Origin of the sequence: Psychrosphaera sp. 1_MG-2023 (assembly GCF_030548245.1) — a bacterium.
GTDB lineage: Bacteria > Pseudomonadota > Gammaproteobacteria > Enterobacterales > Alteromonadaceae > Psychrosphaera > Psychrosphaera algicola.
In genome coordinates this window covers 173,015-221,181 of the sequence record NZ_JAUORW010000009.1, presented here as the reverse complement: position 1 = coordinate 221,181, position 48,167 = coordinate 173,015, and the positions used below count along the sequence as shown (strand labels likewise).

Below are 48,167 nucleotides of genomic sequence, written 5' to 3'. Positions count from 1 at the left end.
AATTCGCACTAAAGAATGCTTGAATGTTGCTAGTAACACCAATGTATAGCGCACCAAAATATTTTTACTTTCGGAGTCGTTTGTTGGAGATTCCAAATATCGCTGGGGCGACTTTGGAATGACGATCTGTTCTAAAAACCTGTGGGGTCAGAGTCGCTGATCGCAAAATGCCCGCTAATCCTAAGCTTTATAAGTCGAGCCTAAGCGATATTAGGGACCTCCAACCAAATGCAGAGGAAGTTCATAATCCACTTTTAATTGGCATACAGTAATCAGAATAAAAAACGTCATCCCAAAAGAGCCTAAGCGATATTCAGAACCTCCAACCAAGTGCAGAGGAAGTGCATAGTTCGCCTAAATATTTTAGGCCCAGAAAATCAGCAAACTCAGCTTCCGCTGTATTATCGCTCAATTCTCCAAGGCGGACGTTCTAATTTAATATCTTTACCAACCGCCTTTGAAATTAATGGCACTAATCGCTCCTGTGATGAACTCACAAGGGAGAATATGTGTCCTTGAATATCAGTTACTTTAACTGTTGTTTCCATATCGACAGCGGGATTGAAGACCGTCTGATTTTTAGCAATCACTTCTCGAGACAATGCTTGTTTCTCAATTTTATCAGCGATCACCTTTTTGGTTTCAAGTTTATTGGTTTTTGTCCGTGCGGTTCTACCAGCTCGGTGTATATAATCATTATTGTTAACTGGTAAATCGTAGTTAATCACATAATACAAACCGCTAATATCAATACCACGGGAAACAATGTCAGTAGCAACTAGACATTTAAATTCGCCATCTTTAAAGCCAGCTAGTCGTTGCTGTCTTTGTTTTTGCGAGATTTCATTATGGATACCTGTTGTAACAAATCCTTCGTCATTTAAAATCTTGGTTAAAAAATTAACGTCAAATTTAGTACGAGCAAAAATTAATACTCGGTCACAGTTGATCATATTTAACAAACCAAATAAATGTTTGTTTTTATCGTCACCATAACAACGGTACATTGTATGTAAAATTTTATCTAAAGCTGGTTGTATACTGCCGCCTTTAACAATTTTAACTCTGTTTAAATGTTCTTGATTAAACTTGTTTAAGGTTTTTGAATCCGTTGCAGAAAACAGAACCTTTTGTGCTTTTTTCGGCATCGCCGCTAAAATATTTTTCAGCTCGTGATAAATACCCATGCTGACCAATCTGTCAGCTTCGTCCATAACAAAAAATTGAATGTCATTTAATGAAATAGCTTTTATCTTCATTAAGTCAATCAGTCGCTTTGGAGTAGCAACAATAATGTCCGTTCCACGTTTAAAGCGATTGACTTGTGATTGAATACGCACCCCACCAAATATACTGATGGTACGCAATTTTAAACCTTTACCATATTGACCAATTGACTCTTCAACTTGTTGCGCCAGTTCTCGGGTAGGTACTAAGAATAACGCACGGATAGGTCTAACTTGGTCTTCACTGTGATCAGTCTGACTTAGCTCTTGCAATATAGGCAGTAAATAAGCCGCAGTTTTACCGGTTCCTGTCGGGGCAATAGCGTAAGTATCGGTGCCAGAAAGTACTGCACCAATTGATTTTTCTTGTATATAAGTTGGCTTTTTATAGCCCAAACGCTTGATATTAGATTGAAGCGTTGTGTTAATGCCCAGTTTTGCGAAAGTCGTCATTATGATAATTTATTTGCGAAGAATGGCCGCATTATACCTAAACTAATCAAAAAAACCTCACTCGATATGTACACCTAGAATAAAACCACCAAATTTATTTAAACTGCAGCCACTAAATATCATGTATTCGGCAATTATAATGGACGATAAAGCGAGCAACGAGACAAAGCCGACAATCACTTGAATGTAAAAAGTAGAGCGACTTATGAGACAATGCAGGGAGCAACTAAATTGCTAAATTTAGCTTATTAACACTCTTATGGTCAAAACAATGAACGACCTCGGTACTAATCTAAATAGGTTAAATATAAGCTAAATACATAAAACACAGCTAAATTTACTAAAAACTAAACCAAAACTTAACACTTCGCGTATATAGATAACGACCTAACAGAAAAAGTGACCTAAATGTTCTCAATATTTAAAAAAGATCCAATTAAAAAGTTAAATAAAACTTATGAAACAAAACTAGAGCAAGCGATGTTGGCGCAACGAAACGGGAATATCAGAGCATACTCAATGATTACCGCTGAAGCTGAAAAAATTGCCGATGAAATTAAAATATTAGAGGATGCCAAAAGTGCCCAATAATGAGTCTGTCACTTTAGACTAATTAAGCGAACTCAGCGATGCAGGTGCCACCATTTTGTGGCTCATAAAGCGAATTCTACCAGCGTGATAATGCATCTTTGTCTTTATCATTAAATTCAACCCAACGTTCGCCTTCTGTTGTTTGCTCTTTTTTCCAAAATGGCGCGTCGTTCTTGAGGTAATCCATTATAAATTGTGAAGCACTAAACGCGGCTTCACGGTGTTTACTTGTAACGCCCACAAATACAATCTGTTCGCTCAAACCTAATGAACCCACGCGATGAATAATTGTTATTCTCCCTAGTGGCCATTTTTGTTTCGCTTCCAACGCGATTGTCTCAAGCGCTTTTTCCGTCATTCCAGGATAATGTTCTAGGGTTAACCCCAATACTTGATGCCCTTGATTATAATCTCGAACCAAGCCAGTAAATGTAACAACCGCACCGTTTTCTGTGTCGTTTGCCAGTAACTTTTGGTATTCACTACCTAAGTCAAAGTCATCATTTTGAACTAATACCCTAATGCTATTTAACATATTAGCCCCCTGTGACCGGCGGAAATAACGCGACTTCATCATTCGGATGTATCGTATGGTTTTTATCGACCATGGTCTGGTTTACAGCCACTAACAATTTATTATTGGTGAGATAACGTTGCCATTGAGGATATTGCGTCACTAGTATGCCAATTAAGTCTGCGACCGCTGTCGCTTCTTTCAGCTCGACTTGAACTTGTTCACAACCAAGTTGCTCCCGTAATTGGGCAAAAAATAAAATATCGGTCATGACCAATCCTACTTAAAAATATTTATAAAAATCAAACAACTTTAAACTGAGCATAAACCGTTTGTCCTGCATCTAACGCCATACGTTCCTGCGACATTGCCGAAATTTCGGCCAAGATTGTTTGCCCATTGACGGTTAGTGTTATTAAAACGTAATTTTGCTTTTGTTCGACACTTTGTATTGTTGCCGGAAGTTGATTCACCATACTTGAAGACTGGCTACTTTCTTTATTAATAACCACTTTTGAGCCATCGATAACGAGGTATTCAAGTTCATCATCGCTATCAGAAATATGACTAAACAAAAGTAACTTTTCGGTACCTTCAACTTGCCAGCGTGTTAATTGGTATTGCGCTAACCTTGCATCAAATTTTACACTAAGTTGGCTTAATGTAGGCTGATTATTTGTCGATGAAATTTGCGTGACTAGCTTTTTACTCGGGCCTTGGCTGACCACTTCACCCTGTTCAATCCAGACAATATGATCACAGCACATGGCCAGTTCTTTTAACGAATGACTCACCATAACAAACTGCATTTTGTAGTCACGTTTCAATTTTCTAAGTAACGAGGCAAATTGATCCCGACTATGCCAATCTATCGCCGAAAATGCTTCATCGAGCAACATCACAGGTTTTCCCGACATTAACGCTCGGGCAAATATGATACGTTGTTTTTCTCCCGACGATAACGCGTTAATCGCTCGCTGCAATAGGTGTTTTATGCCGCACCAATGGATCACATCATCTAGTGTATATGGAATGTTTGACGTTTTTTTCCCGTGTTTAACCACAAAATCAAGGTTTTGTTTAACGTCTAAATGTGGAAACAAATGCGTTTTATCCGACACGATAACAAAGGGGCGATCAACCGCATTTACGTCTTGCCACAGCTGTTGGTTATAATCGATATTCAGTGTTTCAAAAGACGCGGAGTGTATACCTGCAACAGCTTTTAATAACGTCGATTTGCCACTTCCTGAAGAACCAAATATGCCCACAATATCTGTTTCGACTGGTAACTGACCCTTTAATGAAAGTCCATTTTGATGGGCGCGAAATTTAAAGTGACTCGATGTTATTTCAAAATTCATTGGCCCGCACCTTTAAACGGGCCAAAGCCGCGATTAAATTTGTAAAGCAGCACTAAACTTGTAAACGAAAACGCCACCAAAATAAACGCCAACTGATTCGCGGCCGCATAATTTAAAGTCTCAACATGGTCATACAACGCGATAGACAATACTTGGGTTTCTCCAGGAATATTGCCACCTATCATTAAGACCAGTCCAAATTCACCCAATGTGTGGGCAAAACCTAAGGTCATTGCCGACAAAATAGCAGGCCTTATAAGCGGTAAAACAAGAAACAAAAACCGCTTTACACCGTTCACGCCTAAAGATTTCGCGGTATCGATAAGATCATGATTAATTTGTGAAAACCCAGTTAATAGCGGTTGCAATACAAAAGGCAATGAATAAATAACAGACCCAAATAAGATCCCGGTAAAGCTAAATGCAAGATAACTTCCAGTAAGATCAAACCACAATTGTCCCAGGAAGCTTTGGGGCGCAAACGCCAAGAGAAAATAGAAACCCAAAACGGTCGGCGGCAATACTAAAGGAAGTGCAATAACCGCTTCAAATATTGGTTTTAAACGTCCCTTATAACGTGACAACGCCCATGCTGCAGGTAACCCAAATATCAGCAATAATACTGTGGTTAATAGCGCCAATTTTATCGTTAACCAAAGTGCGGTTAGGTCAGCTAATTCATTCATTGATTTTTGTCTTGTATCCTAACTCTCGTAATCTTTTTTGGGTGTCGGTGGACAACATAAATGTGACAAAGGTTTGCGCGAGTTGCACATCAGCGGTACGTTTTAAAATGACTAACTGTTGCTCAATCTCTGGATACCAGTCCGCGCGGAGCGTAATGTAATTTAAATACTTAGGGTCAGCAAACCGATTATACCCATTGACGACTGATGATTTAGCCACCAATCCAGCCTGCACGTTACCACTATCGACATATTGAAAAGCCTGCCCAACGTTCATCCCCTTCACCAACTGCACCGGTTTTTTGAGGTTTAGTTGCTTTAATACCGCTATGGCCGCTTGCCCGTAAGGCGCCAATCGTGGGTTAGCGATTGCGAGCTTAGTATTATAGTTTTTAAGAGTATCAAGCGTCATGTGTTTTGTGTTTGGTTGCCACCAAATTAATTCACCAACGGCATAGGTTTTTAAACTGTTTTTATAAGCGAGGTTATCAGCGATAAGTTTACGCGGGCGTTCTGAGTCTGCTGATAAAAACACGTCGTACGGCGCTCCATTGCTGATTTGACTAAAAATAATGCCAGAAGAACCGCTGGATATTTGCAATTTATGGGGGTGATTCTTTTCAAATTCGGTTTTTAACTCAGACATAACATGATAAAAATTAGTCGCAACAGCCACGTTTAACGTAGCAGCATAAGTAGGCAAACTCAAAACAAACCATAATGTGGCAATTATTTTAACTATCATGAGATGTGAAACATTTTTTAATGTGCCCCGTAAGCTATCATAAATTTGAGTATTTGACGTCGCCGATACCTGCTCACATGTTTAAATTAAATAAACTTGAACATACATGTGCGCAAAACGCCTAATTTAGCCTAACCTTTTGTGTAAGCACTGACGGATCCTTTATCAGTGCACTTATTTTTACCCTAAAAATCATTACCAATTGGTCGAGTCATATGCATGAATTTTTAAATGAGATTGTTGCTCTGCGGATGAAGTTAGGCTTTGAAACTGCGATTATTTCAAAAGTATTGGACAGAAATTATTATATTGAAGTCTGCCAATCTGATCATATATCCATCAACAAGGGTGATATCTTTAATTTAGAAGATACCTATTGCCAGAAAGTCATCTCCGCAAAACAAATCGTTACTTATAACAGTGTGGAAAAAAACCAGCATCGGACCTTACACCCCGCCTATAAATTGGTGCAATTGCTCAGCTATATTGGCTGTCCAATTTACAAAGACGGTGTAATTTGGGGCACATTAAACTTTAGCTCAACTGCGTACCGACACAAACCACTTGTACTTGAAGAAATAGAATACGTGACTAATCTAGCCGAAAAAATTTCTCTTTACTTAGATACATAAAATAAGATCTTAAGCCCTTGATCTAAATTTCCAGATGTCGAATAAGTAGAAGAAAATTCCCACCACGTTTGACGACGCATCTCTTGAAACAAAATATTAAAATGCCCTATTTCCGGCTCCGGCTCTATAACTCTAAATTCACATTTATCAATTTTACAGGTGACGCCGACAAGCTGCACACTGCTTTGAAATTCGTGATTAGCAAAAAAGTCACGTATTAATAGCTCAGTGTCATAACCCCATTCATGATCTTCCGGCTGGTTAAAAAAATCATACACTTCATCACGTTGTTTGCCTCTAAAGCCGAGCAAAAAATTAGAAAACGGCTCTTCGACCAAAGCCGTCATTTGCTCATTTGTGATGTCGCTTTCTGCAAATTGCCCAAGCTCTCGCTGTAATCGTCTGTTTTCACTTTCAAGTTCTGAAATTCTAACCGCAACGTCACCCAATTGCTTTCCGCCGTGATCAACTTCTTCGGCTAATATCATGGAGCTTTGTTTTAGGTCGTCGTTCTCAAGTCGTACTGATTCCAACTCTTGTTGCAGTAATTTAATTTGCTCTTCTAATTGCAACACTTGGTCAATATCTTCAGACGTTCGATTATCTTGCAACGCCACTATGCCACGGTATCTGTCAGCCTCAGTGGTTTCTACTTGATTAAAATCAGATGTATCGGATTGTTGTTGGTCGTGCGCTGTCGTGGTCTCTGTCCTTTGTTCAACGTAAGAGAATGTCGCCAAACTCCCTACAATTAAGCCAACCACTAAAAAACTGATATGTTTGACGTCCATAATTTAATTCCTTTGTCAGACCTAGCATGTTTATTTAAGTACAACATTCTGCCGACATCAACCTCATTTAACAACGGTTAATTTCATGAGATTTTATATAGTGTTACGTAAATTTTAGGGTCAATAAGAAAAAATGAAATGAGTGTTTTAAGGATAGGTGGCATTACACCTTACTTTTATCACAGTGGATCTGAACTTAAATGGAGGGCATGAGTTTTAAAAATGATGGACGAACAATCAATGGGGATTGAGTGACGAGCCATACCGTCAATAATCGCTTGGGTCGCCTATAGCGCCAAATTCTGTCGGGCCACTGGATTCAATATCGGTCAGCTAATCTATGTGCTTCACGCTGAGCATAAGCAACCAAGTCGCAATAAAAGTCATCAAAGTTATTAAACTCTATTGCTCCCTCAGACCGAAACCAATCAACCGCATTTTCTAGCGCGACAGGTCGAGTTAACCGAGTGCTGATCCGCATCAATACTCGTTTAATGGTATCAATATCACCATAGCTAGTTAACCAATCCATTTGTTTCATGTTGCTAATGGTTTGAATAAACCGAGGAGACATAATCTCATTATCAACCGGTAAATTATCGTAGCAGTGGGCAGAAAACTGCTCCAATGCCATGGGATGATATTGGCCAAAATTTTTCGCTAATAAATAATCAAAAAGCACGTCCAATATAATGCCACCATACTTCCGATGTTCAGGTAGCTTTGACTTCAAATCTAAAACGATAGGATGTTGATCAGTAAATGAGTCCACCAGCCTATGTAGCTGAATACCAATTTTAAGGTCGGTGGGTACCGCCATCGTTGCCACATTTCCTTTGACAAAGTCGCCTAGCAAACTGCCCACATAAGAGGTGTCAGTCTGATCAGCAAGATGTAAGTGGGCAAGGTAATTCATTTTTAATTACGAAACAATCAAACTCAAAACAGTTTAAATTAGATCAATTTTTCCATGCGTTTAATCATTTTAAAATCTAACTCAGAAATTCCGCCGGCGTCATGTGTGACAAGATATACATCCACTTTATTCCAAACGTTAGACCACTCAGGATGATGAATTAACTTTTCGGCGTGCATGGCGACTTGAGTCATCCAGCCAAATGCCTGAATAAAGTTTTTAAAGACAAACTGCTTAAACAATTTTCCGTCGACTAATTGCCATTGTGCGTCTTCAGATAATGTTGCATTAATCTCTTTTAATGCGGTTGTTAGTTCTTGTTCGTTTAGTTTTACCGCTGCCATAATTCCCTCAATTTTCAATACTGTCGATGTGTCGTCAATAATGACGAGCTTAAAAATAAAATCAAATTATTGCTTAATATTACGCATGTTCAGATGGCAAATAACCCTGACACATTGACGGTTCTATTACAAAATCGGGCGTCGACCACCAATGACCAAGTTGCTGTTCAAACCTAGATAATTCACCACTGGTAATAAAAGTATCATCAATGCCCTTAGCCATTTTTACAGCGCCAACAGATAACATTGAGTCACTTGAACCACTAGACTCGGCAGTAACCAAGCGCCGAACCTGTTTAGCCACAGCAACTGACGTATCAATTATTGTGACTGAAGCATGGTGCTTAGCTAACGCGGTGACAATTTCGTTTTTGATCAAACTGTAGTGTGTACAACCAAGTACCAAATAGGCCGTTTTTTGGGCAATAATTTTTGAGACATAGGGGGCCAAAATAGTTGAGTCAAATTTTGAAGCGCTATTAAGAGATTCGACATAGTCGGCCAATCCAATGCAAGGTATATCTTCAATAGTAGAGTACGATTGAAAGCCCGTTTTTACGTTTTGATAATGCTTACTGTTTATCGTTCTTGCTGTCGCCATAACGCTTATTATAGGCGTTGTGGCCGCTTCAACTGCTGGTTTAAGGCCTGGCTCAACACCAACAAAAGATACTGAAAAGCGTTCTCTTAGTACTTTGATGCAATTGACTGTCGCGGTATTACACGCCACAACGATGAGCTCACAGCCCTTTTCAATTAAAGTGGTAACAACACGAATACAGCGTGTAATCAACTGTGATTCAGGCAACTCACCATATGGGTTGTAAGCGGAGTCTGCAAAATAAACAATAGGCGAATCAGGTAATAGGCGTTTAATTTCACTCGCAATTGAGAGCCCACCGATTCCTGAATCAAAGACGCCTATTGTTATAGTTTCTGAGGACATCGTTCGAATTTAGTCTATTAGATGTTGATTAAATCGTTCTCGCAAGTCAGCTTCAATTGGGATCGCTTTACCCGTTTTTTGGTCCAAAACAACAAACGTTATATCTGCATCAGCTACAACGGTTTCAGTTCCTTTAACCGTAATCACCTGATTAAACACTGCGCTTTTGTTGCCTACTTTAGATAATTTGGTTTCAATCGCAAGTACTTGTCCCATATACGCACCTGTACGATATGAAATATTAATATTTACGATGACCCACGCTAAACCTAAACTTTGAAAATATTCAATATCGCCGGTTTCTTCTAGGTACTGCCAACGCGCATCTTCTAAAAATTCCAGGTATCGCGCATTATTTACGTGTTGGTAAACATCAAGGTGATAACCACGAACGGTCACAAAACTAATTTGACTCATAGGGATCCTTTTAACGTCTACGACGTTTTTTCTTTTTAAGCTCTTCTTCTTTTTCTTTGTTAGCTTCGCGCTCAGCTTCTTTCTCTTCCATGATAACTTTTGCCGCTAAGCCAAGCTCTACAGTTTCAAGGGTTATTGGCCCAAAAACACCACCGCGATATTCATTAATAACTATCTCAGATACTTTATACAAATCAGCAATACCGCCTTTACGCATACATGCACGGTTTTTCGCAATAAGATCCATCACATCAATAGGTTGCTGTGGCATCTCATCAAACTGAAAACGGTCCATTAGCAACTGAGGGTAATATTCCATCAAATATTCGATGAGATAGTACGCAATATCTTCTTTTTCAGTCACTGTGTCTTTAATGCCGCCCGTAATCGCTAAGCGATAACCACAATCCTGAGGCTCTAATTTAGGCCACAAAAACCCTGGAGTATCATGCAATACAATATTGTTGTCTAAACGAATACGTTGCTGTGCTTTAGTAACCCCCGCCTCATTGCCTGTTTTAGCGATAATACGGTCTGCCAAAATATTAATTGTTGTCGATTTTCCAACATTTGGAATTCCGCATATCAAGGCTCTAAGTTGTTTATCTTGGCTTACGCGATGCGGCACCATATCAGAGATCACATTAAGTAGATCTTTAATGCCTTTTGGATCATGCTGCGTTATCGCTATTGCAGTTATGCCACGTTCTTGCTCTAAATGTTCAAGCCATCTAGCGGTTTGAATGGGATCGGCTAAATCACTTTTGTTTAATACTTTTAAAACCGGCGTATCGCCGCGGAGTTTTGGTACTAAAGGGTTTTCACTAGAAAAAGGGATCCGTGCGTCCAGAATTTCTATGATCACGTCCACCTGCGGCATAATCTCAGCGATTTCTTTTCGCGCCTTGTGCATGTGGCCGGGAAACCAGTTTATTGCCATTTTATTCTCCAGATAACGTTAATGGGCGAATTTTACCTGTTTTAGCGCCAGTCACAACGTTAAACTTTATAAACCACTAACATTGAAAAATTGATAATTACCCACCACTATAAAAACACGTCGATATTTTAGGATTTTTAAAATGAGTACAGCAGTCATCACTGGAGCAAATCGCGGCATTGGTTTAGCCCTAAGCCAACAATTAGCAGCGAAAGGTTGGGACATTATTGCCATTTGTCGCAGCGACTCAGAAGAAATTGAGCAAATAGCCGATATGGTCATCAGTGGCATCGACATTACCCAACCAGACCATATCCAGCAGGTAAAAAAGGTTTTAGGCGATACGCAAATCGACCTATTAATCAACAATGCAGGGCTACTGCAAAACGAGACTTTAGGTGAAATTGATTACGATTCCATTCGTCAACAATTTGAAATCAATACGTTAGCGCCGCTGCAGGTAACAGAAGCCTTGATTGACAATATGATTGAAGGCAGCAAAATTGCCAATATTACAAGTCGTATGGGGTCGATTGCAGACAACGATTCAGGAGGCCGATACGGTTACCGCGCGTCTAAAGCTGCATTTAATGCCATTGGTAAGTCGTTAGCCGAAGATCTAAAAGTACGTGGCATTGCTGTTGCACAATTGCATCCAGGTTGGGTTCAAACACGTATGGTTGACTTTAGTGGTTTACTTACCGCCGAAGAATCTGCCGCTGGACTTATTGAACGTATTGAAGAATTAACTCTTGGTAATACGGGTGGCTTTTGGCATTCAAATGGCGACGTCTTGCCTTGGTAGCACTTCTTTAATAAGTGAATTAAAAGCATAAAAAAACGCGGATAATCTTATCCGCGTTTTGTTTTTAGCGCTCAGAATAACCAACAACATGTGCTAAAGGCTAACGTAAGTCTATTTTTTAGGCTGGAACTTCAATGCCCTGCTCGCGCATTTTAGCCAACTTATAACGTAACGTACGCGGACTAATGCCAAGTTTTTCAGCAACATCTTTGCGTTTTCCCTGACACATTTGCAAAGTATCTAAAATAATACGATTCTCTTGGTCACGAATTTCCATTTTAAAATCTGGTGTTTCTTCCGCGTATTCACTCGCTTGGATTTCCGCAGCGATATGATCAACCGCAAACTCTTCAACTAAAATGTGTTCGCTATCTACATTTGCATCGGTACAAAGGATCAAAGCACGTTGAATAACATTGTCGAGTTCTCGCACATTCCCAGGCCAACTGTGATTTAACAATTTCATTTTTGCTGTTGGGCTGATCTCTGGAATTTCTCTACCCATATCAACGCAATAACGTTTTAGTAAATGCATAGCAATTGGAATAATGTCGTCTTTACGTTTAGATAAACGTAACCAACGTATTGGGAAAACATTCAATCGATAGTACAAATCTTCTCTGAACTTGCCATTACGTACGGCTTCCATTAAATCGCGGTTAGATGTCGCCAAGACTCGAACATCGAGCTTTATTGTTTTGCGACTGCCAAGACGTTCAACTTCACGTTCTTGTAAAACGCGCAATAGTTTTGCCTGAAGGTTTAAATCCATTTCGGTGATTTCATCTAATAAAATCGTACCGTGTTGGGCTTGTTCAAATTTGCCAGGACACGCCTGAATCGCGCCTGTAAATGCACCTTTTTCATAACCAAACAATGTAGCTTCTAACATATTGTCAGGAATGGCTGCACAGTTAATCGCAACAAAATCATGCTCGGCGCGATTAGACTGGTCATGAATGTAACGCGCCATAACTTCTTTACCTGCACCACTTGGCCCTGTGATCATCACTGAGGCTTCAGATACGGCCACTTTTGCAGCAAGCTTTAATAATTCAATACTTTTGATATCTGCAACAACAGGACTGTGTTTTTCAACCTGTTTCACTGGCGCATAACGGCCGACCATATTGAGTAAGACTTCTGGCGCAAAAGGCTTGGCCATGTAGTCAATAGCGCCGTACTTCATCGCTTCTACAGCATGATCGATAGTTGCATAAGCAGTCATCAATAAAAATGGCGTTTGTGGATACAGTTTTTTAACTGACTTTAATAAGTCGAGTCCTGTTAAGCCACCCATTTGAACGTCTGAAACGATAAGGTCAATGACCCGCTGTTTCATTACAACAAGTGCGGCTTCTGCTGAATCAGCTTCAACAACGCTGTATCCAGCCATGGTAAGCGTATCAACTAGCGCTTCTCGTAATCCTGAATCGTCTTCTACGACTAATATTTGAGTCTGACTCATACGACTTCCTCCTGTTGTGTAGACACGTCAATTGGTGCAAGAGCATTAAGCTTAATTGGTAAATACATTTTAAAAATTGCACCGCCACCTGGTTTATTCTCAACGACAACATGCCCTTGGTGTGCCTGAGCCACGGTTTTTACAACCGATAATCCAAGACCTGTTCCCTGAGAACGTGTGGTGTAAAACGGTTCAAATATTTTTTTAATTAAATTTTTCTCAACACCTGGACCATTATCTTCTACTGAAATGATCACTCGATTTGGTTTTATTTTGTCACGTTGCGCTGCAACATGAACGTGTACACCTTGCCCGACGACCTGTACCGCATTGTGGATAAGGTTAGTGATTGCACTGGATAGACTGGTTTTATTGGCAAGCAAACAAATATCTGGTTCTGGCAACTCTACGGTTAGGTCACCTGCTTGGCTCACCAATGCATCAGAACTTTGATGCACCGACGTTAAAAGCTGTTGCAATGAAACTTGCTCTAAAACTTGGTTTTCACCACTTTTGGCAAACATCAACATGTCGTTAACTTGCTTCTCCAAATCGGATAAACGCGACGATAACTTGTCGACAAAATTAAGTCGTTGATCCACTTTCATGCGGCTATTTTTTAAATTTGCGGCATATAACATCGCTGCAGACAAAGGCGTTCTAATCTGGTGCGCTAAACTCGCGACCATACGCCCAAGTGCAGAAACCCGTTGAAGGTGACTGATCCGTTCTTGCAAAATTCTCGTTTCTGTTAAATCCGTCATCACAATTAACTGACCCGATTTTAATGGGGTAATTTCAAGTTTAACTCTACGTCCATTACGGAGTGAAACTTCATGGCCGTCATCTTCTCTAGGTTTAAAAGAGCGTCCAATAACGGTTCGCCATTTTTCACCCTCAAGTGGTTCGCCAAGCAAACTAATCGCCACTTTATTAGCTTGAGAAACCATGCCTTTTGCGTCTAATACCACAACGCCGTTTGGCATAATGTCGACTAAATGACTTAACTCAGTATTACGGTCACGTAATTTCTGAAGTTCAGCTTGTCTGATCTCGGATTGATCCTTAGAAGGTGATGTCGATTTATAATCTTCGGAAAAGCTTCTAAACGCAGGCGAAAATGAAGCCAATTTAACCTTGGCTGTTTTACTGCGTTCACTTTGCAATACTGACTGAATATTCACTGACATAATGTTATCTCTATGGATTTAATACACAGAAACTAAAACAACTATTGTGCCAACTTTATTTTATATAAATAACAATGAGTTAGGTGTTGATTTTTGAGGATCCTTTAAAACAACAAAATTTTGACGCTGATTAAAAAGGAAAAAAATGGCGTGGGATCTTAGCGCTAAAAAGTGGTTATTTGAGTCAAGTTACGACCCAAATAACCCTTTAACTTATTCGTCTTTATTCAAATCGTACTTACGCATTTTTTCAACTAGCGTTGTGCGACGTAAGTTTAGGATTTCAGCAGCACGAGCAACAACATAGTCAGTTGTTTGTAATGCTTGCTCAATTAAGTTTATTTCAAGTTCAGATAAAAACTCTTTAATGTCTAACCCTTCAGGTGGCAACATTACGGTTGTTGGATCTGCCAGCGACGTGGCTGACATAACAAAATCCTCGGAACCGTCATCATCTTCATCATCGTTCAATGCAAAGATGTCGTTAAGTGCCTGACGCTCTAAAATTTCATCTGGGTATTCAGGAACAAACGGCGCTTCGTCGGTATAACAATATCGAGGTGGTAAGTCATGTACATCAACCACTTGATTTGGAAACATAATTAACAAACGTTCAACTAGGTTCCCTAATTCACGAACATTACCAGGCCACGGATGCTCTTTTAGTGACTCTAACGCGCGGTCCGTTAAATTAAACCGAGCTTTATGCTCACGTTCAAATCGGCTTGTAAACTCTTGGATAAGCAAATGTAAATCATCTGGTCGTTGCTTTAATGAAGGTGATTCAATAGGAAATACGTTTAGACGATAATAAAGATCTTCACGAAAAGTCCCTTCTTCAATCATGTCTTCTAAATTACGATGGGTTGCCGCGATAACCCGAACGTCAGCCCGAATTGGCTTACTGCCCCCGACTCGCTCGTAAGTACGTTCTTGCAAGACTCGAAGTAACTTCACTTGCATTTGCAGCGGCATGTCACCTATTTCATCTAAAAATAGCGTGCCGCCCTGAGCCAATTCAAAGCGCCCTTTACGAGATGAAATCGCACCGGTAAACGCGCCTTTTTCGTGACCAAACAATTCGCTTTCTAACAATTCACCGGGTATTGCACCACAGTTAACAGGCACAAATGGGCCTTTAGCGCGTAAGGATAACTGGTGAACATTTCGTGCGATGACCTCTTTACCTGTACCGGATTCCCCTAATATAAGTACGTTGGCTTCTTTTTCTGCGACTTGACCTATTAAAAATTTAATTTCATTTAATACTGAAGTTTGGCCAATTAAACCGTCAAACTTATTACCGCTGCTATTTGATCTTAGTTTCGGCAGCAATCGTTTGTATTCTTGGCAGTCTCGAATTTGCTGCGTTACTGCAGGGTAAATGAAAGGTTCCGACAAAACGCCGATAACATTTTTTAGTTCGAATAAAAACTTTAAGGTTTCACCAATGAGTAAAAACGGGATCCCTGGCTGTGAACGCACTAACGCTTCATGATCGCTGGAGGACAACGCGCCTAATATGCAGGCGTCTACATCATCTTCATTAGTACATCGGGTTTGAAAATCGTTATAGCTAACAACAACACTTGTTTCGCCTATAAAAGTTAAAATACCGTGGAGTAATGATGCTCTGCGTTCATTTTCATCAACAATGATGATCTTGCCCAAACCGAGCTTTTGTTCAGATGACATATACAACCTAATTTTTACTATCGTTATGAAGATAATTGTAACGAGGTCGATCAGAGTTGCAAGTATTAAACGACAAAACTTTGACGAATTTAACTATTTAGCCTAATTATTGACACTATTCACAAATTTTCGCAAGAAACCTGTGGGGTCAGAGAAACCTGTGGGGTCAGAGTCGCTGATCGCAAAAAGCCCGCTATTCCCAAGCTTTATAAGTCGGCCGCGGCGATATTTGGAACCTCCAACCAAGTGCAGAGGAAGTGCATAGTTCGCACTAAAGAATGCTTGAATATTGCTGGTAATATCAATGTATAGCGCACCAAACTATTTTTACTTTCGGAGTCGCGTGCTGGAGATCCCAAATATCGCTGGGGCGATTTTGGAATGACGATCCTTTCTAAAAACCAGTGGGACAAAAACCTGTGGGGTCAGAGTCGCTGATCGCAAAAAGCCCGCTATTCCCAAGCTTTATAAGGCAGCCATGGCGATATTTGAAACCTCCAACCAAGTGCAAAGGAATTTCATTGTTCGCTTTTAATTGGCTCAAACCATCTGAACAAACCATCATCCTAACTAAAAAGAAGAAACCGTCATTCTGAAAGAGCCTAAGCGATATTCAGGATCTCTAACCAAGTGCAGAGGAAGTGCATAGTTCGCACTAAAGAATGCTTGAATAATGCTGGTAATATCAATGTATAGCGCACCAAACTATTTTTACTTTCGGAGTCGCGTGTTGGACATTCCAAATATCGCTGGGGCGATTTTGGAATGACGATCCTTTCTAAAAACCAGTGGGATAAAAACCTGTGGGGTCAGAGTCGCTGATCGCAAAAAGCCCGCTATTCCCAAGCTTTATAAGGCAGCCATGGCGATATTTGAAATCTCCAACCAAGTGCAGAGGAATTTCATTGTTCGCTTTTAATTGGCTCAAACCATCTGAACAAACCATCATCCGAACCAAACAGAAAAGACCGTCATTCTGAAAGAGTCTAAGCGATATGCAGAACCTCCAACCAAGTGCAGAGGAAGTTCATACTTCGCACTAAAGAATGCTTGAATATTGCTAGTTATACCAATGAATAGCGCACCAAACTATTTTTACTTTCGGAGTCGCTTGTTGGAGATCCCAAATATCGCTGGGGCGATTTTGGAATGACGATCCTTTCTAAAAACCTGTGGGATCACCCATTGGTTTTGAGCCCACTAGTTATCAAAAGAGTGTTACACCGACATCTATATTTGTTTTCGTCGTTCGGCCCAAATGCCTAACATAATAAAAATGGCTAAAACAACAATCGCAAACGTAGAGTAAGATAACTGACTTAACTGCACTTTTAATACTTGAGTCAAAACTACAGTTAACGCCCCGTAACCAAATGTACAAACCAAAACAAATACGACAGTTCGAATAATAAAGTGAGCGTTACCAAGTTGGCGTCGCACCATTTTATTGATGTCTGACCCACAAATCACCAATATTGACGCAACAATCCCAAGGGAAATATCTGCAGAGTAAGGGCGCATAAAACGCCCAAACTCAGACAAAATCGACAAGACCCAATCCATTACAGAGTGATCCCATGTTCGTTTAACAGTGCCACCAGCTGTTCTTCGGTTAATACGTCAACCCCTAAATCCTGGGCTTTAGTGAGTTTCGAACCGGCTTTTTCACCCGCCACCAAATAATGTGTTTTGGCCGATACGCTCCCTGATACTTTTGCCCCTAGTGATTGTAAATGGTTCTTAGCATCACTGCGGCCCAACTGACTTAACGTGCCGGTAATCACGTAAGTTAACCCGGTTAAAGGCTGAGCGCTTTCTTCACGTTTTTCGATCACTGGCCAATGAATGCCCTGCTCTAATAACTGAGATACAACCGTCAAATTGTGTTCTTCGCGGAAAAACGCATACGCATGAGCCGCAACAATTTTACCTACATCACTCACTTCAATCAGAGACTCGATGTCAGCTTCTTTTATTGCATCTAAAGTTTGGTAATAATTTGCTAAATTAAGTGCGGTAGCTTCACCCACTTCACGAATTCCTAATGAATAGATAAACTTAGGCAATGTAGTCAACTTAGCTGCTTCAAGTGCGTTTATTAAGTTCTCCGCCGACTTAGGCCCCATTCTATCTAGCGATGAAATTTGATCGGTTGTTAAAGTAAACAGGTCCGCAGGTGATTGAATTAATTTTTCGTCCACAAGTTGGTCAACAATTTTGTCACCTAGACCGTCGATATCAAACGCCTTACGCGAAGCAAAGTGTTTTATCGCCTGCTTACGTTGCGCTTCGCAGAATAAACCTGCAGTGCAACGAGTCACAGCCTCGCCTTCTGGCTTTTCTGTTTTCGATTGACACACTGGGCATTCAGTTGGAAAAATAATGTCTTTAGCATCTTCCGGTCGACGTTCCTCAACAACCGAAACAATTTGCGGTATAACGTCCCCGGCACGACGAATGATCACAGTATCGCCAATTTTTATGCCTAACCGTTCTATTTCTTCGATGTTATGTAAAGTCGCATTTGACACCGTCACCCCGCCCACAAACACAGGTTCTAATTTAGCAACCGGAGTTATGGCGCCCGTACGACCCACTTGAAACTCAACATCATTTAATACCGTTAGCTCTTCTTGCGCTGGAAATTTATAGGCGATAGCCCAACGTGGAGCGCGCGCCACAAACCCAAGAGTTTCTTGAGTTGCGATGTCGTTAAGCTTTAATACTGTGCCGTCAATTTCGTAGCTCAATGTACTACGACGTTCACCTATGTCTTGATAAAACGCCAAGACCTGCTCAATGCCTTTTGCAATTCTGATTTCAGGACAAACAGGCAATCCCCAATGTCGGATCTGTTGCAATCGGTCGAAATGCGTATCTGGCAGAATATAATCTTCGCTGACAACCCCCATCGAATAGGCATAAAAAGCCAAAGGCCGTGACGCTGATATCTTTGAATCGAGCTGGCGTAAACTGCCTGCAGCGGCATTACGCGGATTGGCAAATGTCTTAGTTCCATTTTCGATAGCGGTTTCGTTTAAACGTTTAAATCCGGCATGCGGCATAAAAACTTCACCACGGACTTCGATGCGTTCAGGGAAATCTGTACCAACTAATGCTAGAGGAATTGACTTAATCGTTTTGACATTTTCAGTAATGTTTTCGCCAACGGCGCCATCGCCTCGAGTTGCAGCCCGAACCAATTTGCCTTTTTCGTATAAAATACTAACGGCTAAACCATCCAGTTTAGGCTCGCAACAAAATTCCAAATCCTCGTCAGTTTTGAGTCGGTCATTCACTCGTTTATGAAATGCGATAAACTCTTCTTCTTTCATCGCGTTATCCAATGACAACATAGGCACTTCGTGAACCACTTGCTCAAATTTTGCCAGCGGTTCACCACCCACTTTACGAGTTGGCGAATCAGCATGAGCCAACTCGGGATGCGCTAGCTCTAAAGCCTGCAACTGTCGGAAAAGACGGTCGTATTCAGCATCGGGAACAGACGGCTCATCTAATACATAATATTGATAATTTAACGATAGTAGTTGCGAGACAAGCTCATTAATTTCAAGTTCGATAGCTGACATTTGGCACATATAAAAAATTGGAATATAGCTAAAGTTTGAATTGAAATGCACCTAAAGGCAACTGTTGAAAGATCAATTCTGTACGACTGTTCAAAATTTATGTTACCTATCCTATGTTGCTAACACTTAGGCATCGTCTTATCATGCAGCCTGAAGACATTTTAATTTGTTTAGGGTCAATTGGTTTGAATTATTTGGGTAAATCACTTTTTATTTTGCTATTAATACTAATGGCCAGTTTTAAAAGCTATTCATGTACATTAACTCTAGGAATATCAACAGAATCTTCCCCTTACCTTTTTGAGAAAACCGACCAAGGTTGGTCTGGCGTAAGTATCGATTTAGCAAAAACGCTGGCGAAAAAAGCGGATTGCGAACTAAAAATAATATCCGCACCATGGGGTAGAGCCATAAAATTGCTCGAGTCTGGTAAAATTCACTTTCTCACGAATTTCACCCACAGCAAATCCCGAGCAAAATTTGCCGATTTTATAGGCCCACACTACATAGAAAGTGCCACCTTCGTCGCCAGAAAAACAATCAGTGCTAACGTCAACTCACCAAAAGAGTTACATCAATTCACAGGCACTGTGGGTATTCAACGGGGCGCTAATTTTGGGCATGAATTTGAAAACCTGATATTAAAGAACCCCAACACTATACAAAAACTCGTATACCTTCCAAATATCGATGAACGATATTCGATGCTTAAATTGGGCAGACTCGACGGTGTCTTTGACGACCAATTGATTGCCCACCATATGTTAGAAACAGGAGAAATATCTAAAGATGAATTTTCTATTCGGTTTTTTCTACACGGCACGCCCACTTATTTTGGGATAAGTAAAAAGGCCGTTTCAAAAAAACTAAAAAACAAACTTCAAAAAGCCTGGTTAACGATGCGCGAAGAACATCTTGTCGAAAAAATCTATGAAAAATACGGGTTAACTTTAAACACCAAACAACTGTTTAAAGAAGATAAACTTGGCCACGCCTATAAAATCAGCAAGATGTAGGCGCAACTCCTCCAATCATCAAGACGCAATTTTCGGCTAAACCTCAACAGTTCTTCCCAATAAAGACAACCTCTGCACGTTATTTAAGCAATTAACACGCAGTTACAAAACTTTATTACCTTTCCTCCTTATTCTTCTTTGCAATTGCGCCACATTACATTAATATTGCCCTGTTACTTACTTTCGGTTTATTCCGTTGAGAAAGAATTACTTTAGAAAGATTTCTAGGGGCTGATTCAGGATTCGACAGGATTGATGATTCCGGAGGTGCACGTCGAGGGGCGGTTTGCCTCGTAAAAAGCCGCAAAAAATAGTCGCAAACGACGAAAACTACGCACTAGCAGCTTAATACCCTGCTCAGAGCTCTTTTGCCCTAGCTTCCGTCCGTAAGACGGGGAACAACAAAAGATCAAAAACCAAACGGAATAGTGGCGAGACTCCTGCCTGAGAGGCAACCCACGAAATTTAAATCAGGATAGTCGTTGAGTGGCGTGTCTGTTCGCAGCTCCTCGGTGAATTTAAAAACTGACTAAACGTGTAGTACCAAAGGGTGACCTTTTCTGGACGGGGGTTCGACTCCCCCCAGCTCCACCACTTATAGAAACTAAGACGCCTCATGGCGTCTTTTTTTTCATCTAAAAACAACTATTTAAACGTTTTTATTGGCCTGTAGCGTCCTACCCCGTTTGATGAAGTCCCAAAGTTTTAGTACTATATTTAGTACCACATCATATAACCTCACTTATCCGTGGTACTAAAAAGGATTTCACATGGCTAGAGTAACTAAACCGCTAACGAATACCGAAGTAGATAAGTTTAAAGCTAAAGGCAAGGCTTGTAGTTTATTTGATGGCGATGGATTAGAGCTAAAAGTAAATACTTCTGGTACTAAAAAGTGGATTCTAAAGTACTACAGACCATTTTCAAAAAAACGAACTAATTTAACCTTTGGGGACTATCCTGATATTTCTTTAGCAGAGGCTAGAAAATTAAGGACAGAGGCTAAAGAACTCTTAGCAAAAAATATCGACCCAAAAGAACATCGAGATAATGTCACCAATCAACAAAAAGCTCGATTGGAAAACACATTACTTAATGTTGCAAACCAGTGGTTTCAAGTAAAACGTACGCAAGTCACACCTAATTATGCTGAAGATATTTGGCGTTCGCTAGAATTACATGCGTTCCCTTATATTGGCAAACTTCCTATTACTGAAATAACAGCTCCTATTGCAATCAAAATTATTACTCCTATTGCTGAAAAAGGCAGTCTCGAAACGGTCAAACGTGTTAATCAGCGGTTAAATGAAATCATGAACTTTGCTGTCAACACTGGGCTTATTCATGCCAACCCATTAATAGGCATTAAGGCCGCTTTCGAAAAACCAAAGAAACAAAATATGCCGACTATCAGGCCAGAAGAACTGCCAGATTTCATGCGAGCACTTAGTATTGCTAGTATTAAAATTGTTACTCGGTATTTAATTGAATGGCAACTCCATACAATTTCCCGCCCAAGTGAAGCTGCCGGCGCAAAATGGTCAGAGTTAGATATTGAAAATAAGTTGTGGAATATTCCGGCCGAACGAATGAAAAAGAAACGCCCCCATTCGGTACCATTGACTCAGCAAACCTTAAATCTATTGGCAGCTATCAAGCCCATAACCGGTCATAGAGAATTTATATTCCCTGCAGACAGAAACCCAAAAAGCCACGCAAACGTTGCAACCGCGAATGCAGCAATTAAACGCATGGGCTATCATGGAAAGTTGGTAGCTCATGGGTTACGTGCTCTTGCCAGCACAACATTAAATGAACAAGGCTTTGACTCTGATGTAATTGAAGCTGCACTAGCACATGTTGATAGTAATGAAGTTAGACGAGCCTATAACAGAGCTGATTATTTAAAACGCCGAGCTAAAATGATGAGCTGGTGGTCTGAACATATTGAAGAATCTTCGACGGGTAGTTTTTCGTTGTCTGGTAAGAAACTATTAAAAGTCGTTTAAAGATATCTACAATTCAAAAAAATAGAATTGCAACATCATGATTTAAAAGGAAGTATATGAAATTTCTAAGAGCCTTAACTATTGAAAAAGCGATACTTTTAGCAATCGGCGATGACCAGCACAATACGTTTTTTGATTTTGAAAAATGGTTGAGTGGTAATTATATAAATCAATATGTTTACCTTGAAAACAACCAAAAATTTTCTTGTAAAAACACAAATGTTTTTCGTATTGCTAACTTTATCGAAACTCTAAAAGAAGCAATGATTGAAGATATTAGATACCCAAATGACTGCGATATTACCTGCAAGCCTCCCCCAATTAGCCAAAACGAAATTCAAATCCACAAACTGGAAACAAGCCAAACAATTGATCATGATGTAATTGTAAATTTTGATTCATCTAAGTTTACTATAAATAGTATCGTCAATTGGTTCATCGCTAATGGCGAATCAGAAATGGCATTACGCATTTATCCAAAAAATTCTGTTGTGACATCACCCCCTAATTCTAATACCGACACAGAAATTCTGGCACTAAGATTAAATAATATACCTGCCACTTTAAGCAATGTCGGATTATTTAAAGATACACTTTCTGATAAATGGCGAAGTTTATTATTAAAGGAGCTTTCTAGTGATGTTTCCAATAGAACCGAAGGTCTACATACTAGTGAAAACTTAGAATTACTAAACCAAGTTATAGCCGAGTTTTGGCACGCTAAAGATCCCGATTTAGCGGCAAAACAAGCAACAAATGATGTGATTAAAGCTTGGGTTAAGGGGGTCAGTCCGGAAACAAGCCCGACCTTGGCAAAAAATATAGCAATGATTATCCGACCGGATAAATATAAATAAACTTTAAGGTTAACCCTTACAGGCCACTTAATTCATTGGGTGAACTAGCCCACAACCCACTGCCGATCTTGGGGTAAAACCCCGATCACCACTACTACTGTACCCTGTAAAAACTAACAATCCCCCTCAGTTAATCCAAACCCACACAACTGAGGCGAACTATGAACCACACCGACCAGCATTTACATTCAACACAAATAGCTCCACAAGATTTACAATTAATCCGCAAACCGGAAGCGCTAAGGATGCTTGGTATCTCTAAAAGCAATTTCCATATTAAAATTAACGAAGGCCTGTTACCTGCGGGAATAAGCCTTGGTGCAAATTCTGTCGGTTATTTTAAGCATGAATTAGCTTCTGTGATAATTGCTATGGCTACAGGAAAAACACAAGAGGAAGTAAAAAGTCTCGTAAAATATTTAGTCGAGCAACGTCATAACTTACTGGGTTAAGGAGCGGTGAGCAAAGCTCTTAAAAACTCGCTTACACCTGTATAAATGAACATGACATCTGCACTAAATCACACCATTGATTGTAGCTCCAGTTTATTAGTGAAATTAATAAATCGAGGAGACGAGGTAGCCATTGTTAAAGGTAAATTATTCATTAAGCCTTACAGTGCTTTAGCCGTACCTCATGATTGGCTGATACAAAACAGAGCTTTGTTAATAAATGAAATTGGCCAATTATTCAATAAAGAACCACTTCAATATATCAGCTTCACAACGGGTAGTTACGGCACAAAAAAATATCAAGGGGTAACATTACAATTTAGAAGTTTATTATCTGGTGAATTCGCTTACCTCATTTTTAACGCAAATTTAAAAAGAAGCCGCAAGAGTAAAAATGCAAATAAAGGTGAGCCATTACCTGGCAAACAATTTATTGTTAGCGAACGAAGTAGTTTTTATAAATTCTGGTTATCTACAGGTTTAGCTTTACCTAAGTCATTATCAAAATTTTACGAATGTATGGGGAAGCTGAAATCTCTCACTTTCAAAAGTGAAATAGACTCTAATAATAGGATTAAAGATAAAACCTTACCACTACTTGAAGTCAACTATCATGAAATATTAAACAAATTGAAACAACCTAGAAATGTTCAGTTAAATGAAAATAAACCCGCTAAACAACCTCTAGAAATTCACCAAGGAACCTCTAAGAAACCGCTAAGTCTTGCCGCTAAGGAAACTGAGCTAGAGCTTACCAGTAAAGGGCTGAAACCAAACCAAAGTGCGTGTGTTGAAAACCACGGTTATAAGTTTATAAGGAAGGAAGTAATAAGACAGGGTACTAATGCAGATAGGAGCACTCTAAATAGTGATAAACTTCATCGAGCCCAAAAATCTAATTTCGAGCACGTGGCTAAAAGTAAACGACCAGAAGACCAAACAGTCGATGAATGGCTGACAGATTGGGAAGCGGCATTTACTGGTGAAGAGTTTGCAGAGCTTATGGCAGATTTTGATGTCAAATAAAAACAGGAGCTGTAATAGCTCCTGTTAAATTTTATATTTTGATTAATAATTACGCCAATGAAGTAAGACTAATGAAAGCCATTCTCTACACTTTCAGGAGATAAATCAGCTGTTGCAAAATGAATAATACTTTGGGTATCGTCATACTCTTCAGCTTGCGCTCCTAAGTGCTTAACAGCACCAACAACATCTTCATAAACATTCATGAACTCTTGTTTACGCTTAGTAGGTTTCTCAAATGCCACTAATGCTTTATCAGCTTGCACAACATCTGAATCAATCAACTTTTTCAAACGACCAACCCAAGTTTCACCATGTTCCATCGCTAATAAAACATTTTTTTGTTCAAATGCTAATGGCTTAATAATTCGATAACTTTCATTTATACGCGTAACGAGTGGCACTGTTATTTCGAACATACCTGCTTGAATTTTTTGCTTGGTATAACGAACACCTGAAGGCAACTTTGCAGTTAATTTGTTTTTTAAAACACGCAGCATTTGCTGCTCTTTGTATTCTTTACTTTCAGTAAAGTTACGCCCAATTAAGCGTTCATAAAGCTTATCGACAACGATATTTATGTTATCTGTCAACATTGTACCAATTTCACCAAAATGCAAGACAGACTCTCTAGTACGAGTTATTTCTTTAAAATACTCAACTAAATCTTTTCCTTGCACATGATTATGAACAAGATGATTTCTAATCCTTTGTAACTCAGGTTCAAAACTTTCAATGGCATGTTTATAAACCACGCCATCTAAATCATCAAAAAAGTGAGTTACTCGATTAAATGACTTAGGCGCTAGTTTAAAATCGTATAGGCCTAACTTAGGCGCAATTACAACAATGCCAACATTGGCAAACTCTCTGGTTTCAGCAAACGGCATAAAGCGAACAACAGCGTACATACATTGCACAGTATTTTTCAATTTAGTCATTTTAACTCCTCCCAGAAATTTTCATTTTGATATTCATTTAATATTAGCTTTATTTGATTAATAAGACCATCGAAATCATTCACTTCATATTTCCAATCATCAGGAATGCCAGCGATTATTTCTTGCCAAAAGCCTATTGAATTTTGCATTCGCTGTTCATATTTTTGCTGAATATCATAATCTATTTGAGGTGGCCAAAAAGTACTACCTAGATGAAGTTGCCTATGTTGCTCCTGCATAAAAGAGCTATCAAACGCAAGATTATGATCTAACACAATCACCTCTAAGGTAGATTGCTTATAGAATAGATTAGGGTTTCCAGAAAGCGCTGTTAAATTTCTATCCGCATTACGTATCCAATAATCAAATACGTATAAATCTTTTAATGTATTTGGGGGTAAACTTTGCAATATCTGATAATTAACTTCTTGAAGATCAGGAATATGCTCAGACCCAAAAGCCATGCCCTCACCAATTTCAAACTGATAAGTGTCGTTATATTCCAACAATGATCTATCAACATAAACAAGTTCACAGCAAGGTATAGGTAAGCCAAAGTAATGCCCTAACTTACCGAATAGCCATTCTTTTATACAGCCTTCAAACCCAGCGCGCTGTCGTTTAATGACGTATTTTTTACCGTCATCAGCCGAACACAAATAAGGCGCTGTTGCCCCTTGTTTCATTTGATGGTGAATTTCTATAATACTTAACAAAATATTCTCACAAGTTCATTAAAACGGTGTGTCGCCCGTACTTTCGACTTCTTTTGGTATTACGTAACCTAATAAAACACTCTTGGTATATTCTAAAAGCAACCAAACTAACGGGAAGCTACCTTTATCAATTATGATATTTAAAAAGTCTCGTATATGATCTGTTTTTATTTGAAGCTTTTCAGTACATAAAGCTAATAAAAATTCAGGTAATGCTTCAGAGGTATCCTCACTTGGCTCGTTAAGCATCTTGAGTATCAAGGAACCAACTATCGCACTACTAGCATCATCATCACTATAATCTAACTCTCTAGGTTTAGCAGACCTTAATACTGATGCTTGAATAATTCCTTCATTAAATCGATCAAACAGTAAAGGGTTTAACTGCTTAAGAATATATCCTTCACCTAATGGTATAGTATTTTTACCTACCCTCTTATACCGTAAGCTTTGTAAAATAGACGACATGGTGTAATAAACAGTAGCTTGGTGGTAAAAGGTATTTTGATTATCTTTGTCACTCCAAAAAGCAAAGGTAGGGCCTAATGCCATATGGTTACCCTTAGCCCCCATAAGGAAGAGTTCCTTACCTAATCCCTCATTTTCTTTATTCGTTGCCTTTCGTAATTGACTATCCCTTTCTTTTACTAACTCAAGTGATTTACATGGCTTTAGTGGTAATGCCTCAAGATTTTTTAGTAACTCAAGTTCTCTATCCCATGCGTTAACTCTGTGCTCTTTAATAGGCAGCATTATTTCATCAACAGCTATAAACTGATGTCTACCTAGATTTGGATTACCATTATTAAATTTTAAATCGTTTTGTAATTTAACGTAGCTTTCAGGATCATTATATTTAGCAAAACCAACAATATAAGTAATAGGTAGTGTTTTAAAGTCTCGTAACATTCGACTAATATCGAGTAAAGATTTTCCCGACTGTATCGAGCCAGCCACAACAACAATCCCACCTATCGGTGAATGTTTATTTATGGAATGAATATCTGTTATCGAAACTCTTTTTCCTAAGCTTTTAACTTCTGACTGAATATATTTAGCAACATCTTCAGCTCCTTGATCATTTGCATGAACAATTAGATCTGCACTTAAAGGGAAATTTCGAATAACCAAGTTTTTGATCTTTTCTTTAAATGCAGCGTTGGTTTTAACTAATTTACTAACATCTATGAAATATTCTGGTACTGGCTCAGTTTGCCCTTTTAAACCATCAAATAAACACTTAAATACTTCATCATCTTTATAATTATAAATAAGATCTTTTAGTTGTTTATTGGAGTCTGTCGCAACAGGTAAATACAATTCTGTTTTAGGTGCTTCAAAAACAAACTGGCTATTTGATAACGAAAGAGGTATCGACTTTTCGTAAATACATAACTCACAGCTATGACCATGATGTGATGTAAAATCGGTGAATATATCATCACCAGTTTGGTCAAAATAATGCTTAAAGCTAACAAGAGTTGAATCTTTATCGGCATCAGCATTTGATGAAAAAAGTGATAGTATTTTTGCTTGCTTTAATCCAACTTTGTTTCGTAGTTCATTTGCTAAATCATCGCTAGTTGATGCCGATATCAAAACTAAGGAATTTTCACTACCTGAAAACCTATATTCATTTAACCCCTTATAACCACCAAAAGAATCGATAAAACCACAACATTCATCACTTCCAAACCTCCGCAAAATGGTTAATAGCTCATACGCTACAGGGAATATTCCGGCGGTATCAGTAAATATTTTATCGATTTTATTTTTAACTAGTAATAGTAAATTAATTGCTATAAAAGATATTTCCGCGCCCTTTTCCATTACATTTGAAGCTTTTATAAATCTATTAGTGTGTTTACCGGAAGGTTTTACAAAATGGTAATTAGCTGAAGATTCCATAACTAAATTACGGTTTTTTATTATATTAATAAACCCTTGCTCAATTAACTTAGGGAAATATTGCTTTAAACTAAATTTAGTACCACACAAAGGATCAATATTTTCGTTAAAAAGTACTTCTCCATCACGGCCTATTAACCCAAGGTGTATATTAAGAATTTGATAATTATTAATATTGTTTTTTAGCTTAACTATCGCCTCGGATTTATTTATTAACTTATCATCAATTTCTGCTTTGTTATATTCCGCCGAAATAATTACCAGCTCTCTAGAAAAAGGAGAGTCTTGCACAGCACGTTTTATGACTTCTGAAAATTTATGAAAATCAAAGCCTAAACTTGCAACATAACAAACTAAAACATTTTGATGTTGACTGCTAACATTTGTTTTATATAAATAAAATGAATTCATCGTAATGGTACCAATATTGTGTAACTAACCCCTTCCACATAACTCATCTCTGAATACTCACTACCTTGTCGAGTATTTTCATCAAAAAACTTAATATCGAGAGAATCTAAATTTTTTAAGTCAGTTAAAGGAGTTGCTTTGTAATCACGATAAACGGATAAACGGCCACTACGAATAGCAATAAAACCACTGCGTTTATTTAATATTAACCTAGCTTTATTCAACCCACGACCAACACCAAATCCATTAACTTTCGAGGTGACTCCATTTAAAAAACTTTTGAATAAAACTGAAGCTTCATCATTAATAGATACATTATTAGTATCCTTATTAAAGCTTTTGTAAATACCTGGACCACTATCAAAAATGGAAATTTCTAGTAAGTGTAAGGTACTATCAACGCTTTTGACTGAATTGATATAATCAGCTATAGGATTATTAACTCCACATGACTTACTAATATCGTCACCTTTTCTAAGCATATGGCTAGTTAACACAACCGATCTTACTGACTTATCAAAAATACCTTGATTAAAATCATACTTACCATGTTGGTCTGTATTATCTATAAGCTCCGCCAACAGTTCACTAAGCCCATCAAAATCAGTGACTTTAAAGTCAGCAGTTCGATTTACTTCTTTAAAGTAACTTGTTAATAATTCGTAATAATAGGTCGCGTCTCTGTTGATAAACCCCATCTCTGTTGATAAATAAAAACATTCAGGATTGGCAAACCTTTTAATTGAGTGATCTACTGCCATCATTTGAACCTGTCTGCCATTTTTAAAAATTGGCTGAGTAAAACGATTCACTAATTGTTCATTAAGCAACTTTTTTAAAGGCAGTCCTTTATCTCCAAACACTTCGTCAGACATTAATATGGCAGATACACAGATAGGATCATTGACTATGCTTTTTTGGCTAACAGTATCATTTAGTTTTACCCAGCTAAACTGAAAGGGTATTTGCGTTCTTTTTGCCAAGGTTATGAAAAATTGCGCTAAACGAGGTATTAATCCAATACGTAAACTTTTATAGCCATTAACAATTTCTATTTTATCTGACGTTGTAGTTGCATCTGAATAATAACGTTCAACATCTTCAACTGACGTACTCTTTTTAATTAACATACATAAAGATCCATTAATCTAATGCGTTTTCAACCACTGCATCGGCGAGGTGATGTTGTGTGGTTTGGGCATCGCATAGTCGGGTTTTGAGTTGGTCACATAACGCCATCAGTTCATCGACTTTTGCGACGATGCGGTGTTGTTCGGCGAGAGGTGGTAAAGCGATAACCAATCTCCTTATCTGCTCTCTTGAAACGTTTTTCATTGAACTACTTGTACCACCTGCAACCTCTGAATAATAAGCTCTTGAAATTAAGCTATTATTAACCAAAGTTATAAAAGCACCTTCAACTTTAGGTGATAAAACAAAACGAATAATTTTATCACTCATCATTAATTTCTTTGGTGAGTCAATAGGCACTATGACAGCCTTAGCAACAAGCTCGGCGGTATTAGCTCGAGATATTAAAAAATCACCTGATTGAACCTCGTATTGAGGACGAGGTTCTAAGCCACTTGGTAATTCTTTATTTTCATTAGGATTATATATTCCCCAAGTGACTGCACTAACTTTTAGAACGCCCCAACGGTTAGTTTCTCTTGGTGTTGGTAAACATTTCGGGCTCCAACCAGCTTCAGAATTTAAAGCTGTATCTTCTAAATTACACCACTCCCAACCATTAGGTAATTCAAACGGTTTTTCTTCGTCTGTGATTTCAGGTAAAGGCTTTTGTTTTTTGATTTTTTTATCTTTGATCAGTTGGGCTTTTTCTTCGGCGATTTTTTCAAGTAGTTTGCTTGCGGGTTCGTCGCTTGGGTTTTGTGGCACGAGTTTGCCCATGACTGCCAGTTGTAAGATAGTTTGTTTTAGTTGTTCTATGCTGTGTTCTGTGGTGAACAGTGCGTCGAAGTGTTCGCTAATACATTGCCAGTTACTTTGAAAATCACCTGCGCTTGTGCTGTCAGTAAGTGTTGCTAGTAACACTTCAACCAAGGTTTGGTGTGCGGTTAGGCTTTGTTCGGTTTGTTGCTCTAATTGATCACACAATGCCATCAGTTCATCAACTTTAGCGACGATGCGATGTTGTTCGGCTAGTGGTGGAATAGGTATTTCAAGGCTCATAACCGCGCTAGTATTTAATTCCACTTGGTTCGTAGTGCCTGAAACAAGTGAGTTTTCATTACCTGGTTCAATGCGATATTGAACACCTGGTGCTGTTATAAAGTTTTTAATAAACGCAGCATCAATATATATTGTTCGGATGACAGTTACATGTGAATCAGCTACAAGTGTTTTATTTTCTACATGATCAAGTAAATTGATTCGACCAGCTGTCCCTGTACCAGTAGAGTTCCACAATAAGTCTCTTGGTTGTAGAAATCGTTCTTCTTGATATTTATCTAAACTTTCATCACTTATACGTCTTGCAGGTTCAAGATTGAAACCAGACCACTGAATACATTTTTGAGAGATAACTTTAACTTGTCCATTCTCATCATATTTAGGCCCTTTGCCACGTTGAATATATGTTGATACATCTTGTAAATAACACCATTCCCAACCTTCCGGCACTTCAAACTGTTTCTCTTGATCTGTTATTTCAGGCAATGCTTTTTGTTTTTTGATTTTCTTATCGGCAACCAATTGTGCTTTTTCTGCCGCTATTTTCTCAAGCAACACACTAGCAGGCTCATCATTTGGCTCTTGTGGTACTAACTTGCCACGAACGGCTAGTTCTAAAATCAGTTCGCGTAGTTTTTTAATACCAACCAGTTCAACCTTGCTATTACTACCACGCCCTTGTGAATTACGCTTTTGAATGGCGCTAGTCCAGACATCAATGTTATCTGTAATTAAGTTGTCAGTAATTAAGTTATCAGTGTTTAATGCTGAAACTGGATTCCCGTCTGCGCGGGAATGACTATTAGATGCCATTACTTCACCTCACTACTTTCAGGTGACAAGGCGTTAGATAAAATGCCTTTAAGTTGGTCACGCAGTGCTTGAATATCCGCTTGTTGTTTGGCGTAATCGGCTAAGAGTTCTTGCGGATCATGACTCACGGTTTCTTCAATGTGTGGGTTTTTAATATCCAGGTTGAAGTTACGGGCAATAATCTCGTCAATGCTGACTTGCCACGCTTGTTCGGTTTCTACGCGTGATGCAAAGCCATCTTCTTCATTGCCCCACCACTCAATTTCGGTTTGAAATTCTTCAAACTTCATAGGTTTGGTTTTGTTGTAGTTTTTAACGCCTGCTGGGTATGGATGCTCATAAAACCATACTTTTTCAGTTGGCTGACCTTTAGTGAAAAACAAGATATTGGTTTTAATGCCCGTGTACGGATTAAACACACCGTTCGGTAATCTTACAATAGTGTGTAAATTACACTCTTCGGTGAGTAGCTTTTTGATTTTGGTTTTAACACCTTCACCAAATAAGGTACCGTCAGGTAATACTACGGCAGCACGACCGCCAGCTTTGGCGTTATCACCTGTTCCGTTTGGTGAAGCAAGCACTTCAATGATCAGCTGTAAAAACAAGTCGGCAGTTTCACGGGTACGGGTGTCGGCTGGAAAGTTCTTTTCAATACCGTCTTCTTCGGTGCCACCAAATGGTGGGTTGGTGACGATAACGTCTATTTCATCGTCCCAACTTGAAAGTGGTTTATTAAGAGTGTTGCCATGTTTAACTTGTACCGGTACTTCAATACCGTGTAATAGCATATTGGTGGTACATAACAGGTGCGGTAATTGTTTTTTCTCAACACCGTGAATTTGTTTCTGTAAGGTTTGATGATCTTCTGATGTTTTAACGTAATTGTCTTTAACGTGATCAAAAGAACAGGCTAAGAATCCGCCTGTACCGCATGCTGGGTCCATAATACTTTCGCCCAATTGCGGGTCGATGCGGTCAACAATAAACTTGGTAATGGCGCGTGGTGTATAAAACTCGCCTGAATTACCTGCACTTTGTAAGTCTTTTAATATTTGCTCGTATAAATCACCAAAAAGATGACGCTCGTTTGAGTCTGTAAAATCTATTTCGTTTAGCTTGTTAATGACTTGGCGCAGTAGTGTACCGTTTTTCATGTAGTTAAAGGCATCACTAAAAGCTTCGCGTACCACAAAACCACGTGGGTTTAAGTTAATTGGTGCGGTTAGGTTTTTAAGGTCAACAAATAGTTTGTCGTTAATAAATTCAAGTAACTCGTCACCGGTTATGCCTTCATCATCAGCAGCCCAATTACGCCAAAGGTATTCGCTAGGTATAGGCTCTTGGTAATCATCTAATTCAAACTCTAATGCTTCTTCTTGAGCGTCAAATATTTTTAAGAATAGTAACCAAGACATTTGCCCTAGGCGTTGCGCGTCGCCGTCTACCCCTGCGTCTTTACGCATAATGTCTTGAATTGATTTTATTGCTGAGCTAATTGACATGAATATCTCTTATTTTAAAATTTATTGTGTTTAATACTTTACAAGTGTGAAGCTAGTTCTTACACTTTACTTATAAATGGACTGGGAATGCTCGGTCGGCGCTATATCCTCGGGGAATACCTCGGGGATTTTCGCTTTTTAGGGATAGCATTTTAACCCCCAGCCTCTAATATTTCCCTGCGGACTTGTTCTAAACTTTGTTTTTATTATCTCAAATGCCCTATTGGGCTGTGTTGATTCCATAATATGACGGCCAATAGGTCGAGCGACCATATCAGCTAATTGCAATCCAGTTGAATTAACTTTTTTGTCGGCAAAAATGATATCTAATGATTCGGACATTCCATTAATATTGCTTTGATCAAGTAACCTTCTGAACTCGAGTTCAAGCTCGTTATCTTCTTTTTTACCACGACGTTCAAACACAATATGTGTTTTTTGGTTTACCTGCCGCCTTTCTTGTAGAAAATAAAATACGCGCTCTAAACCAAACTGCATTGCAACATGGTAAGGGTTTTCATTTCGTCCTCGTCTGTGGATAAAATTTTGTTTATCAATACACGAAGCCACTAAGGTAAATGGCGCTTCACTCATTAATCTACTTAAGTCAGCCATAAAATGTTGCCGTACATTACGATTTTGCAAAATATTAAATGGTGCAATAGATTTACGTATTTCACGCTCATGCAATATGGTCATGTCGTGCCCAAAGTAATTAAACTTAAACTCTTGAACAGCTGGTGTTGTTTGATTGATATATTGTTGTTTTTCAAAAATGCAAAAAGCTAAAACAAACACAGGAAAGTCTGTATCAATCGACGCTAAGCTGTGATCACCAGCTTCATCTACGTATACTATATATTCACTAAAAGACACGCATCATTCCTGCTTTTGGCTAAACATCATTTGAATGAGAACCGGCTTATTAAGCTGATTTATCGACATTATGATAAAGCTGAGCTTCTAATTCGGTAATGGCTTGATCATACCCTTTTCGGTTGCCAAAGGCTTGCTTTGCTATCTCCATTGGCTTGCCCATTTGATCAAACGGTTGAACTTTAAGCACATGAATACTTTCTATTTCACTGACACCTGAGTCTGCGTATTTATCAAGTAATGCGTTTAAAACTATTTGTGCTTGTTCTGAATATTTAGTGAAGTAATTACGCTTTTTCACGTTATTAGCACGTTCTTTACGGGTTAATGGTGGTTGGTCGAAAGCTACATGACAAATAAGATCGAATGGGTCTAAGTCTTTACTGATATCATCTTCCAGTGCTTGCCAAATTACGCCTTCATTGGCGAGTTCATCAATAATGCTTTGTTTGCGATCTGCTTCATTCCATTTACGGGTAAAGTCATCAAGTGAGGTAAATTGCTTTTGTATGGTTTTGCGGGTGTAATCTTTAAATGATTCGGTCACTAACTTACCGTCACTATCGTAATACTGCACACGCTCTGCCATTTTTTTAACGGATATACCTGATACTTGGAATTTGATGAAGCGCTTTTCTTCTTCATCTTCGCCCCAATCGCTGTCAAATTCGGCTTCCTTTTGATTGGCGTCATAACCTGATTTTGGGTCATCGGCCACTTGCAAGCCACCATCAAGTTCTATAACGTCTCCTTCTGATTCATCACCCAAACTATCAGTAAGTTCGTCTTCATTATTTCCCGTTATAATATCATCAGGTGTTGAAGTCATAACCTTTTCAGGTACACCATCAAAGCGTTCATCTGCAAACAGCTCTGTGGCTTTTTTAAAGTCTAGAATGGTAAACCATAGCTTGCCGTATTTATCGTCTATACGTGTACCACGACCGATAATTTGTTTAAACTTAGTCATTGATTGTATGTTTTGATCAAGCACTACTAGCTTACAAGTTTTAGCATCTACCCCTGTGGTCATTAACTCTGAGGTAGTAGCTATGACTGGATAAGCTTTCTTCGGGTTAATGAAGTTATCAAGCTGGGCTTTACCTATTTCATCATCCCCTGTAATTTTCATGACATATTTGTCATTTTTTGCCACTTGCTCGGGGTTTAAATTAACAAGAGCACGGCGCATACGTTCAGCGTGGTCAATATCGTTACAAAAGATGATGGTTTTGGCCATGGGATCGGTACGTTGTAAATAACTGGTAATGGTTTGTGCCACTAATTCTGTACGGTTTTTAATGACGATAGTACGATCAAAATCTTTGATGTTGTAAATGCGATCTTCTATCTCTTCGCCGTTGTCATCTATCTGACCTTTTTCAGGTCGCCAGCCTTGTAGGTCGATATCGAGATCAACTCGCACCACCTTGTATGGCGCTAAGAAACCATCTTCTATGCCTTCTTTCAATGAGTAGGTATAAACAGGTTCGTCAAAGTAGTCTATGTTTGATACTTCATCGGTTTCTTTAGGAGTTGCGGTTAAGCCAATTTGGGTAGCTGAGCCAAAGTATTCGAGTATTTCTCGCCAGGCGCTGTCATCAGCGGCACTGCCTCGGTGGCACTCATCAATAATGATTAAATCGAAGAAATCTGGGTCAACTTGTTTAAATGCTTTTTGGTGTTCTTCTGGTCCGGTCAATGCTTGGTAAAGTGCCAGGTGTATTTCGTATGCGGGATCGACTTTACGCCCTGTGATTTTGGTCATGGCCTGACCAAAAGGTTGAAAGTCGTTTATGCGTGTTTGGTCAACAAGTATGTTTCTGTCTGCTAAAAACAAAATGCGTTTTTTCTGGCGAGACTTCCATAAGCGCCAAATAATTTGAAAAGCAGTGTAGGTTTTGCCTGTGCCGGTTGCCATAACGAGCAGCATACGGTTTTTACCTTGGGATACGGCTTCGATAGTTTTGTTAATGGCTTGCAGTTGGTAATAGCGTGGCGCTTTGCCACTGCCGTCATCATGATAACTTTGAGTAATTAGCGGCAGTTGTTCAGTTTTAAATCCACGATACGCACAATATTTTTGCCAAAGCTGCCCAGGTGTTGGGAAGTCTTCTAAGGATATTTCTGTTTCAAGCTGATTAAGATTGGTTTTATCGTGAAAAATAAAACCATCGCCGTTAGAGGCAAAAATGAACGGTACTTCTAATAAACGCGCGTAATCAAGCCCTTGTTGAATACCTTTACCAATTTCATGTTTATTAGCTTTCGCTTCAATTACGGCGAGTGGCATATTCGGTTTGTGATAAAGGACTATATCGGCTGACTTTACTGATTTACGGACACCTAGTTGGCCACGAACAATAACTTTACCATCACGTAATTTTACTTCTTGGCGAATTTGCGTCATTAAATTCCAACCGGCGCTTTTTACTGCTGGCATAATAAATTTAGTGATGATGTCGGTTTCGCTAAGCTTCTTTTTGTCCATAATGTGGTCTTGTTCACACGATATTGTCCTTGATGAACTATAAAGTGCAATTTTCACATCAATTTGTCAATTTATTAGAGCTGAAAGCATGATGGGACCACTCTTAACTTACGGAAATTTAGTAAACCCAATCATCAAAATAATGTTCGTATTTGTCAGATCCAGAAAAATTGGCTATCTGGAAATAATTAAATTATCCGAATGTATTCATTAATTTCGTATAATTAATTTAAAATTTTTATACGTTGATGATTAATGAATAAAAGTACTTGGGATAAATTGAAATTTGAGTTTTATAAGGCACATAACAAAACAGGTGTTAGTGTCAAAACTTGGTGTTGTGAGAAGCAACTAAAATACAATACTGTCCGCAGGCACGTAAAAATTAAGGACATTGGCTCGCTATTTATCGATTACCAACCATTAAGCACTCAGCGTAGACATAAGCGAAGAGGCCCACCACTAGGTTCACAAAATGCCTTAAAGCACGGTGGTTATTCAACACCAATAGATATTCAAGAAGATTATACAAATATATCCAAATGTGATGAATTTAAAATAATTTTAGCCAGGTATCGAATTCATAAAGCCATTCAAACAATTATGGTCCTCAACTCAGAAGTTGAATGTGTAACTGATGTAAAACAAAAGGCCAAGATTTATTCTGAAATGTTTCAGGCTGACAAAGCTATTTGTATAAATATTTCTAAAATACAATCATCATCTATGAGGCTAGCAAAAAAACAAATGACGACATTGGAAAATTGAATTAAATAAATTGAGAAAACAAAGTAAAACAACCACAATCGATTGATAGCTATGAATTTTCACAAACAAGTTATGCGCAAAAAAACTGAGAAAGTGCGCAGAATAGGTTTAATATTGCGCGCTCTTATATTTAGAACTAATGATTTCGAAAGACAAACGCTTAATCAAAAATACGAAAACGATAAAATAACAGTGTGATTTATAATTTTAGTACTACACCTAGTCCCACACAACAAGATAAATACCAATAATTCACTATAAAAACAACATGATAAACACTCAATTCAGATGACCCCAGCCACCACTTACTAGCCCACAACCTCTTATAAAACAAGGGGTTGTGTACTAGCCTCAAATATAAAAAAACGCCAAAACCTACTATAAAACCACTACAAAACGACCTTAAAAGACACTCTCAGGACACTCAAAACATACGCCAATTTATTCTGCCGTACCGTGTCTACATAGCTTGCCCACCAATCTTTCACTCTAAAATTAAACGATACACAGTTGAATTAATGAAAACTAGAAAACACGTTTTAATAAACCAGCGAGACTAAAAAAGCAGCTTAATTTAAGCTGCTTTTTATGTTCATGAGTGAGGTATTTGTTTCATATTGTTTAACATTAATGACTGAGCCCATTGCAACTGGAACTCTTTGATGTAAAGACGTTGGTTCTATATCTAAAATACTATTGCTACCCGAATAGGCCACGCCTCCGGCATTTTCCACTAACATCGCTAAAGGATTTGCTTCATATAGTAGACGGATTTTTCCGTTTTCGATTCCAGGTCGACTATCCGCTGGGTATAAAAACACCCCTCCCCTTGTTAATACTCTGTGCACGTCTCCAACCATTGCAGCATTCCAACGCATACTCGCTTTGGCATAATCTTTATTAGAATACAAAATTTGATCAAAAAACTTCTGTGTTTTGGCGTCCCAATAACGATAGTTCGCCATATTCACAGCAAACTCTTTATTATCTTTTGGAATACTAAGCGCTTCTTCTGTCAGTAAATACCCACCATGCGTTAAGTCTAACGTAAAGCAACGAGTCGGCCCGCCAGTAGACAATACTAATAACGTAGAAGGACCATATAGAACATATCCAGCACAGACCTGATCCCTGCCCTTTTGAGCGAATTGGAGTTCACTGTCAAATTCTACATCTTCTCGCGCATTATAAATTGTAAATATCGTACCAATTTGACCATTAATATCTATGTTAGAAGAACCATCGAGTGGGTCGAACGCAACTATAAACTGCCCATGAGGGTTCACTCCAACCACAGAATCTTCCTCTTCTGATGCAATTGCACTAACGGAATCATCATCAAGCAACATATCTTTTAACAATTGATTGGATAATACGTCTAATTTTTTTTGAACCTCACCTTGAATATTTTCATCTAAGGTTGAACCTAATACTCCAGCCAACGCACCTTGACTCACCCGAAATGCAATTTCCTTGGATGCCGCTAAAATTGTTCTGATTAGCATAATTAAATCTGTATTTACACCGTCTTGCTTTAAGACAGGAACTAAGCGTTTCATTTATATTTACTCGCTGTGATTATATTGTTCTGTATGAATATTTATTTTTTGACTTCATGTAATAGCAAAACACTAGGTTCAGAGATATTAGTGTGCGCCCTATCTCGATTTCCAGGTTGGCTATGCCACGAAAGGTAAAATTCACTACCGTTTTTGCCTTTATCTCCGAGTCCCTTAAACACACGATGTTCCATATCCATCACACTATAAGAAAGCAATTTATGGTTTGATTTCACCGTAATTGGCTCTAATTCAGACGGGTACAATTCCGCTGTTTCAATACGAATCGTTTTCAAAGTTTCAGCGTCAACGATAAAGCGCAGAATATCGTCATTTTTTCTGACTATTACACCAATTTGATTGTCGTCAATTAACTCCGGAGCCTGCGGCCTTACCGGAAAACGCCCTAAAGAACCATGACCACTAAAGTCCCAACGAAAATCTTGCCAATCACTGATTTTCTTGAATTGCCATTGCGATTTAGATTTTCGGGCTAGAAACATCTGTGTGTTCCCTGCTTCATCATATTTGTGGTAGCTAATAATAGGGCGACTTTTATGATCAAACCCTAACTTTACATTGCCATTGATCATGCCACCAAACGGCGCTACAGGATCGACAACTTCGGTACGGTCTAGGGTTAATGGAAGTGCAATAGGTTTACCATTAGAATCTGTCCAATGCACTAAATCTGCGCTCCTTGCATAAGACAAACTGTGATTTGTTGCTGCATTTGGTGTGTTACGCCAAACCCAAATTAGATGAAAGTTACCATCTGGGCCTTTAGTTGGCCCTTCAAAATAACCGCTCATCAGCCCTTGACCATCCAAAAATTTATTGGCATGAAGTCGTGACCATGTTTTATCTTTGCGATCATAAATATTATATATTTCATTACCGTTGCCACTTCCGCCGCTACGATACTTAACCAGTAACTCCCCTTGCTTGTTTAACATAAAAACTGGATAAGTCATTTTATTTTCAATGGCTCGGTCAACCATCACATTTACACGTTTGATTGAACGGACATTCATTGGTCTAGTCATTCTGAAATATTCAAGATTATCACCATGCATATTACCCATCACATGAAGAAAACCATCCGCATCTAATTCCATAGTCACGTAATTATGGCTGTCCCAGCCTAACCAACTGTCTACTTTTGTATATCGCCAAGGTTTACCAATCTCTCTTTGCGCAATTGTCATTTGGCGATTCGCATCAAAATAACCAACAAATTGATTTTTACCTCTTGTTAATAAATAAGGTTTAATGCGATGCCCTGACCATACATTATCTAAAGCTAGACTCGTAACTTGAGTTTCAGTATTAGTAGGAAGTTGAGCTTGTTTTTCTATCAAACTTTTACAGCCACTAAAAGATATCAACGAAATAACAAGCAGGGAGAATTTAAAAAAAGTAGATAAAAATAGGCAACAAAATGTATTGACGTTTTTCATATTGTCTCTTATCCAAAAATTTGTAATAGGATTTATCTGGCTAAAATGAATTGCGGCCAGTATAAAACTGGCCGCATTTTAAAGAATGTTAAGCCAGTTCAATTCCAATTTGAAACTGGCTTAACCACACACAAAGTTGATTAGAATGAGTAATTCATGCTAAGTGCTACAATACGGCCAGTGTAGTCAAGGCGTGCTACTGCTCGTTCATCGTTACCAAAATATTCGTATGTTTGCTCGTCGGATAAGTTATAAGCTTTTAGGTTTAATTTTAATCCCTTCGCAATGTTATAACTTGCAGCTAAATCTAAACGTCCGCTTGCTTTTGTTGTACGGTCTTCGGTCCCGTAGTACGAACCGCCTGGGTACTTAATTTCAAACGAATCACGCCAGTTATATGCTAAACGAACGCTCACACCATCATTTTCCCAATAACCAATAATATTGTACGAACGAGGTGAAACGTTATAGAGCTTAGAGTCTGTGTTTTCAACAATGCCACTACCTTCAGCGCCCTGCTCATAAGTTTCTTGATCAATATATGTGTAGTTAAATACCCCACCTAAACCATTCCAAGGGTATGGTAAAAAGTCCAGCTTTTGCTGCACTGCAAACTCAACACCTTTAAGGTGAATTTCGTCATTAGAGTTATATTGACGAGTAACTGTAACACTTCGATTTGTTACCTCACCAGTATCAGGATTTGTAAACGCATTTACCTGAGTACAATTACCAGGCAACTCTGAGTTTTCACCTTCAAACGCCCCAAATTGTGCATCAATGAACGAATATTCACCTGGGTTTGGACATGATTTTTCTTGTAAAAATAATCCTGTAATTTCTTTTTGAAATACTCCGAGCGATATAGCACTGCCTTCACGGTTATACCATTCAATTGATAAGTCATAGTTGTCAGCGGTATACGGTTTGAGGCCAGATTTAGGTAATGTTATACCAATTGAGGAATTGTTTTCGTTAATACTGAGTGAAGGGTTTTGAGCACGAAGATTAGGACGAACTAAAGCTTTGAAATATGAACTACGAATAACAAAGTCATCACCGATTTCAAATGCGACATTTAAAGAAGGTAAGGTGTTGCTATAGCTACTTTCAAATTTAAAGTCTTCAACTGTTTTTGCAACTTCATCTCTCTTTTTACCTACAGAGTCATTAATAGTTTCTTCATAACGAACACCAAAGTTACCAGTATAAGATACCAAGCCTAATTCACCATCAAACTTGGTCATAAAATATGCAGCATTGATAGTTTGATCTATTGTAAAATTATTAGCATAAAGCTGAGGAAGTTTGGTGCCATTATTTAAACGGTCGTAGTAGCCGCTTGGGTCCGCAAATGTTAACGCATAATCATTGTCTTCTGTCACCTGTGTTAGATCGTCCATCCCATCTTGTAAACGGCTGTTAACATAAGGAGTATCTAACGTTAACCAGCCGGAGTTAACTCCAAACGTGCCTGGGATATTACCATTAAAAAATGCTGTCTGACCTTCAGTTATAATATCGTTACTAAAGAAATTATTATCGATATTTTGTTCATTAATACCTGGGGCACCAATTTTTTGGTCGCGATTTTCCAAAATTTCGACACTGGAACGAACACCAAATTGAACTGTATTGAAATTAAGCTTGTTACCAAAACCAAACTCGACATAACGCTCCGCATTAAATTCTGCAGATTTCATTTCACGCGTTGGATTGTCAACTCGACCGTCAACATAATGCCCGACTCGACGGCCATTGTTTGAAGGGTCCATCGAAGTAACGCTAGCTGATGAATGATTCGGTTGAGACCAGTTCAAATTATTGTAGTTATAGTCATCCCAGCCTGTTGCTGATATCTCCATAGCTCCCATAGTGCCTTGGCCTGTATTTAAAGTACCATTAATACCTGTAGCAACAGAGTCTACTGGTATTGCACTGCCCACGGCAGGTCTATGGGTAAGTGATGCGTTGTGGTGCTCCATGTGACGAAAATCCAAACCCACATTTAAAAACTGGTTTTCTGATTTAGAATAGCTTACAACGCCATCAAACGCCCAATCATCAACCATATAATCGGCATATAACATTGCACCTTTTGCTTCTTCAAAAAACGTTGTTTTACGGTTTGTGACTTGCCATGCTCCGTTTGTAAACTCTGATGAGCTAACCAAATAAATTGGGTTGCCAGATTCATCCGTATCGTATTGGAAGGGGGCGGTATCCATATCTGGCTCCAAGCCAGCATGATATTGATGGCGATCGTCACGAGTTGGGTGTAGCCCCGCTGAAAAATTAGTATCTTCTTTTGTCCCTTCGTCTAAATCACGTTTTGTGTACAATAAATGCGTACCAACTTTAAGACTATCTATAGGTTGCCACTCGATGTTACCAGTAAATGAAAAACGATCACCTTCACTGTACTCACTTACATTACGACCACTTGCAATTGCACGAACATCAGCGTCTGAATCGAGGCCATATTTTGCTTTGTATGCATCTATATTTTGAGAAACTGGCCCAAGATTTGTTGAATCATCAAGAGAGGTATACTGAGTAAATTGAACTAGGTCTCGGCGGAAAGTTTGCTCTGAGGCTGATAATTTGAAGGCCACTGCAAGTTCATTTTCAATTAAGTGTTTAGAAGCAGAAAACTTAATACTTTTATCCCAGTTATTGGTCAATTCTTCTAAGCGGCCACCAACGCTAACACTATATTTACCATCTTTCTTAGCAAGAGCTCGCTGGAGTTGCTTATCAACGACACCCGCCATGCCGCCAGCCTGCATATCGGCGGTTGGTGTTTTAACTAAAGTCACACCATCAAATACGCCAGCTTCAAAAGCCGAGAATGGGTTAGAACCACCTGTTGGTCCAGCACTGCGGCTCGGGGTTGCAAAGCTCTGACCAAAAGCGGTAGTTTTAATAAAACCACCCGACAGGCCACGTAAGCTAATTTCAGAGGTTCTACCTTCATTAGAGCGATCAAGTTGAACACCAGGTAATGCTTGTAATGCTTCACCAAAATCGAGAGCCGGCAACGCATCAATATCTGTTGCTGAAATGGCATCTACAATACTAGATGCCTCACGTTTTGTATTCAGTGCTGATTCTAAAGCGCCACGTACACCTTGCACTTCAATAACTTCAACATCGGATTCAACCGGCTTCTTTGTAATTGCAGCATTTACTTCTTGTGCAACTAATGTTGGTGAGCTCACAGCAAACAGTAAACACGCTGAGCTAGCTAACGCAGCACGTTTATTTGAATTATTTTCTAAGTTGCGGTTTTTAGACATGTGTTGTCCCCTGTCTTTAGTTTTTTTATTGTTATTTATCAACACAATTTAATTCACCTTAAAATGAATTAAATCTAATCGTATTCATGATAATAACACTAAAAGTGATTAAAACAAGTCATTTTAGGTCAAATGCAATCCAAAAACCTCAAAAACCGCATTTAAATATTTAATTTCAATAACTTATAAAAAAAACAATGCTTGATTTAAATGCACAAAACAGAGCCAGATACTTTATAAAAAGATCTAAATAGAGTGTTAACTCTATTTTTTAACCACACAAACCACCAAAACAGGTCAAAATAAGTCACACATGATTGATATATGTTTAATTTTTTAAATTGATAGATTTCTTAGGTAACTAAAATTTCTGATGTTTGTATTGTAACGAGGATAAATCCAAGTCCTAAATAATAATACGTGAGTTTATTTTACCGCATTATCACTAAGGTCTTTAAAGTAGTCATTGCCAGTATAGTGAGAATGCGGGGACCATGGTGCATTCACCTGCGGTAAATGTTGCCTTAATGCTAACTTTACTGAAGCAAAACTAGGCTCGAGTGCGACATTATGCCATTCATCTGGATCATTTTGATGGTCATATAGCTCTTCGCTTCCATCAGCATAAACAATATACCGATAACGTTGACTCTTAACAGCGTGATTATTTGGACCATAAGTTGTTACAGCAGGTGTGTGCCACTTTAAATCCGGCTTGTGCAATAAAGGAGAGATATCCTGTCCTTGATTAAGAGGGTTCTTAGGCAAACCACACATGCTGACTAATGTTGGGTATAAGTCTAATAAACTGACGGGCTGATCACTCACCTGAGATTTTGAAGACCGCGGCGGCTTTATGATTAATGGTGTTCTAGTGGCTCGTTCCCACAGTGCCATTTTGGCAAACTTACTCTTTTCGCCAAGCTGATATCCATGATCCCCCCACAACACCACTACTGTATCATCCCGGTAGGGACTCTCATCTAGCGCATCTAAAACCTTACCTATACAGCTATCCACAAAGGAAACACTTGCCAAATAGCCTTGTACCATATTTCGCCATTCACCATTTTCAATTGCCCATTCTGTCGTTGGCATTTGTGGCAATTCTGAAACAGCTTTTGCAATATCTGGAACATCATCTAGGTCGTTTTCTAGATACGGCGGTAATGTGAGGGTATCCACTGGGTGTAAATCAAACCATTTTTTCGGAACATGCCAAGGCACATGGGGTCGTAAAAATCCACCGACCATAAAAAATGGTTTGTCATAACTCTTATTAAGTTGCTGTTTTAGCCACATTGCGGAATCATAATCTGGCATCTGTTCATCACGCTCTGGAAACGGTCCCCAGTCTGTATTGGTCCTCGAATCGTGCCATTTCATACGTTGATCTGGATAGGGTCCAAACCCTTTTGATCTTCCACCAAATTCATCAAAACTATCGGTAGCAATAGCTTTATGAAACACTTTGCCAACAGCCCCGGTATGGTATCCATGTTGACGAAAATAATCGCTCATAAAAACTGATTGTGCCGCTTTATCATTAGCAGATTTGATTTCATCATCGTCGATATGACCATAGATCCCCGTTGTAGACGGGGATAAACCGGTCATAATACTTGCCCGAGATGGTCCACATAAGGGAGCTGGTGCATGTGCATTAGTAAAAACCGTACTTTGACTTGCCAATCGATCTATATTTGGTGTTTTTGTATTTGGGTGCCCATGCAATGGTCCAATCCAATCATTCAAATCATCTACGATTAACATTAAAACATTACTGTATTGTTTCTTTAATTCTTTTAGCCAATTACTTTGATATACCATCGTAGCGGAAACTGCCGCTCCACAGCCTAGAATGAAATTTCGTCTATTCATTTTTATTCTCTTATTGATTCTCTTTCTATGCAATTTTCTAAAGTTCACTAGAATAATATTGCACAAACAATCACATTAATGCAAAATCAATCAAAAAATAATAATCTACAATCAATATTAAAAGAGGAATGTATGTTTAAAACATGTATTTGGTTGCAGCATTTTCGGTCTATAGCGTTCGTTACTTTGATTCCAGTAATGTTAATACCGACAATGTTTTTGATGAGTCGAAAGCCAAAAAATCGTCTTGTGACGTCGAAGCAATCAATATCACAAATTCAAACTTTATTTGTACTCGTTACACGACTTACCTTCGTGCGTTTTTTAACGCCAGCTACAATATCAATCAAAACCAATACCCATGGAATTGAAAAGTGCATAAGTTTTTGCAGAAATAGTTTGGGTTAAATTAACGATATTAGTTAGCAATTCGATTCTTACGGCAGAAGCAAGATAGCTCATTAAAACAGGATAAAATCATGAATACACTTATAAAGTCCTCCTTGAAATCAATAGCCTTAACGTTGGCGGCCAGCTTTATATTAACGGCTTGTTCGAATACCGAAAACATTTTTGGATCAAATAAAGATAGCGCTACTAACAATAACAAAGTCATGGCCTACGCTCGTTTTGTTCCCGAGCGTCGCGACGACTTTGCCTGGGAAAACGATAAGGTTGCTTTTCGAGTGTATGGCCCAGCAGCACCACTTAAAGGCCATTCAAGCGGAGTTGATGCATGGCTTAAACGTGTTGACTATTCAATCATCGACAAATGGTATAAATCGCACGTAGAAGGTATTTCATATCATGTAGACCACGGTGAGGGTTACGATCCATATCACACAGGTATTAGTCGTGGTGTAGGCGGTACGGCAGTCTGGATCGATGGTAAACCGTATGCCGCACACAACTACAAAAGTTACAAAGTACTAAAAAGTGGTGGTGACGAAGTAATCTTTAACTTAGTTTATGAATGGTATACACCAATTGGTATTGTGAAAGAGTCAAAAACCATTTCGTTGGCTCTAGGTGACCAATTATATAAAGTTAATTCAGAATTTACTTTAGACGGTAAGCCCGCCAAATTACCAATTGCGGTTGGTATTGCCACTCACGATGAAAAAGCCAAAGTATATTTTAATCAATCTACCGGGCGCATTTCTGCTTGGGAACTAATAGATGGTCAAGGTATTGGAACCGGTGCCTTATTAGAACCGAGTACTGTAACCAACATCAAACATATGCCAAGTAACATAAAAGATGAAAGTCATATTTGGGCTTTTACCCATACCGACTCTCAGGGCAAGCTTTCTTATCAAGCAGGATTTGCTTGGCAAAAAGCGGGAGAAATTACATCTAACAAGCAATGGTCAAACTATCTTGACGCCCGAATGATCAAATAACATAACTTTATTGCGCAGGTCTTTAATCTCGACCTGTGCAATTAAACACTTAATAAAAGAGATAATCATATGGAAAAAATTGCCTTTGTAATGACCTTATTGCCTGGACATGAAAAAGAGTATCAAAAACGTCATGACGAAATTTGGCCAGAGTTGGTTATTGCTTTAAAAGCTGCCGGAGTGTCTGACTATTCAATATATTTTGAAGATACATCTAACAAATTATTTGCTGTATTAAAACGAACTGAAGACAACACTATGGACCAATTGCCACTGCAACCCATTGTTAAGAAGTGGTGGGCATTTATGGCTGACATAATGGAAACGCATGAGGACAATTCGCCTGTTGTGAATGAAATCCCTCAAGTTTTTCATCTCGAATAAAGAGGGATTATCAACGTGCTAGCTCCTAACATAGTTAAAAATACCTTGATTATAAAAAGATTACTATTGTGTACGTTTATTGTAACAATACCGCTTGGCTGTGCTAACGAACAGACGACTGTGCAAGCTTCATACGAAACGTCAAATACTTCCTCAAGTTCAATCATTTATGACGTAAATCAAAAGTTTAGTGAAGTTAACTTAGGCGATGTGCCTTACTATTATGACAAACGAAATAACGCGCTCGGTATTGATGCTCGTATCATTGAATATAGAAGTCTTTTTGCAAGAGCGACACGTGAATTTACCGAATCTACTGGTACATATAACGTTACTATTACCACATTAACGGAAGAAGACGGTGAGTCACTCTATCGCCTGATTGTCAATAATCAAGTTGTAGCGACTTATCGCAATCCGTATATTGGACCCAATTCCAAGCGAGACCTTAAACCGCATCGTCACACGTGGCGCGACATCCAATTAAACGCTGGCGATACCATCGGCATCGAATCAAATGCAGATACCAACGGTCAGATACCAGAGCATGGCGGTACCGCTTGGGCGCGTGGTCGCTGGCAGCAATTAGCATTTGATCAAAAACCATTGCTTCCATTTCCTAAAAATAGTCAACGCCCACACTTTGACCGTTCCAAAGATTTACTCATTTCACAATTTGATTTTCAGCCGGATATCGACGATGTGCACGCAGTAGCAGCATTAGGATCAATGATGAAACACTCAGATATGGACGGTGTGAACCTAATTGCGGTTGCTGGTACCGTTGGCAATCAAGGAGGGGAATACATAAACGCCAACTCGTTGATGAAAATGGCGTTTGGTCGAGAAAACCTTATGTGGACAGATGCTCATAAAAACTGGCAGA

Annotated in this window: 42 protein-coding genes and 1 other RNA gene (1 of these 43 cut by a window edge); 14 read left to right on the top strand and 29 right to left on the bottom strand. The window is 38.8% G+C overall.

Annotation, left to right across the window (positions count from 1 at the left end; genetic code table 11):
* Positions 1-401: 401 nt before the first annotated feature.
* The gene (locus Q4575_RS10790) at positions 402-1,679 is read right to left on the bottom strand and encodes a DEAD/DEAH box helicase (RefSeq protein ID WP_215963628.1); all 1,278 of its coding nucleotides are present in this window, start codon (positions 1,677-1,679) and stop codon (positions 402-404) included.
* Positions 1,680-2,087: 408 nt separating this feature from the next.
* On the opposite strand from Q4575_RS10790, the gene Q4575_RS10785 reads away from it, so the two are divergent.
* Entirely contained in the window at positions 2,088-2,270 is a 183-nt protein-coding gene (locus tag Q4575_RS10785) for a DUF6435 family protein (protein WP_303522956.1), read from the top strand.
* A gap of 76 nt (positions 2,271-2,346) precedes the next feature.
* Here the strand turns inward: Q4575_RS10785 and moaE are convergent, their stop codons facing one another.
* From moaE to modA, 5 genes are read right to left on the bottom strand one after another with little or no spacing between them, the layout of a single operon-like run.
* Positions 2,347-2,805: a molybdopterin synthase catalytic subunit MoaE gene (gene moaE / locus Q4575_RS10780; RefSeq protein WP_215963630.1), complete on the bottom strand. Its 459-nt coding sequence runs from the start codon at positions 2,803-2,805 to the stop codon at positions 2,347-2,349.
* Between the two features lies 1 nt (position 2,806).
* Positions 2,807-3,055 carry a molybdopterin converting factor subunit 1 gene (gene moaD, locus Q4575_RS10775; RefSeq protein ID WP_215963631.1) on the bottom strand — a complete coding sequence of 83 codons (249 nt, stop codon included), beginning with the start codon at positions 3,053-3,055 and terminating at the stop codon, positions 2,807-2,809.
* Positions 3,056-3,086: 31 nt separating this feature from the next.
* Complete coding sequence (locus Q4575_RS10770) at positions 3,087-4,148, bottom strand: ATP-binding cassette domain-containing protein (RefSeq protein WP_303522953.1); 1,062 nt, start codon at positions 4,146-4,148, stop codon at positions 3,087-3,089.
* Positions 4,145-4,834, bottom strand: a complete 690-nt coding sequence (gene modB, locus Q4575_RS10765; RefSeq protein ID WP_215963633.1) for a molybdate ABC transporter permease subunit — start codon at positions 4,832-4,834, stop codon at positions 4,145-4,147. Before modB ends, Q4575_RS10770 begins: the two co-directional genes overlap by 4 nt.
* A complete protein-coding gene (gene modA / locus Q4575_RS10760; protein ID WP_303522950.1) occupies positions 4,827-5,579 on the bottom strand; it encodes a molybdate ABC transporter substrate-binding protein in 753 nt (250 codons plus the stop codon). The genes modB and modA overlap by 8 nt, the downstream gene beginning before the upstream one ends.
* Before the next feature lie 215 nt (positions 5,580-5,794).
* On the opposite strand from modA, the gene Q4575_RS10755 reads away from it, so the two are divergent.
* Positions 5,795-6,211 carry a GAF domain-containing protein gene (locus tag Q4575_RS10755; protein WP_215963635.1) on the top strand — a complete coding sequence of 139 codons (417 nt, stop codon included), beginning with the start codon at positions 5,795-5,797 and terminating at the stop codon, positions 6,209-6,211.
* On the opposite strand, the gene Q4575_RS10750 is transcribed toward Q4575_RS10755, so the two are convergent.
* The 6 genes from Q4575_RS10750 to ylqF form a co-directional block, all read right to left on the bottom strand.
* On the bottom strand, positions 6,196-7,002 hold the full coding sequence (locus Q4575_RS10750; RefSeq protein ID WP_303522947.1) for a hypothetical protein: 807 nt from the start codon (positions 7,000-7,002) through the stop codon (positions 6,196-6,198). The genes Q4575_RS10755 and Q4575_RS10750 overlap by 16 nt on opposite strands.
* Before the next feature lie 319 nt (positions 7,003-7,321).
* Positions 7,322-7,918 carry an ACP phosphodiesterase gene (locus tag Q4575_RS10745; RefSeq protein ID WP_215963637.1) on the bottom strand — a complete coding sequence of 199 codons (597 nt, stop codon included), beginning with the start codon at positions 7,916-7,918 and terminating at the stop codon, positions 7,322-7,324.
* Between the two features lie 38 nt (positions 7,919-7,956).
* On the bottom strand, positions 7,957-8,262 hold the full coding sequence (locus Q4575_RS10740; RefSeq protein WP_272180104.1) for a 4a-hydroxytetrahydrobiopterin dehydratase: 306 nt from the start codon (positions 8,260-8,262) through the stop codon (positions 7,957-7,959).
* Between the two features lie 79 nt (positions 8,263-8,341).
* Positions 8,342-9,208 carry a glutamate racemase gene (murI, locus tag Q4575_RS10735; RefSeq protein ID WP_303522943.1) on the bottom strand — a complete coding sequence of 289 codons (867 nt, stop codon included), beginning with the start codon at positions 9,206-9,208 and terminating at the stop codon, positions 8,342-8,344.
* A gap of 9 nt (positions 9,209-9,217) precedes the next feature.
* On the bottom strand, positions 9,218-9,625 hold the full coding sequence (locus Q4575_RS10730; protein WP_368393107.1) for an acyl-CoA thioesterase: 408 nt from the start codon (positions 9,623-9,625) through the stop codon (positions 9,218-9,220).
* A gap of 10 nt (positions 9,626-9,635) precedes the next feature.
* Positions 9,636-10,565, bottom strand: a complete 930-nt coding sequence (gene ylqF / locus Q4575_RS10725; protein WP_215963641.1) for a ribosome biogenesis GTPase YlqF — start codon at positions 10,563-10,565, stop codon at positions 9,636-9,638.
* Positions 10,566-10,707: 142 nt separating this feature from the next.
* Between ylqF and Q4575_RS10720 the strand changes: the two genes are divergently transcribed.
* The gene (locus tag Q4575_RS10720; protein WP_272180108.1) at positions 10,708-11,370 is read left to right on the top strand and encodes an SDR family oxidoreductase; all 663 of its coding nucleotides are present in this window, start codon (positions 10,708-10,710) and stop codon (positions 11,368-11,370) included.
* Between the two features lie 118 nt (positions 11,371-11,488).
* Here the strand turns inward: Q4575_RS10720 and Q4575_RS10715 are convergent, their stop codons facing one another.
* From Q4575_RS10715 to ligA, 5 genes are all read right to left on the bottom strand, one after another.
* Positions 11,489-12,838, bottom strand: a complete 1,350-nt coding sequence (locus Q4575_RS10715; RefSeq protein ID WP_303522940.1) for a sigma-54 dependent transcriptional regulator — start codon at positions 12,836-12,838, stop codon at positions 11,489-11,491.
* On the bottom strand, positions 12,835-14,028 hold the full coding sequence (locus tag Q4575_RS10710) for a PAS domain-containing sensor histidine kinase (RefSeq protein WP_303522938.1): 1,194 nt from the start codon (positions 14,026-14,028) through the stop codon (positions 12,835-12,837). The genes Q4575_RS10715 and Q4575_RS10710 overlap by 4 nt, the downstream gene beginning before the upstream one ends.
* Positions 14,029-14,241: 213 nt before the next feature.
* Complete coding sequence (locus tag Q4575_RS10705; protein ID WP_215963645.1) at positions 14,242-15,723, bottom strand: sigma-54 dependent transcriptional regulator; 1,482 nt, start codon at positions 15,721-15,723, stop codon at positions 14,242-14,244.
* Between the two features lie 1,230 nt (positions 15,724-16,953).
* Positions 16,954-17,286 carry a DUF3392 domain-containing protein gene (locus Q4575_RS10700; protein ID WP_215963646.1) on the bottom strand — a complete coding sequence of 111 codons (333 nt, stop codon included), beginning with the start codon at positions 17,284-17,286 and terminating at the stop codon, positions 16,954-16,956.
* Complete coding sequence (gene ligA / locus Q4575_RS10695; protein WP_303522935.1) at positions 17,286-19,313, bottom strand: NAD-dependent DNA ligase LigA; 2,028 nt, start codon at positions 19,311-19,313, stop codon at positions 17,286-17,288. Before ligA ends, Q4575_RS10700 begins: the two co-directional genes overlap by 1 nt.
* A 143-nt stretch (positions 19,314-19,456) precedes the next feature.
* On the opposite strand from ligA, the gene Q4575_RS10690 reads away from it, so the two are divergent.
* The 6 genes from Q4575_RS10690 to Q4575_RS10665 all read left to right on the top strand — a co-directional run bounded on the left by Q4575_RS10690 (position 19,457) and on the right by Q4575_RS10665 (position 24,673).
* On the top strand, positions 19,457-20,329 hold the full coding sequence (locus Q4575_RS10690; RefSeq protein ID WP_303522933.1) for an ABC transporter substrate-binding protein: 873 nt from the start codon (positions 19,457-19,459) through the stop codon (positions 20,327-20,329).
* A 227-nt stretch (positions 20,330-20,556) separates the two neighbouring features.
* Positions 20,557-20,923: a transfer-messenger RNA gene (gene ssrA / locus Q4575_RS10685) on the top strand.
* A gap of 176 nt (positions 20,924-21,099) precedes the next feature.
* A complete protein-coding gene (locus tag Q4575_RS10680; RefSeq protein ID WP_303522931.1) occupies positions 21,100-22,338 on the top strand; it encodes an integrase domain-containing protein in 1,239 nt (412 codons plus the stop codon).
* Positions 22,339-22,394: 56 nt separating this feature from the next.
* Positions 22,395-23,195 (top strand): hypothetical protein, encoded by an 801-nt coding sequence (locus tag Q4575_RS10675; protein ID WP_303522929.1) that lies wholly within the window; start codon positions 22,395-22,397, stop codon positions 23,193-23,195.
* 161 nt (positions 23,196-23,356) lie between these two features.
* Complete coding sequence (locus tag Q4575_RS10670) at positions 23,357-23,647, top strand: AlpA family transcriptional regulator (protein ID WP_303522927.1); 291 nt, start codon at positions 23,357-23,359, stop codon at positions 23,645-23,647.
* Positions 23,648-23,698: 51 nt separating this feature from the next.
* Positions 23,699-24,673, top strand: coding sequence for a hypothetical protein (locus Q4575_RS10665; RefSeq protein WP_303522925.1), 975 nt, complete (start codon positions 23,699-23,701; stop codon positions 24,671-24,673).
* A 68-nt stretch (positions 24,674-24,741) separates the two neighbouring features.
* On the opposite strand, the gene Q4575_RS10660 is transcribed toward Q4575_RS10665, so the two are convergent.
* From Q4575_RS10660 to hsdR, 8 genes are all read right to left on the bottom strand, one after another.
* Positions 24,742-25,614, bottom strand: a complete 873-nt coding sequence (locus tag Q4575_RS10660; RefSeq protein WP_303522924.1) for a DUF3037 domain-containing protein — start codon at positions 25,612-25,614, stop codon at positions 24,742-24,744.
* Positions 25,611-26,330 carry a HipA family kinase gene (locus Q4575_RS10655; protein ID WP_303522922.1) on the bottom strand — a complete coding sequence of 240 codons (720 nt, stop codon included), beginning with the start codon at positions 26,328-26,330 and terminating at the stop codon, positions 25,611-25,613. The genes Q4575_RS10660 and Q4575_RS10655 overlap by 4 nt, the downstream gene beginning before the upstream one ends.
* Before the next feature lie 18 nt (positions 26,331-26,348).
* A complete protein-coding gene (locus tag Q4575_RS10650) occupies positions 26,349-28,649 on the bottom strand; it encodes a hypothetical protein (RefSeq protein ID WP_303522920.1) in 2,301 nt (766 codons plus the stop codon).
* Positions 28,646-29,779 carry a hypothetical protein gene (locus tag Q4575_RS10645; RefSeq protein ID WP_303522918.1) on the bottom strand — a complete coding sequence of 378 codons (1,134 nt, stop codon included), beginning with the start codon at positions 29,777-29,779 and terminating at the stop codon, positions 28,646-28,648. Before Q4575_RS10645 ends, Q4575_RS10650 begins: the two co-directional genes overlap by 4 nt.
* Positions 29,780-29,792: 13 nt before the next feature.
* Positions 29,793-31,655 (bottom strand): restriction endonuclease subunit S, encoded by a 1,863-nt coding sequence (locus Q4575_RS10640; protein WP_303522916.1) that lies wholly within the window; start codon positions 31,653-31,655, stop codon positions 29,793-29,795.
* Positions 31,655-33,160: a type I restriction-modification system subunit M gene (locus Q4575_RS10635; protein WP_303522914.1), complete on the bottom strand. Its 1,506-nt coding sequence runs from the start codon at positions 33,158-33,160 to the stop codon at positions 31,655-31,657. Before Q4575_RS10635 ends, Q4575_RS10640 begins: the two co-directional genes overlap by 1 nt.
* 138 nt (positions 33,161-33,298) lie before the next feature.
* The gene (locus tag Q4575_RS10630) at positions 33,299-34,036 is read right to left on the bottom strand and encodes a DUF3800 domain-containing protein (RefSeq protein WP_303522912.1); all 738 of its coding nucleotides are present in this window, start codon (positions 34,034-34,036) and stop codon (positions 33,299-33,301) included.
* A 49-nt stretch (positions 34,037-34,085) separates the two neighbouring features.
* Positions 34,086-36,527: an EcoAI/FtnUII family type I restriction enzme subunit R gene (hsdR, locus tag Q4575_RS10625; protein WP_303522911.1), complete on the bottom strand. Its 2,442-nt coding sequence runs from the start codon at positions 36,525-36,527 to the stop codon at positions 34,086-34,088.
* Between the two features lie 255 nt (positions 36,528-36,782).
* Here hsdR and Q4575_RS10620 point away from each other — a divergent pair, with 255 nt between their 5' ends.
* A complete protein-coding gene (locus Q4575_RS10620; RefSeq protein ID WP_303522910.1) occupies positions 36,783-37,295 on the top strand; it encodes a hypothetical protein in 513 nt (170 codons plus the stop codon).
* A 569-nt stretch (positions 37,296-37,864) separates the two neighbouring features.
* Here the strand turns inward: Q4575_RS10620 and Q4575_RS10615 are convergent.
* From Q4575_RS10615 to Q4575_RS10600, 4 genes are all read right to left on the bottom strand, one after another.
* Positions 37,865-38,854, bottom strand: a complete 990-nt coding sequence (locus tag Q4575_RS10615) for a class 1 fructose-bisphosphatase (protein WP_215963649.1) — start codon at positions 38,852-38,854, stop codon at positions 37,865-37,867.
* Between the two features lie 41 nt (positions 38,855-38,895).
* Entirely contained in the window at positions 38,896-40,215 is a 1,320-nt protein-coding gene (locus tag Q4575_RS10610) for a BNR repeat-containing protein (RefSeq protein ID WP_252736831.1), read from the bottom strand.
* Positions 40,216-40,454: 239 nt separating this feature from the next.
* Positions 40,455-43,613: a TonB-dependent receptor gene (locus Q4575_RS10605; protein ID WP_215963651.1), complete on the bottom strand. Its 3,159-nt coding sequence runs from the start codon at positions 43,611-43,613 to the stop codon at positions 40,455-40,457.
* Positions 43,614-44,039: 426 nt separating this feature from the next.
* Positions 44,040-45,494 (bottom strand): sulfatase, encoded by a 1,455-nt coding sequence (locus Q4575_RS10600; RefSeq protein WP_252736832.1) that lies wholly within the window; start codon positions 45,492-45,494, stop codon positions 44,040-44,042.
* 143 nt (positions 45,495-45,637) lie between these two features.
* Between Q4575_RS10600 and Q4575_RS10595 the strand changes: the two genes are divergently transcribed.
* From Q4575_RS10595 to Q4575_RS10580, 4 genes are all read left to right on the top strand, one after another.
* Entirely contained in the window at positions 45,638-45,865 is a 228-nt protein-coding gene (locus tag Q4575_RS10595) for a hypothetical protein (RefSeq protein WP_215963652.1), read from the top strand.
* 108 nt (positions 45,866-45,973) lie between these two features.
* The gene (locus Q4575_RS10590) at positions 45,974-46,897 is read left to right on the top strand and encodes a DUF4861 family protein (RefSeq protein ID WP_215963653.1); all 924 of its coding nucleotides are present in this window, start codon (positions 45,974-45,976) and stop codon (positions 46,895-46,897) included.
* Between the two features lie 69 nt (positions 46,898-46,966).
* Positions 46,967-47,281, top strand: coding sequence for an L-rhamnose mutarotase (gene rhaM / locus Q4575_RS10585; protein WP_215963654.1), 315 nt, complete (start codon positions 46,967-46,969; stop codon positions 47,279-47,281).
* Positions 47,282-47,347: 66 nt separating this feature from the next.
* Positions 47,348-48,167, top strand: the 5' portion of a protein-coding gene (locus Q4575_RS10580; RefSeq protein ID WP_303522903.1) for a hypothetical protein. 1,355 nt of this gene lie beyond the right edge of the window; 820 of the gene's 2,175 nt are visible here — the first part of the coding sequence; it begins with the start codon at positions 47,348-47,350; its stop codon lies off the right edge, out of view.

Excerpts from the sequence above, each read along its gene's own strand:
- Q4575_RS10660 (WP_303522924.1), bottom strand. The coding sequence starts at position 25,614 with ATGACTAAATTGAAAAATACTGTGCAATGTATGTACGCTGTTGTTCGC.
- Q4575_RS10745 (WP_215963637.1), bottom strand. The coding sequence starts at position 7,918 with ATGAATTACCTTGCCCACTTACATCTTGCTGATCAGACTGACACCTCT.
- Q4575_RS10600 (WP_252736832.1), bottom strand. The coding sequence starts at position 45,494 with ATGAATAGACGAAATTTCATTCTAGGCTGTGGAGCGGCAGTTTCCGCT.
- Q4575_RS10750 (WP_303522947.1), bottom strand. The coding sequence starts at position 7,002 with ATGGACGTCAAACATATCAGTTTTTTAGTGGTTGGCTTAATTGTAGGG.
- Q4575_RS10605 (WP_215963651.1), bottom strand. The coding sequence starts at position 43,613 with ATGTCTAAAAACCGCAACTTAGAAAATAATTCAAATAAACGTGCTGCG.
- hsdR (WP_303522911.1), bottom strand. The coding sequence starts at position 36,527 with ATGGACAAAAAGAAGCTTAGCGAAACCGACATCATCACTAAATTTATT.
- ligA (WP_303522935.1), bottom strand. The coding sequence starts at position 19,313 with ATGTCAGCTATCGAACTTGAAATTAATGAGCTTGTCTCGCAACTACTA.
- Q4575_RS10720 (WP_272180108.1), top strand. The coding sequence starts at position 10,708 with ATGAGTACAGCAGTCATCACTGGAGCAAATCGCGGCATTGGTTTAGCC.
- Q4575_RS10755 (WP_215963635.1), top strand. The coding sequence starts at position 5,795 with ATGCATGAATTTTTAAATGAGATTGTTGCTCTGCGGATGAAGTTAGGC.
- Q4575_RS10740 (WP_272180104.1), bottom strand. The coding sequence starts at position 8,262 with ATGGCAGCGGTAAAACTAAACGAACAAGAACTAACAACCGCATTAAAA.
- Q4575_RS10675 (WP_303522929.1), top strand. The coding sequence starts at position 22,395 with ATGAAATTTCTAAGAGCCTTAACTATTGAAAAAGCGATACTTTTAGCA.
- Q4575_RS10790 (WP_215963628.1), bottom strand. The coding sequence starts at position 1,679 with ATGACGACTTTCGCAAAACTGGGCATTAACACAACGCTTCAATCTAAT.
- Q4575_RS10785 (WP_303522956.1), top strand. The coding sequence starts at position 2,088 with ATGTTCTCAATATTTAAAAAAGATCCAATTAAAAAGTTAAATAAAACT.
- Q4575_RS10710 (WP_303522938.1), bottom strand. The coding sequence starts at position 14,028 with ATGTCAGTGAATATTCAGTCAGTATTGCAAAGTGAACGCAGTAAAACA.
- Q4575_RS10590 (WP_215963653.1), top strand. The coding sequence starts at position 45,974 with ATGAATACACTTATAAAGTCCTCCTTGAAATCAATAGCCTTAACGTTG.
- modB (WP_215963633.1), bottom strand. The coding sequence starts at position 4,834 with ATGAATGAATTAGCTGACCTAACCGCACTTTGGTTAACGATAAAATTG.
- modA (WP_303522950.1), bottom strand. The coding sequence starts at position 5,579 with ATGATAGTTAAAATAATTGCCACATTATGGTTTGTTTTGAGTTTGCCT.
- Q4575_RS10665 (WP_303522925.1), top strand. The coding sequence starts at position 23,699 with ATGACATCTGCACTAAATCACACCATTGATTGTAGCTCCAGTTTATTA.
- Q4575_RS10650 (WP_303522920.1), bottom strand. The coding sequence starts at position 28,649 with ATGAATTCATTTTATTTATATAAAACAAATGTTAGCAGTCAACATCAA.
- Q4575_RS10615 (WP_215963649.1), bottom strand. The coding sequence starts at position 38,854 with ATGAAACGCTTAGTTCCTGTCTTAAAGCAAGACGGTGTAAATACAGAT.
- Q4575_RS10645 (WP_303522918.1), bottom strand. The coding sequence starts at position 29,779 with ATGTTAATTAAAAAGAGTACGTCAGTTGAAGATGTTGAACGTTATTAT.
- Q4575_RS10730 (WP_368393107.1), bottom strand. The coding sequence starts at position 9,625 with ATGAGTCAAATTAGTTTTGTGACCGTTCGTGGTTATCACCTTGATGTT.
- Q4575_RS10690 (WP_303522933.1), top strand. The coding sequence starts at position 19,457 with ATGCAGCCTGAAGACATTTTAATTTGTTTAGGGTCAATTGGTTTGAAT.
- Q4575_RS10715 (WP_303522940.1), bottom strand. The coding sequence starts at position 12,838 with ATGAGTCAGACTCAAATATTAGTCGTAGAAGACGATTCAGGATTACGA.
- Q4575_RS10640 (WP_303522916.1), bottom strand. The coding sequence starts at position 31,655 with ATGGCATCTAATAGTCATTCCCGCGCAGACGGGAATCCAGTTTCAGCA.
- Q4575_RS10670 (WP_303522927.1), top strand. The coding sequence starts at position 23,357 with ATGAACCACACCGACCAGCATTTACATTCAACACAAATAGCTCCACAA.
- Q4575_RS10770 (WP_303522953.1), bottom strand. The coding sequence starts at position 4,148 with ATGAATTTTGAAATAACATCGAGTCACTTTAAATTTCGCGCCCATCAA.
- ylqF (WP_215963641.1), bottom strand. The coding sequence starts at position 10,565 with ATGGCAATAAACTGGTTTCCCGGCCACATGCACAAGGCGCGAAAAGAA.
- Q4575_RS10705 (WP_215963645.1), bottom strand. The coding sequence starts at position 15,723 with ATGTCATCTGAACAAAAGCTCGGTTTGGGCAAGATCATCATTGTTGAT.
- Q4575_RS10700 (WP_215963646.1), bottom strand. The coding sequence starts at position 17,286 with ATGGATTGGGTCTTGTCGATTTTGTCTGAGTTTGGGCGTTTTATGCGC.
- Q4575_RS10680 (WP_303522931.1), top strand. The coding sequence starts at position 21,100 with ATGGCTAGAGTAACTAAACCGCTAACGAATACCGAAGTAGATAAGTTT.
- moaE (WP_215963630.1), bottom strand. The coding sequence starts at position 2,805 with ATGTTAAATAGCATTAGGGTATTAGTTCAAAATGATGACTTTGACTTA.
- moaD (WP_215963631.1), bottom strand. The coding sequence starts at position 3,055 with ATGACCGATATTTTATTTTTTGCCCAATTACGGGAGCAACTTGGTTGT.
- Q4575_RS10595 (WP_215963652.1), top strand. The coding sequence starts at position 45,638 with ATGTATTTGGTTGCAGCATTTTCGGTCTATAGCGTTCGTTACTTTGAT.
- murI (WP_303522943.1), bottom strand. The coding sequence starts at position 9,208 with ATGTCCTCAGAAACTATAACAATAGGCGTCTTTGATTCAGGAATCGGT.
- Q4575_RS10620 (WP_303522910.1), top strand. The coding sequence starts at position 36,783 with ATGAATAAAAGTACTTGGGATAAATTGAAATTTGAGTTTTATAAGGCA.
- rhaM (WP_215963654.1), top strand. The coding sequence starts at position 46,967 with ATGGAAAAAATTGCCTTTGTAATGACCTTATTGCCTGGACATGAAAAA.
- Q4575_RS10635 (WP_303522914.1), bottom strand. The coding sequence starts at position 33,160 with ATGTCAATTAGCTCAGCAATAAAATCAATTCAAGACATTATGCGTAAA.